Source organism: Methylobacterium sp. Leaf88, from assembly GCF_001422795.1.
GTDB lineage: Bacteria > Pseudomonadota > Alphaproteobacteria > Rhizobiales > Beijerinckiaceae > Methylobacterium.
This window is the reverse complement of sequence record NZ_LMMK01000012.1, coordinates 231005-287589: the sequence shown is the minus strand read 5'-3', so window position 1 is coordinate 287589 and position 56585 is coordinate 231005. Positions and strand designations below refer to the sequence as shown.

Genomic DNA, 56585 nt, shown 5'->3' with positions numbered 1-56585 from the left:
CGCGGCCGATGCGGGTCCGGGCGGCGCCGTCGCGCCCCGGTCCATACCCGCCATGCCGTCCATACCCGCCATGCCTCCCATGCCCGCCATGCCACCCATGCCCGCCATGCCCTTCGAGCCATCCCGGCCGCTGCCCTGCGTCATGGCTTCCGTGAAGACGAAGCGCCGGGAGACGACCGGCTCGCCGAGCGGTGCGATCCGGTTCAGGACCGGCGGCAGGGGCGGGGAGGCGGCGGCCGGCTGGCCCGACACCCGGGCCGTCAGCAGGACGAGGCCGGCCTCCTTCGGCTCACCCGGCCCCATCCAGCCTCGCGCATAGGGGCGCGTCGTCAGCCGGGCCTCCCCGGGCCGGTCGAAGGTGACGATGAGTTCCACGCGCTCGCCCGGCGTGATCAGCACGGCGTCGACCGGAACCGGCGTCTCCACCAAGCCGCCATCGGTGCCGACGAGGAGCATGCGCGCGCCCTCGAAGCCAAGGCGCAGGAACCGGGCATTCGTCGCGTTGACGAGGCGGATGCGGCGCTTCTCCCCCGGCGCTACGGACAGGACCGGGTTCTTCTGCCCGTTGACCAGCACATGGTCGCCGACGCGTCCGTTCATGGCGTCGGCCATGGTGCTCCGGGGCATCGTTCCATCGGCGGCGATCCGCAGATCGGTGAGCATCAGGACGGTGTCGCCGTAGGCGGCCGGAATGGGATCGACCTTCGGCTTGACGAGGAACAGGCCCGCCAGGCCGCGATAGACCTGCTCGGCGGTGAAGCCGTGCGGGTGCGGGTGAAACCAGTAGGTCGCCGCGCTGCCCTCGGGGAGATCGAAGGCGTAGACGCGCTCGTCCCCCGGCGCGACCGGGTTCATCGGGTTGCCGTCCTGATCGGACGGGACCGGCATCCCGTGCCAGTGGATCGTGGAGGGCTGTCCCGGAACGCCGTTCCGGAACCGGATCGCGATCCGGTCGCCCTCCGTCGCCTCGATCACGGGCTGGACGCCGTTGTAGAGCAGCACCGGCGTCTCGAGACCCTCCGCGTAGCGCACGACGCCCGGGCCGGCCGTGATCGTCGCGCTGAAGCGGCCGGGAACGGTGGACTGGTTCGGCAGGCGCGGCAGGTCGCGCAGCGGTTGCCCCTGGGGCAGGACAGGCGCCGCCGGCGTCGGGGCGCGAAGTGCACCCTGGCCCGCCATCGTGCCCATGTCGTGCCGCATCTGCGCCGACGCGGGCCGGGACCCGATGAACCCGGCGAGACCCGCCACGAATGTACGCCGCCGCATCCTCAGCCTCTCACCGGTTCATTCGACCAATCCATCAATCGCCTTATCAGGAATTCATCGGCCAACACCATCCCGAAAGCAGCATTTGTTGTATATTTTGCAGTATTAATGCGAAAGTATTGCGCAAGTCTTCGACATGGTGTCGTTGCGCGCACGGCGACACCCCTTCCCAGCCGGGACGCCGCGGCGACGCGCAGACGACCCGCCGAGCGTCGTCGGCGTGTCGTACCAATCCCGAACACCGACGAGACCCTGGACCCCATCGGGGGCGGGCGCGCCTGCCGACGCGCGAAGACACGCGAACAGCATGCGAAACGCGCCGAATGCGGATGAGTCCTGGGACAGATCTTTCCACGCGGTCTCAGCCGGGACCGCGACGCACGGCCTCCGCGAAGGGATCTCGACGGCGCCGATGCGCCCGACGCGATCCCGGACCGCAGCCCCGTGACGAGTGGCCGTGAGGCCCCTAGCCGCCCGCGACCACGACGAGGCGCTGGACCTCGCCGCGCAGGTACGCCTGCAGGAACTTGTCGTAGTCGCGGAACGAGACGCAGCCGTTCGAAGCGCCGCTCGCACCCAGCATATAGGTGTGCGCGAGGAGGCCGACCCGACCGTGGATGGCCTCCGGGCCTCCGACGGGGGTGAGACGCAGGGCGCGGACGCCGTGGAACGGCTGCTCGCGCTCGCGGATGTCGTAGGTGCCGAGGGGGGTCGGCCCCCTCATCCGCACATGCGTGTGGCCGGGATTGTCCATGCTCTCGCCCAGCCCCGAATGCGCCTCGAGCTTCTCCCCGTTCGGGAGGATCACGACCTTGGCGCGAATATCGTAGACCGCGACGCCGCCGGTCGGGCTGGTCGGCACGGCGCTGAGGGCGCGCCGGAAGACGTCGTCGACGGGTTTGGTCTCCAGGGCCGCGTAGGCGAGCCGCGGCGGCTCGGAACTCTCGACGCCGAAGAGCTTCTCGATGAAGGAGCGGGTGTCCTCCGGGGGCGGCGCCGCGCTGGCGGTCCGGGCGGGCGCCGCGCGGGTCGACCGTGCGGAGAGGCGCCCGGCGCGAAATTCCGGGGGCCGCGGCACCGGCAGCGGCACCCACCGCGCCACGAGGGGCGGCTGGGCCGTGGCCGGCTCCGCCATAGCCGTGGGCGCGGTCTCGGGCGCGGCCTCGGGGGTTGCTGTCGTGGCTTCGGCGACGCTCGCGGGCGCCGGGACTTCGGGTGCCACGGGCGCCGGGACTTCGGGCGCCGGGTCGACGGACGTCGCGGCGGCGGAGTCGGCAGACCTGTCGGCACCGACCGGGGCCGCTGCCGGCGGGTCCACCGGCGTGACGGCGGCGATGGTCGGGATCGCGGCCGGCGGACGGGACCACGCGACGAAACCCGCGATACCGCCGCCGAGGAGGAGGGCCGCGAGGCCCAGGCCTCGGGCGGCGCGACCGGGTCGGGTCGACATGGAACGCTCGGCAGCTTCCGCCATGGTCGGCTCCATCTCCTGCATGGGCCGGCGCGCGTGCCGGGCCTTCGGTCCGGCCCCAGGGCGCGGATGACGGGCGCGCGACTTGCGCCGTCCGTCACGGGGCTATCCGACCCGGTCGACTCGGCGTTTCTGAGGCGGGATTGTGCCGAAACTGGACACATGCTTGTATCCGGCGCGCCTTTATTCGCGGAATCTGCCGAACCTTCGCCGCAAGACTGCCGATCCTGTGTCGCCACACTTTCGTCCGGAATGCGATACCGAGCGCGATTCGCCGATCCTCGCGCCGGGGTTGGATTCCGCTCGGCCCCTCGTCCTGGCGGAACGCCGGCGGATGCCCGCGCGGCAGGCCGGCGCGACGGAGCCGGGGGTCGGCCCCATCCCCTGAGGCACGAACGCCACACCCGCCGCGAAAGATCGAGCGGTCCCGGCAAATCCCTTACCGCCCGCGCCCGGCGCCTTGCCGCCAGCGCAATTGCCGGTGACGCAGGCCGAAACGAGGAGCCCCCGGGCTCCCCATCCGCACCTGCTCGGAACATGACATCGATGCCGCGTTCGCTCCTGTCGACAGCCGCCGTCCTCGCGCTCGCCGCCAGCCTCGGCGCCTGTGCCTCCCAGCGCCTCGAGGGTCCCACGCGCGGCCGGATCGCCCCCGGCCCCCAGGCGGCCCTGGAGCCGGTCGTCCCCGCCATGCCGTCCGGCCCGGTCACCTCGGAGCCGCTGGCCCCGCCGCCGGGCGCCACCGCCGCCCCGGCGGACCTGCCGCCCCCGGTGGGCGCCACCGTGGCCGTCGCCCCCTCGACCCCGGTGATCGCCCCGGAGGCGCCCCCCGTCGCCCCGGCTCCGCCGCCGGTCGTGGCGGGCGGCCGCTCGTCCGTCGTCGGCACCTGGAATGCCAAGGACGCCACCGGCGCGAGCTGCAAGGTCTCCCTGTCGAGCGCTCCGGCCCTGGACCTCTACAAGGCCAGCGCCTCCGGCTGCCCGAACAAGGACCTCTCCAAGGTCACCGCCTGGGATTACCGCGACGGCGAGGTCTACCTCTACCAGCCCGGCGGCACCGTCGCGGCCCGGCTGCGTCAGGGTGGCGGGGCCCTCGACGGCGCGCTGTCGAAATCCGGCGCGTCGCTGGCGATGGTGCGCTGAAACCCGCGCGACCTCGACACGACCCTCTTGGTATACCGCGACGAAAAAGCGGGTTCGCGCGTCACGGATTGACGCGCAGGCCGAGCAGGAACGTGTTCGCGTGGAAGCTTGAACCGGACGAGGTGCTGTCGAGGCGCTGGTAGATGTAGCTCCCGCGCATCGCCAGCCAGCGGTTGAAGCGATAGTCGATCCGCGCCGTCGCCGAGAATCCGCGCTCGGTGATGTTCACCCGGTCATAGTCGTTCGACAGGTAGCTGATGCCGCCGGTCAGCGAGAGATTGCGCAGGAGATCGTGCTGGACTTCCAGCGTCGCGGTTTGTGTCAGGACACCGCTCGAACCGGGCACCGATGTCTCGACGATGCCCGTCGCTCCATTCAGGCGGACCGTGGTGAGCGGACTTGCGCTCCAGATCAGCGCCGCGGTGATGACGGGCGCCGTCAGATCGCGCAGGGCCGGGTCGACATAGCTGCGGTGCTGAAGTCCCGCCGAGATTTCCCCGGTGACGAAGCGGGTCAGGGCAAACGACGCGCCGCCCGAGAGAGTGATGCCATCGGAATCGCGCCGTATTCCCGAGGAGTCGACGCGTAGATCGTAGACGCGCGTGTCGGCCAGGACATCGACGAAGGGCGTGATGACGGGCGAGATCTCGTATCCGGCCCGAAGTTGCAGGCCATACTGGTTCAGGTTGCGATCGCTCTGGCGCAGGATGGTGCCATCCGAGAGCTGCGCATCCTCGAACTCCGAGCGGTCGAGCAACCCCCGCAGCGAAACCTGGACCCGGTTGAAGCGCTCGGAGACGCCGACCGTCGTGCCATAGCTCGCGATCAGCGGCCGGGTCGCCGTCGCGGCCGCCAGGTCCGGCGTGCCAGTGCGTTGTGTTTCCAGGAGAAATCGGCCTTCGACCTCGATCCGCGTGTCGCGGTTCGCGTCGATCCGCAGCCGCGTCACGCCGGCTCCGTTCGGTCGGCTGGCCCCCTGATTGTCCGGATAATCGACGTAGCCCCCCCGCAGGTCGCCGGTGAGCTCGCTCGACGACCAGTCGCTCCGGAAGCTCAATTCGCCATCGGTCCGCAGCGCCAGCGACGGCTTGGCCAGCCGATTCGTGATCTGGTCGGGGTTGGTGTCATAGCCGATGCTCTGCTGGATCGCAGGCAGGATCGTGAAGGTGCCGACCTTGATCCCGAGCGGCGCGTAGGCCTCGTCGATGGTGATCGGCCGCCGAAGGGCCGTCGAGAGAAAGAATCCCGGCGTCTGGACACCAGCGAGCGGCAGCACCGTCGGCAACGGAACGCCGCTCACGGCATTGCGCACCACCGGCGTGAGACGCAGATCGTAAGGCGGCACTTGCGTGATCGATCGGACCGGCCGGACCGTCGCGCTCCCGAAGCGGCGCGGCGGGATCGCCCTGAGCCGCAGGAGATTCGTCAGTCCGCGATTGTTGGGCCCATTCGTCCCGCCGGAGGCGAGGGCGCTGCCGGATCGGCTTCCGGCCAGCGCACGGGTGGCCAGTCCTCCGCTGCCTGACGTCTCTCCGCCGGTCGCAGAGCCGTTGCTGTTAAGAACCCCGCTGCCCGAGACGGCACTGCCCCGCAGGCCCGCGCCCAGCGGCAGGACGTCGCCCACGGCCGGCGCTCCGAAGGTACTATCGGGCGCACCGGAGGGAAGCGCCTGAGCCCGGGCAAGGGACGGAAGCGTGAGGGCAGCGATCAGGGCAAAGCCACGAAGACCTTGGCTCTGCCATCCTGCGATCGGCCCTGCGCATGTCACGGATCGACGTCTTTCCGCTGACCTTGACGCCGAAGACGGCGCTTCGAGACCTGGGCCGCCTGCGGATGCGCGAGACGGACGACGCCAGACCGTCTTTCAAGGGAAGACGCCCCGACCTCATGGTTAACAGGCCTACAACCGGCACGGTTAATGGGGCGTCAACGCGGAGCGGGACACATCGGGCAAGGCCAAGGGGTCGCCATCCGACCACAATCCCTGTCCATAGGCGGACGACCGTGGCGCCGCACGCGCACGCGATCTCACGAGAAGGATACGGGGCAGTATGGCTCCAGCAGACAGCGCCCAGGCCTTGCGCCCCGCCTCGATCCCCGCGGATTCGACGCTCTCGCCGGCGGTCGCCTCCGCCCTGCGGACGATCGAGACCGAACGCGATGGGCTCGCCTGCTTGATGGAGTCCATCGGCAATGGGCTCGGCGCGGCGTTCACCGATGCGGTGTCGCGCATCGCCCGCGCCAAGGGACGCGCCATCCTCACGGGCATGGGCAAATCGGGCCATATCGGTCGCAAGATCGCTGCGACGCTGGCCTCGACCGGGACGCCCGCCCTGTACGTTCACCCCGCCGAGGCCAGCCATGGCGATCTGGGCATGATACAGCCCGAAGACGTCGTGGTGGCACTGTCCTGGTCGGGCGAGACGACGGAGTTGGCCGACATCATCGGTTATGCCCGTCGCTACCGCGTCGGCCTGATCGCCATCACGTCGAGCAGCACGTCGACTCTGGGCCGCGAAGCCGACATCTGCCTCACCCTCCCGAAGGCGCGCGAGGCCTGCCCGAATGGCTTGGCCCCGACGACGTCCACGGCAATGCAGCTCGCGCTCGGCGATGCGCTCTCCATTGCGCTCCTCGAAGCACGCGGCTTCTCCGCGCGGGAATTCAGCATCTATCACCCGGGCGGTCGCCTCGGGGCCTCGCTGCGTCAGGTTCGCGAGGTGATGCATACCGGATCTCAGTTGCCGGTGGTCCCATGCGGGACCCCGATGCGCGCGGCCATCGCCGAGATCGATGCGAAGGGGTTCGGCTCGGTGGTCGTGGTGGACGCCGAGGGACGCCTCGCGGGGATCCTCACGGACGGCGATCTGCGCCGCAACGTCTTCCGCACCGATCTCGATAGCCTCGCGGTCGAGGCGCTGATGAGCGGCAAGCCACGGACGGTCGCCCCCGAAACGTTGCTCGCGAAGGCCCTGGAAATCCAGGAATCGATGAAGATCACGGCGCTGATCGTCGTCGAGGACGACCGCCCGGTCGGGCTCGTGCACTACCACGATCTGCTCCGCTCAGGCGTCGCCTGAGCCTTAGAGGCGGCGCTCGAGCCAGCGCTGAATCGGTTTCCAGCCCGGGATCCACTTGGATCGCCATCGCGCCGTGTCCTCGGCGGCATCGCGGTCCTCGAGGCTGTCGAAGGCATGCGCGCGCTCCAGCATCTCGGCCGCGACCGCTTGTGGGTCCGGGATCGACCACCCGAAATGGAAGCCGGGCTCCTCTTCGATCATGCTCCCCGGAACGAAGTAGTACCGCGCCTGCGTGCCATTGAGCGCATCAAGCAGGGGATAGTTGGCGTGGACCGGAGGCGTCCAGTTCAACGCGAGGATCCGGCGGTTCGGCGCCGCGAAGACGGCCGTGTGAAACGCCGAGCCTGCCGTTCCAAGAACCATTTTCCGCTCCGAAAGCAGACGAACCAACTCAGGAAACCGCAGGGTCTCCGGGAAAACGATGTCCACCCCCTGCCGCGCCAGACGCTCGCACAGCACATCCTCGTTGCGCAGGCGCGAGATCCCCGATGCCAATCTTGCTTTCGACAGGTAGACCGGCCGCGTTTCCCGATCGACAGCGACTGGGTCGTAGAACGCCTCGCCGGTATAGTGCGTGAGCGTGCCGTAGATCGCATGGGTGAAGTCCTGCTCCTTCACGCTCGGCTCCGGAACCAGCAGATTCGGGATCCGCGTCACGTTCTGGAAGGTCACGAGGTCTGCAATGGTCAGATCGAAGCGGGCGAGAATGTCGGCGAGAAACGGTAGCGTCGCCCATTTCGCGTGCAGCGCATCCAGAGGTCCTTCAGCGTAGCAGAGGAGGCGCGGCTTCGGTCCCCTCCAGGTGAGGAGTGGCCAGAGGCGCGCGAAGGTGCCGAGGAGGAAATGGCCGTAATGGGTGATCAGCGGACCGATGAAGAGAGTCGGGCGATCGTCCGCCTCGTCCACGACGTCCGTCAGCATGGGATTGGCGCCAAATTCGATGATGGTGCCATCAGCATCGCACAGCGCCCAACTCCCGTCCGGGGTCGCCGGCTGATACACGGCGTTGGTCACCGCACGCAGTCCCGGAAGTGTATCGCGCTGTTCGGTCCGTCCCCATACGGTGCGGCAGCGCTGCAGCTTGGCCTTCACGCGCGGACAAGCCCCTCGAAAGAGAACCGTAAGATCTTCATACCGTCGATCTTGTCGTCACCCTCGTGAGCGTGCGTCGAATCGGCAGCGGGTGTGGCACGAACCAACGTTTCCATCATGGCCTTTCGGCTGTGTCCGAGGGCACCTATAGTTTCCTCCGCATGTCCACGCCACCTCGCCCCGTCCGTCGCCTCGATCCGATCCTCGTCGACCGTATCGCTGCGGGCGAGGTCGTTGAGCGGCCTGCCTCAGCGGTCAAGGAACTCGTCGAGAACGCGATCGATGCTGGCGCACGCAGTATCGAGGTCACGATCGAAGGAGGCGGCCGACGCTTGATCCGCGTGGTCGATGACGGCGCGGGCATGGATGCAGATGATCTTGCGCTCGCCGTAGAGCGACACGCCACCTCGAAGCTTCCAGGGGGAGACCTTACCCGCATCGAAACGCTGGGCTTTCGTGGCGAGGCCCTACCCTCCATCGGCGCGGTCGCGCGCCTGACTCTTACTAGTCGCACGGCCAAGGCCGAAACGGGTGTCACCCTTACGGTCGATGCGGGCATCAAGGGCGAAGTCCGCCCGGCACCGAGCGCGCGCGGCACACGCATTGAGGTGTCCGATCTGTTCGCGGCCACACCTGCGCGACTGAAATTCCTGAAGTCCGACCGGGCCGAAACGGCGGCGATCGGCGACATCCTGCGCCGGCTCGCGGTGGCGCAGCCCGAAATCCGACTTGTCCTGCGATCGGAAAGTGGGACGCCGCTCATTTTCCCGGCCGAGACAGAAACGGGTTCTTCCGCAACCCTCCGGCGCCTGACTGGGATCTTCGGCACCGATTTCGGATCGAACTCGCTAGCCCTCGACATGGCCCGCGAGGGCTTCGCGCTTGCGGGTAATATCGGCCTGCCGAGCTTCCATCGGGGCGCTGCCAGCCAGATCCACTTCACCGTCAATGGCCGGCCGGTCCGTGACCGCCTACTGCTCGGCGCCGTGCGGGGCGCTTATGCCGATACCATGAGTTCCGACCGCCACCCGGTCCTGGCTCTGGCGATCCTGTGCGATCCGTCGCTGGTGGACGTGAACGTGCACCCGGCCAAAACCGAAGTCCGCTTTCGCGATCCCGGCCTGGTCCGGAGCCTGATCGTCAGTGCGATCCACGAGACCCTCCGTCAAGCCGGCCTGCGCGGCTCCACCACGGGCGCTGCCCGCACGTTGGACGCCTTGCGGCCGACCGGTCTCGCCGTTCATTCGGGCATCAGTACCTATCCGATCCCCTCACTGAACCGACCGGGCTCGGTGCCGTCCATTGCTGCGCCCTATCCCTACCGCCAGGCGGTTCCGCGCTCGCCGGTGCTCGCCGGATTGGCCGAGGCGCCCCAGGCCCGCTTCGCGCATGATTTCGCCCCCCCGGCGGCGGATCTGCGCCCAGGGGTGGAGCCAGCGGACGAACAGGTGCACCCCCTTGGAGCGGCGCGGGCTCAGTTGCACGAGACCTACATCGTCGCCCAGACGGCCGATGGTCTCGTCCTCGTCGATCAGCATGCCGCTCACGAGCGTCTGGTCTACGAACGGCTGAAACGCGAACGCGCACGGGGCGGCATCGCCCGTCAGGGTCTGCTGATTCCCGACGTGGTGGAGATGGCTCCCGGCGAGGCGGAGCGCCTCGTCGCCGCGGCCCCCGATCTCGACCGCCTGGGCCTGACGCTCGAGCCGTTCGGCTCGGGCGCCGTCCTCGTGCGGGAGGTACCGGCCGCTCTCGCTGGCGCCTCGATCCGGACCCTCGTCACCGATATCCTCGATGCGCTCAGCCAGAGTGGTCTCGAAGACGAAAGCCCCGATGGCACCGATGCGGGTGCAGGCCCCCTCGGCCGACGCCTGGACGCGATCCTGTCGCGGATGAGTTGCCACGGCTCGATCCGAGCGGGCCGGCGCCTGCACCCAGAGGAAATGAACGCGCTCCTGCGCGAGATGGAAGCGACGCCGCTCGCCGGCACCTGCAACCATGGCCGCCCGACCTTCGTGGAGTTGAAGCTCCACGACATCGAGCGGCTCTTCGGACGGCGCTAGGCCGCCGGCAGGTCGGAGGCGGCCTTCAGAGCACCGTCGAGGGCCTTCTGGCGAGCGTCCGGACCGAGTGCGATGCCCTCGGCGACGATGATCTCCGGGTTCGTGATGCCGATGAAACCCAGAACCACGCGCAGGTAGGTCTCGGCATGCTCCGCCGCCGCGTTCGGTGTTCCCGCTCCGTAAAGACCGCCCCGAGCAACGGCCACGATGACCCGCTTCTGCGGAACGAGGCCGACGGCGCCGCTCTCGGTGTACTGGAAGGTCTGGCCCGCCACGAGGATACGATCGATCCAGGCCTTCAGCTGCGACGAGATCGTGAAGTTGTACAGAGGCGCGCCGATCACCACGATGTCGGCGGCGAGGAATTCGGCAAGGACGGAACGGCCGAGCTCGACGTCGTGCTGGATATCAGGGGTGTTCGTCGCGTTCGGCTGGTGGCCTGCCAGGTAGGCACCCGAGAGGTGCGGAATCGGCGTCGCGGCGAGATCGCGGTAGGTGACGTCGAGGCCCGGTGTCCCCGCCGTCAGATGCGTGACGATCGCGGCCGAAACCGCGCGGCTGACTGAATGGTCCCCCAGAATGCTTCCGTCGACGTGCAGAAGTTTCATCTTCGATCCCCGGTATCAGAAGTGTACCGAGGCGGTATAGAGAACCAGATGCGCTCCCGCGCAAGGAGGCACATTCGTGGAACTGGGGCACAACGAGGGAACCGCGACGACCGCACAGCACACCCTGGGCGATTGCCGGGTCGTCGGCACAGTCCTGTCGCGGATCGGCGACAAGTGGTCGATCCTCGTGGTGATGATGCTGACGGATGGGCCGCGGCGCTTCAACGAACTGAAGCGCCTGGTCGGGGGCGTCTCGCAGCGGATGCTGACCTTCACCCTCCGAGGCCTCGAGCGCGACGGCTTGGTCTCCCGGACCGTGTATCCCACCATTCCGCCCCGGGTGGAGTATGAACTTACGGATCTCGGGCGATCCCTGCAGGTCCCCGTTCAGGCCCTGGGGGCCTGGGCATTCTCGAATCTTCCGGCAATCCAGGAGGCACGAAGTCGCTTCGATGAAGGCCGACCGAATTGAAGGCAGGATATTATCTCACGTCCAGTAAAGGATACGAGCCGGCAAGGTGCGCTGGATCTCTCCCGTCAGCCAAGAACGCATGGACTGCATCATATCTCGCGGAAAGACGTACTTCACCGATCCGAATTTCGTCAGCTTGCGACTTCGTTCCGTCTCCGTCATCGGGAGATCCGAACCGGGATACCACCCTTGCAGAACGCTCTTCGAACCAGGCGTGAAGCGATGGGTGATGAGTTCAACGGTGAGATCAATGCTTTTCACGCCCGACAGCGCCCCGGCGACATCCCGTATCAAGCCGGCATAAGCGTCCCGCCAGTTCGGGACCGGCAGGATCGGCGCGATGGTGAGGCCGACCGGATAGCCAACCTCCGCGACCTCCCGGAGGGCCGCCAGGCGCGCATCCAAACTCGCCGTTCCCCCCTCGTAGCGAGCGGCCGAGCGCGCATTCACGGAGAACCGGATGCGGGTACGCCGGTTGTGCGCAAGGCCGAGCAAGGGCTGCACGGCCGCGAACTTGGTGGTGAAGCGAAGTTGGACCGGTGCGTCCCAGGCGCCGAAGCGGGTGATGGCGGCCGAGAGCGAGCCGGTGAGATGTTCGATGCCGAGGGGATCGGTGTAGCACGAGGCCTCGAAGGTGGTGCCTTCCTGGGCGCGGTCAGCCTGGGTCGAGGTGATGGCGCCCTGGCCGAGATAGGCCGGCAGGTTGTCGAGGATGGCGTCGAGGTTCGCGTAGGCCCGTGTCACCGGGGGGCCCGAGAGAGAGCCCGCCAGATAGCAGTACTGGCAATGGGCCGGGCAGCCCTCGGCGAGGTCGAAGCGCCAGTCGGCGCTCGGGGGAATCGGCTGGAGTTTCAGCTTGGTCGGTGGGGCGACGACGATGGCGAGGGTCGCCTTCGCCTCGCGATACGCGATCCGTGGGTCCGGATTTCGTAAGCCCGTCAGACGGTTGGCAGCCAAGCGCTCGACCGGTAACCCGAGGGCCTCGGCGCGAGCCACCATCGCGCGGCCGTGCGCGTGCTCCAGGGCAGCCGGGGTGACGAGGACGCGGCGCGGTCGCCAGAGGCGGGACGGGCGCGGGTCGGAGGCGGGCTCGGACGCGACCGGATCGATCTCGGCGGCGTCGGTTCGGGGTTCGGCGAGGACCATACCGGAGGAACGCGCCCGGGTGCCGCGGGGGTCCGCCGCGCGCGCGTCGGTCGCGCCGGTATACCACGCAGCTCGCGTCGAGGTCGCGCGTCAGGCGGCGTAGCGCGCGTAGGCGAGGGCGGTGTCGCCGTAGACCCGGCGCTCCAGCTCGGTGAACCCGGGCGGCAGGGCGACGTGGACACTCGCGGATTCCTCGACGACCGCGAGGGCGCCGGGAGCGAGCCAGCCGCCGGTGGCCGCGCTGGCCAGGGCGGCCGGAGCGAGGTCGCGGTGGTAGGGCGGGTCGCAGAACACGAGGGAGAAGGTACCGCTGGTACCGGCTGGGCCGAGTCGGGTGGCGTCGCGCCGGAACAGGCGGGTCGCCCCTTCGGCACCGAAGGATTCGATGTTCTCCCGAATCAGAGCGCGGGCCTCGGCGCCCTCGTCGACCAGGAGGGCGTAGGCCGCACCGCGCGACAGGGCTTCGAAGCTCAACGCCCCGGTGCCGGCGAACAGGTCGAGGACCCGGGCCCCGGCGACGGCGTCGTCATAGGCGTGCGCGAGGACGTTGAAGAGTGCCTCGCGGAGCCGGTCCGAGGTGGGCCGGATCGCGTCGGTCTTCGGGGTTGCGAGGCGGCGACCGCGGTGATCGCCGCCGACGATCCTCACCGGCCGCCACCGCGGGGCGGACGGGCGCCGCCGGGCTTGCCGCCACCGGAGCCGCCGCGGCTGAAACCACCCGGCTTGCCACCGGGCTTGCTGAAACCGCCGGGTTTGCCACCGGCCTTGAAACCGCCGCCGGGCTTGCCGGCCCCCTTGAAGCCACCGCGCTCGCCGTCCGGGCGAGTGCCCTTGAAGCCGCCACGGTCGCCGTCCGGGCGAGCGCCCTTGTAGCCACCGCGCTCGCTGTCCGGGCGGGTGCCCTTGAAGCCGCCACGGTCGCCGCCGGGGCGGTCGTTGCCACGGAAGCCGCTGGGCTTGTCGCCCCGGAAGCCATCGCGGCGGTCGTCCCGGGCCGGCGCGCCGCGGGAGGCCGGACGGGCGCCACGGTCGTCGCCGCCCTCGGCGCGATTCGCGTTGCCGCGGAAGGGGCCGCGGGGGCGGTCCTCGCTGCCGCGCGGGGGACCACGGCGCTCGGCACCGTCCTGCGAGCGGAAGTTCCCGCGCGGACGGTCGTCGTCCCGGCGCGGCGGCCGGCCTTCGCCGCCGAAGCCGCGAGCGGGCCGGTCACCGGCGGGGCGAGACTCCGAGGCACGGTCGTCGGCCTGCCGGAACGGGCGGCCCTGGGCCTCGGCGCGGGGGAAGCGGCCCTCGCGGGGGGCGGCCTCGTCCCCGCGACGGCGCACGGCGCTGTCGCGGCGATGCGGCTCGGCGGCCGGTTCCTGCGGGCTCGACTTCAGGCGCTCCACGAGGACACGGCGCTCGCCGGTGCTGATGGCGCCGACGCGCTCGCGTCCCCGGGCGGCGGCCGTCTCGCGCTCGACCTTCGGGTCGGCTCCCCGGCGCGGGATCTTGACCCGCCGGGTCCCATCCTCAGTTTTGGCCTCGTCCTCGGCGCGCCAGACGGAGCGGCGCGGACCGGCGCTGTTGCCGCCGGTGGGCACGCGGGCGGGCTTGGCCGGCGCCATCGGGCGGCCGCCGCCGCGCGGCCCCTCGTCGTCGGTGCCCCGGGTGTCGCGGCGCTGGGCGGCCGAGGCGCTTCGGGCGGGCTGCTTGGCCTGCTGCTTGGCCTGCTGTTTCGGCGAGCCGAAGGGCGCGATCGGCTCGCGCACCGGGCTCTCGAAATCGACGCCGGCCTGTTCCGAGAGGGCCGGACCGAGCTGTTCTTTCAGCACCTTGGTGCGGATCTCCTCCGCCAGGCCCGCTTCGAGGTCGCCGAGCTGGAACGGCCCGAACGAGAGGCGGATCAGCCGGTTCACCGCGAGCCCGAGATGCTCGAGGATGCGCTTGACCTCGCGGTTCTTGCCCTCGCGCAGGCCGAGGGTGATCCAGAGGTTGTCGCCGGACGCCCGGTCGAGGGTCGCCTCCACCGGACCGTAATCCATGCCGTCGATGGTCACGCCCCGGCGCAGCTTGTCGAGCTCGGCCTGGGTGGTGTCGCCATGGGCGCGCACGCGGTAGCGCCGCAGCCAGCCGGTATCCGGATGGGCCACGACCTTGGCGAGGCCGCCATCGTTGGTGAGGAGCAGCAGCCCCTCGGTGTTGATGTCGAGGCGGCCGATGGCGACGACGCGGGGCAGGTCCTCGGGCAGGTTGTCGAAGACGGTCTGGCGGCCTTCCGGGTCGCGCGCCGTGGTCACGAGGCCGCGGGGCTTGTGGTAGATCCACAGGCGCGTGCGCTCACGGGCCGGCAGCGGCTCGCCGTCGACGGTAATCCGGTCATCGGGGGTCACGTTCATCGCCGGCGAGGTCAGGACCCGCCCGTTGAGGGTGACCCGGCCCTGCTCGATCATCGCCTCGGCATCCCGGCGCGAGGCGATGCCCGCGCGGGCGATGGCCTTGGCGATGCGGTCGCCCTCGGGCGTGCCCTCGTCGCGGGCGGGACCGCCGGACGCGGCGGCCGCGGTCCCCGGCTGGGCGGCCTTCGCCACGGCGGTCGTTGCCATGGCGGTCTTGCGGCGCAGGGGCGCGTCGCCGCCGCGGGGCATGGCGGCGTGCCGGACCTTCGGCTTCTCCTCGGCCGAAGGGCCGGGAATGCCGGCATCGGTCGCCGGAGCCCAGGACCCGGCCGGGGCCTTCGACTCGGAAGAGGTCGTGGCGGCGGCCTGCGGCGCCGCCGCCTCGGCCGGCGTCGCCTTGGCGCGCTTGGGCGCAGCTTCGACCGCCGGCCTGGCGACGGACGCGTCCGCCGCGGGCGCGGGAGGCTCGGCGGCGACAGCCTCGCTCGGCGCGGCTTCGGGTGCCTTGGCCTTGGAGGGCTTCGCCGTCGTGGGCTTAGCCGTCGTGGGCTTGGCCGTCCTAGGCTTGGCCGCGGACGGCTCCGCCACCGCGCTCGCGGCCTCGGGCGCTACGGTGGAGGCCTCCTTCGAGACGTCCTGAGACGCCTCGGCCTTGGCCGGCTTGGCTTTCGCGGCTTTCGGCTTGGCGGTGTCGACGGGTTCGGCGCCCGCCGCAGCCTTGGCCGACGCGGCATAGGCCGTCGCAGGCTTGCCCGTCTCAGCCTTCGGCTTGGCGGAGGCTGCCTTCGGGGCCTTGGACGTCACGGTCTCCGCCGCGAGCGTCTCCTCGGACGCGGCCGGCTTCGCGGACTTCGCTTTCGAAGGCGTCGCACCGGACGCCGGGGTGTCCGAAGCCGTCGCGGTCGCCGTCTTGCCAGCGCCGGCCTTGCCCGCACCCGTCTTGGCGGCGTTCGCCGTCTCAGGCTCGGCCTTCGCGGCCTTGGCCGCCTTCACCGCCTTGGCGGGCTGGCTCGCCGCCTCCTCGGCCGCCCCTGCGGCGGGCGCGGACGCGCGGGCCTTCGCTGGCGCGGTCTGGGTGGACACCGCCACGGTCTTGCTCGACGGGTTTGCCGAAGCCTTGGGCTTCGAACGGGAGGTCTTGGCAGGCACGTCCTCAGACTTGCCCATCGTATCGTCAGTCTTGTCGGTCATGCCTGCCCCATAACAGAGCGGGCGCGTTGTTGCGAGTGATCCCGCGCGCAAGGGCCGCGGGTTCGGTGGATGCGGTCCCCAAACATGCGAAAAGGCGGCTCGCGCCGCCTTTCCGAGATCATCGTCGCCGGATGCGAGATCCGGGGTCGAAAGACTTAGAGCTTGCTCTTGACCGCGTCGGCGGCGTTCTTGACGCCGTCCTTGGCATCGCCGACCGTCTTCTGGGTCTCGCCCTTCAGCTCCTGGGCCTTGCCCTCGGCCTTCAGCTTGTCGTTATCGGTCACGTTGCCGATGCCCTGCTTGACGTTGCCGACAGCCTCGTTGGCGAGACCCTTGATCTTGTCGGTGGTGCTGCTCATCGTGCGCTCCTCGTCTTCGGGTTGGCGGTCGGCGTCGTCTCGGCCGTGCCGCATTGCCCATCCCAACGGCCACGCCCGAGCGATGTTCCGGGTTTTAACATCCTCGTGAAGCCATTCCACGAACGGCTTCGGCTTCTGCTCGGTGCGGGGGCTCCATCGGCGCGCCGCGCTCGAACAATCCGCGTGCGAAGACGGCGGCGATGTCCCATGGCGGTGACGAAGCCGCCGTCGGGCCCGACCTGCCGTCGCTGAACCGCCAGCCGGGGGTCGCAGGGCTTTCGTGCCGACGGTGCCGAGGGTTCCTCGGGTGCAGCCCATTGCGAAGCAGCGTCGCGGTCGCCAAGGATCGGGCGCCAGGGATCGGGCGCCGATCCGCAGGACTCCGTCATGCCCGAGACCGATCCGTCCGCCACCGACCCCCTCAGCCACGCCTTCGCGGCGGCACGTCGGGCGGCGGCGGAGGGGGAGGTCCCGGTGGGTGCGGCGGTGGTGCGGGATGGGGTGGTCCTCGCCGTGGCGCACAATCGCCCGCGGGCCCTGCGCGATCCGACCGCCCATGCGGAAATTCTGGCGATCCGGGCCGCCTGCCAGGCCCTCGACGACGAACGCCTGAGCGGATGCGACCTCTACGTCACCCTGGAGCCCTGCGCGATGTGTGCGGCCGCGATCGCCTTCGCGCGGATCCGACGGCTGTACTTCTCGGCCGCGGACCCGAAGGGCGGTGCCGTGGAGAACGGGCCGCGCTTCTTTAACCAGCCGACCTGCCATCACAGTCCGGAGGTCTATGGCGGCTTCCGGGAAGCCGAGGCCGCCGGGTTGCTGCGGGATTTCTTCGCCGAACGCCGCCTGCCCTGAGAGTTCAGCTGCCGCCGCCGGTGCTGGCGATCGGCGTCTGGGTTACGCGGCGTTACCGGACGCGCCGGACGCGTTCGAGGCACTTGGAGGCCCCAGTGGCTCCGGGGGCGACGGTGCCGATCGAACCCGGGCCCCCATTATCGATGCCGCCGGGCCAGACGATCCCTTCGCCGACGACGCCCGGAATCGTCAGGCGCGGCGGCCCGGGGGGCTCGATCTCGGCGCGGGCATTGCCCGGCGCCAACGCCAGGGAGCCGCCGGCGAGGACCTGGGAGAGGGCGGTGGGGACGATCCGCATGGGATCCTTCCCGAGATGGGCGTGACCCGGTCGGTGCCGGACCGACACGGATCAATCCCGGTGGTTTCGAGCCTTGCCGGGGCTCGATCGCCGAAGATCAGGCGGCCGCCAAAGGTTTCGAGACGTCTTCCAGGGATTTCCCCTCAGCCGCCGTGCCGAAGAGACCGCCCACGACCGCCGCCACGGCCATCAGGGTCGCGCCGATGAGGTAGCCGACCAGCACGTAGTCCCGCGAGCCGGTCTCCACCAGGGCGCCGAACAGAAGCGGCCCGGAGACGCCGCCGATGCCGGTGCCCAGCGCGTAGAACACCGCGATGGCCAGGGCCCGGATCTCCAGGGGGAAGGTCTCCGCGACGGTGAGGTAAGCCGCGCTGGCGGCGGCGGAGGCGAAGAAGAACACCACCATCCAGGCCGCCGTCTGGCCCACCGGGCCGAACACGTCGATCTTGAACAGGTAGCCGGTGATCGCCAGCAGGACCGCCGAGATGCCGTAGGTGAAGGCGATCATGGGACGGCGGCCGATGGTGTCGAACAGGCGCCCGAGGAGCACGGGACCTAGGAAGGAGCCCAGGGCGAAGGGCAGCAGGTACCAACCGACATGGTCGCCCGGCACGTTGTAGAACCGCTGCAGCACCAGCGCGTAGGTGAAGAACAGGGCGTTGTAGAAGAAGGCCTGCGCCACCATCAGGGCGAGGCCGACGAACGTCTGCCGGCGGTGACCGACCAGCATGGTGCCGAACACCTCCTTGAGGGGGGTGTGGCTGCGGGTCCTGAGCTTCATGCGCTTGCCCTCGTCGATGGGCGGCAGGGTGTGGCCCTCGTCGGTGAAGCGCTTCTCAATGGCGGTGACCACGCGGTCGGCCTCGGCCACGTAGCCGTGGGTGGCGAGCCAGCGCGGGCTTTCGGGAATCCAGGTGCGCAGGAGGAGGATGACGAGGCCGATGCCGCCGCCGACGAAGAAGGCGATGCGCCAGCCCCAGGCCGGGTCGATCATGCCCGGGCGCAGCACCACGATGGAGAGGAACGAGCCCATCGCCGCGCCGATCCAGAACGAGCCGTTGATGACGAGGTCGGTCCAGCCGCGCACGCGAGCCGGCACGAGTTCCTGGATCGTCGAGTTGATGGCCGTGTATTCGCCACCGATGCCGGCGCCCGTGAGAAAGCGGAACAGGCAGAAGCTGTAGATATTCCAGGACAGGCCCGTGGCGGCGGTGGCGGCGAGGTAGAGCGCCAGGGTGATGAAGAAGAGCTTCTTGCGGCCGATGCGGTCGGTGAGCCAGCCGAAGCCCAGCGCGCCCGTGACGGCGCCGACGAGGTAGGAACTCGCCGCGAGCCCGATGTCGAACTCGGTGAAGCTCATGGGCTCGGCTCGCAGCGCCCCGACGAGGGAGCCCGCGAGGGTGACTTCGAGGCCGTCGAGCACCCAGGTGATGCCCAGCGCCACGATGACGAGGACGTGGAAGCGCCCCCAGGGCAGGCGGTCGAGCCGGGCGGAGATGTCGGTGTCGATCACGGTTCCCATCGGGACCCGCTCCGGCGTCGTCCCCGCGCTCGCGCTGCCCCGGTCCGCCACAGCCTTGGTTGCCATCGAATCCTCGTTAACCGTGCTGTACGACAGTTGTTGGCAATCCGGCGCGGTGCCCGGCGGTTCCGCCAAGCTTCACGCAAAGGTTAAGTCATCTCCGCTGAACTCGGCAGGCTCTCCCGGACGCCCTGCCGATGCCTGCCCGCGTGTCTTCCGCCCTGCTTATCGCCCTCACCGCCCTCGGGGTCCCGCCCGCCGCCGCCTCCGAAGCGGGACGCGGCGCGGCGGCGCGGCCCCTCGATCCGTGGCGGCTGCGGCCGAGCGACGTCGTGCCGGCGGAGGCGGGCCCTGCGCGGGACGCCAAGGGCCGGCCGGTCTCGGAGATCCCGGAAGAGCGGCGCGTGGTCCGGGTGGTCTATCCCGGACTCACCAATCCGCGCTGAGACGCGGGTCGAGGGCCTCGGCGAGGCCGTCGCCCAGCACGTTCAGCGCCACCAGGGTGGCGACGAGGAACCCGGCCGGGGCGGCGAGCATCCAGGGGGCGGATTCGATGGCCCGTGCGCCCTCGGCGATCAGGGCGCCCCAGCTCGTGGACGGTTCCTGCACGCCGAGCCCGAGGAAGGAGAGGAAGCTCTCCAGCAGGATCACCTTGGGGACCAGCAGGGTCGCCGCCACGGTGACGGGTCCGAGGGTGTTGGGGACGATGTGCCGGCGCAGGATCGCGACCGTGGAGAGGCCCAGCGCCTCGGCGGCGCGCACGAAGTCGCGGTGGCGCAGCGACAGGGTCTGCGCCCGGGTGATCCGGGCCATGTCGAGCCATTCCACCGCGCCGATGGCGACGAGGATCAGCCCGAGCCCGGCCCGGAAGAAGACCAGCAGCAGGATGACGAAGAACACGAAGGGCAGGGCGTAGAGCACGTCGACGCCGCGCATCATCACCGCGTCGACCCGACCGCCGGCATAGCCCGCCACCGCCCCGTAGGTGACGCCGATGAGGAGCGCGACGCCGGTGGCGACGAGGCCGATGAGGAGCGAGATCCGGCCAGCGACGAGGCTGCGCGTAAGGAGGTCGCGCCCGAGCACGTCGGTGCCGAGGGGAAAAAAGAGCCGCCGCACCGGCGCCTCGACCACGAGGCGGCGCCCCTCGGCCTCCCGCGACAGGATGGTGGCGGGGCCGAACAGGTCCGAGCGGGGCAGGTAGCTCAGCACCCGCGCGTTGATCGGGTTCGGCGCCGACAGGGTGACGCGCAGGCGCCCGTCCGCGATCCGGATGTCCGCGGCCGTCACCCGCATGCGGAAGGCGAGGCGCTCCACCGCCGGCGCGATGGCCTCGGGGCGCGGATGGGCCCGGAGCGAGGGCGCGGTGCGCACGAGGTCGGGATAGATCCGACCCGGATCGTGGCCGGTGAGCGGGGGACCGGCGAGGCAGGCGAGGGCGACCAGCCCCAGAACGGCGAGGGCCGCCAGGGCGCTCCCGTTGCGGGCGAGGCGCCCGAGGACGCGCCTCACCGGGCCGCCCGCAGGCGCGGGTCGAGAAGGCCGGACAGGAGATCGGCCACGAGGTTGAGGGCGATGACGAAGACGGCCACCAGCACGACGGTGCCCATCACCAGGGTGTAGTCGCGGTTGAGCGCGCCGTCGACGAAGTAGCGGCCGATGCCGGGCAGGCCGAAGATGGTCTCGACCACCACCGAGCCGGTGAGGAGGGCGGCCGCCGTCGGCCCGAGGATCGCCACCACCGGCAGCAGGGCCCCGCGCAGGGCGTGGCGGGCGATGCGGTGGGGCGGCAGGCCCATGGCGCGCTGGGTCCGGACCGGCTGCGCGGCCAGCACCTCCGCCAGGGCGGCGCGGGTGAGGCGGGCGAGCGCCCCGACCTGGGGCAGGGCCAGGGTGACCACCGGGAGCACGAGGTTGGCCGGCGCGCCGTTCTCCCAGCTGCCCACCGGCAGCCAGCGCAAGGTCAGGCCGAACACGATCTGCAGCAGGGGCGCCACCACGAAGGTCGGCACCGCGAGCGTCAAGCCGGCGCCGAGGCCGACGAGGCGGTCGACGGCGCTGCCCCGGCGGAAGGCCGCCAGCGCGCCGAGGCCGATGCCGAGCACCAGGGCCAGCGCCAGGGCGAGGGTGCCCAGCGTCATCGAGACCGGCAGGCCGCGGGCGAACAGCTCGCCCACGGTGAGGTCGCGGAAGGAGAAAGAGGGCCCGAAATCGCCGGTGAGCAGGGCGCCGAGGTAGCGCCCGTACTGGACGATCAGCGGCTGGTCGAGGCCGTAGACCCGGGCGAGGTTGGCCATGGCGGCCGGGGGCAGGGGCCGCTCCAGGTCGAAGGGCCCGCCCGGGGCGAGGCGGATCAGGAAGAAGCTCGCGGTGACCACGGCGAGCAGGGTCGGGATCGCCTGGAGGAGGCGGCGCAGGACGAAGCCGATCACGCCGTCAGCCTCAGGAACCGGGTCGGGGCGGCGTTGCGCAGGTTCGGGTGGTAGCCGGCCAGCCGCGGGGCGATCAGGGCCTTCGAGCGGGTGTGCATCACCGGGATCCAAGGCAGTTCGGTGACCACGATCGTCTCGGCCGCGGAGAGGAGCTCGGCCCGCCGGGCGATGTCGCCCTCGGCCGCCGCCCGCCGCATCAGGCCGTCGTAGGCCGGGTTGCTGTAGCGGCCCGGGTTGAGGCCGTCATTGCCGGTCTCCAGCAGGAACAGGAAGTTCTGCGGATCGGAATAGTCCGCGATCCAGGACATGCGCGCCACGTTGAAGGCGCCGCCGTCGCGCAGGTAGGCGAAGTGGGTCTTGGCGTCGGTGTAGACGAAGCGGGTCTCGATCCCGATGCCGCGCCACATGTCGGCGATGGCGAGCGCCGTGTTGCGGTTGTTGTCGCTGGTGTTGAAGCGATACTCGAGCCGCAGGGGCCGGCCTTCGCCGAAGCCGGCGGCCGCCAGCAGCGCCCGGGCCTCGTCCTCGCGATCGATCGGCAGGGCCTCGCGGCCTTCGGTCTCGGGCGGCCGGCGGTAATGGTCGAGGCCGGGCGGGCAGAGGGAATAGGCCGGGTCCATGGTCCCGCCCCATAGCTGGCTCGCCAGGAACTCGCGGTCGATGACGAGGGAGAGGGCGCGCCGGACCCGGACGTCGTCGAAGGGCGCCTTGCGGGTGTTCACCGCGAGCGCATAGAGGCCGAGTGAGGGGCCGAGCACCACTTCGGAGCCGAAGCGCGCCTTGAGCGAAGCGATCTGGTCGCCGGGCAGGTCGGCCAGCGAATCGATCTCGCCGGCCGCGTAGCGCCGGACCGCGCTGGATAGGTCCGGCGTCGGCAGGAAGGCCACCTGCGGGATCGCCACCGTGGCGGCCGCATGGAAATGCGGGTTGCGCTCCAGGGTGATGCGGTCGTTCGGCACCACCTCCGCCAAGCGGTAGGGGCCGTTGGTCACGCTGTTGCCGGCCCGGGCGAAGGCGTCGCCGTGGCGGGCCAGGGAGGGCGGATGCACGGGTAGCGCGGTCTGGTGCGTCAGGAGTTCGAGCAGGTACGGCGTCGGCTGCTCCAGGGTCAGGACCACGCGCCGCTCGTCCGGGGCGACGACCCCAAGGGCCTCGGGGGGCAGTCCGCCCTGGTTCACCGCCCGGGCGTTCTTCAGGGGGAACAGGATCTCGGCGTATTTCGCCGCCGTGGCGGGGGCGAGGATGCGCCGGAGGGCGAAGACGAAGTCTCCGGCTAAGACCGGGTCGCCGTTCGACCAGCGCCCGTCGGCGCGCAGGGTGAAGTCGTAGGTCAAGCGATCCTCGGACACGGTCCAGGCGGTGGCCGCCCCCGGAATGATCGCGCCATAATTGTCGTAGGTGAGCAGGCCCTCGTAGAGGTCGCGCAGGATATGCGCCTCGGCCACCGTCGAGGACTTGTGCGGGTCCAGGGTCTCGGGGTCCGCATCGTTGCCGCGCCGGTAGAGGTCCGCCGGCGCGGCCACGGCCCGGCCGAGGCCTCCGGCGGCCAGGAGCGCCGCACCGCCGACGAGCCAGTGCCGCCGATGCGGGCGCGGCATCGGTTCAGGCGCCGGTCTGCGCGGTGAGCCCCGCCGCTTCGATGCCAGCCAGCGCGCAGAGCTCGTCGTTGTCGGAGGTGTCGCCCGAGATGCCGACGGCGCCGATCACGGCCTCGCCCCGGCGGATCAGGACGCCGCCCGGCACGGGCACCAGGGCGGCGGGGCCGACGAGGTGGCTGACGGCGGCGACGAAGTAGGCCTGCTCCTCGGCGCGCTTGTGGATCGCCCGGCCGCCGAGGCCGAGGGCAAGGCAGCCATTCGCCTTGCCCATGGCCACCTCGGCCCGGCGCAGGGAGGTCCCGTCCTCCGCCCCCATCGCCTTGAGTGCGCCACGCGCGTCGTAGACCACCACGGCCAGGGGCTTCAGCGCGTGGGCGCGAGCCGTCTCCAGGGCGGTGGCGACGATGGTCTGCGCGGCGGCGAGGGTGAGGTCGGACATCGGGGCTCCGGGTTCGGATCGAGGGGGCGTGCCCCTCGACTAACCCGGCGCGGGGCGAGCGACCAGGGGCTCAGCGCGCAAGCCGCGCCAGGAAGGCGTCGTAGCGGGCGGTGACCGCGCCGAGGCGCTCGAAATGCGGGAAAGCGCCCGTCTCCAGCACGTCGAGGGTCCAGTTCGGATCGCCGCGGAAGCGGTCGGCGTATCGGTAGTCGACGAAATCGCCGCGGGTGCCGTGGATCATCCAGACCGGCCGGTCGAGGCGGGAATAGATCCGGCCCGTCTCGGTGGCGAAGAGGTGCCCGGCCAGGAACGAGAAGGGCGCGAATTCGGCGCCGGGCTGGTGGGCCGAGACCTGATCGTATTCGAGCAGGCCCTCGTCGATGCTGCGCGAGCCCCAGGTCTTCTCGAGAAAGAACCGCATGCTCGGGCGGCTGACGAGGAGGTCGAACAGCGCCTGGCCCCAGAGCGGATAGGCCGCCACCGCCCGGGCCGTGTCGCTGCCGGACGGATTGCGGCGCTCGTAGCGCTTGTCGAAACCGGTCGGGCTGATCAGCCCCAGGCTGCGGTAATCGTCGGGGCGCGCCAGGGCCGCCCGGGCCAGGAACTCGGCCGAGAGGGAAAGCGCCATCGCGTCGATGGCGGCGCCCCCGTGCCGGTGGCGGATCTCGGCCACCATGGCGTGGATCGCGTCCGTCATGAGTTCCGGCGTGTAGATCCGGTCGCTGCGCTCGGAGAAGCCGAAGCCCGGCAGGTCGAGGGCGTAGACCGGGCGCGTCCTCGCGTAATGGCGATAGAGCGGCCGGACCTCGTAGGCGTTGGCCGCCGCGTTCACGGAATGGATCAGCAGGAGCGGCACGCCCTCGGCCGGCCCATCGGCGTAGAACGACAGCCCGCCCGCATCGCTGCCCAGGCATTCTTGCCGGCCGGGGAGGGCGGGCGGCATCCGGCGACGATGGTCGATGCCGAGGCGGCTATAGGCGATCCAGGCCCCGGCGGCACCGAAAGGAAGCAGCGCCAGCAAGGGCCCGAGCCGGCGGCGGGGGGCATCAGGCATCGTCGGGGTCCCTCGGGTTGCGCCGTCGGAAACGCCCCGGCGGTTTGGATGTTTCCGAGCGGCCTTGCGGTCGGTGCTGGTCCTTTTACGATCAGGGCGCGTCTCGCTCGCCTTGGGGGGAGGAGGGGTGCGTCGTGCCTCTCCAGCAAACGACGCCCCAGGACAGGGCGCGTCCCTCTCCCCCTTGTGGGGAGAGGTTAGGAGTGGGGGTGGTTCCGCCAGACGTCGCCGGTCAAGGGTCGCCCAACCACCCCCGCCTCCAACTCCTCCCCACAAGGGGGAGGAGGGCTACGTCGTGCCTCTTCGCGCAGGCGACGCCCGAGGGCAGCGGAACGCGTTCCTCTCCCCCTTGTGGGGAAAGGTGAGGCGTGGGGGTGGCTCCGCCAGCCGCCGCCGGTCGAGGGAGGATGCGTGCGTAACCCCCATCACCGGAAAGGCAGCCGCGACCGCACCGTCATTCCGGGGCGCCGCAGGCGAGCCCGGAATCCAGAACCGCCGACAGCGTGAGGTCTTACACGACCTGCGTGTCTGGATCCCGGGCTCCGCTGCGCGGCCCCGGGATGACGGGGTGCTGCGGGCTGATTTCCGAACACGGGGTCCTCTCCTGGAGTATCGCAGCACCGCGGGGAGCGGCTCGACCCCGCTCAGGCGGTCGCGCCCTCGATCTCGCCGCTGAGCTCAAGCCACTCCTCCTCGGCCGCCTCCAGGGCGGCGGCGGCGTCGGAGCGCATCTTGGCGATCTCGCCGGCCTTGGCCGGGTTGGCCTGGAAGGCGGTGCCGTCGGCCAACGCCGCGTCGATCTTGGCCATGGCGTCGGTGAGCTTCTTCATGCGCGCCTCGACGCCCTCGAGCTTCTTGCGCAGGGGCGCGAGGGCGACGCGGCGGTCGGCATTGGAGCGCCGTTCCACCGCCTTGGCGCCGCCGGTGGAGTCCGCCGCGCCCTTCTCGGCCTCGCGCTCCGGCCCGGCGAGGACGTAGCGGCGGTAATCGTCCATGTCGCCGTCGAAGGCCTTCACGCTGCCGTTCGAGACGAGCCAGAGCCGGTCGGCGCAGGCCTCCACCAGGAAGCGGTCGTGGCTCACCAGGATGACGGCGCCCTCGTAGTCGTTGATCGCCTCCACCAGGGCCTGGCGGCTCTCGATGTCGAGGTGGTTCGTCGGCTCATCGAGGATCAGGAGGTGCGGGCCGCGGAAGGCCGCGAGCCCCATGAGCAGGCGCGCCTTCTCGCCGCCGGAGAGCTGGGAGACCGGCGTCTCCGACTTGGTGCCCGAGAAGCCCAGGCGGGCTGCCGCCGCGCGGGCCTTCGATTCGGGCACGTCCGGCATCAGGTCGCGGACATGGGCGTAGGCGCTCTCGGCCGGGCGCAGTTCGTCGAGCTGGTGCTGGGCGAAATAGGCCACCTCCATCTTGGAGGAGCGCCGCAGCTCGCCGCTCAAGGGAGGCAGGCGCCCGCCGATGAGCTTGCAGAAGGTCGACTTGCCGTTGCCGTTGGCGCCGAGCAGGGCCACCCGGTCGTCGGGTGCGAGGCTCAAGTTCAGGCCCGAGAGCACGATCCGGTCCGGGTAGCCGGCCTGCACCCGCTCCATGGCGACGATGGGCGGGGAGAGCGGGCGCTCCGGGCTCGGCAGGCGGAAGGCCGGGACGTCGTCCTCGATCACCGAGGCGATGATCTCCATCTTGGCGAGCCGCTTGACGCGAGACTGGGCCTGCCGGGCCTTGGTGGCCTTGGCCTTGAAGCGGTCCACGAAGCTCTGGAGATGGGCCCGCTCCGCGTCCTGCTTCTGCTTCGCCTTGGCCTGGAGCACGCGCTTCTCGGCGACCTGCCGGGCGAAGCTCGTGTAACCGCCCCGGTAGATGCTGAGCTTGCCCCGGTCGAGGTGCAGGATGTGGTCCACGCACTCGTCGAGGAGGTCGCGGTCGTGGCTGATGATGACGGCCGTGCGGGGATAGCGCTCCAGGTAGTCGTAGAGCCAGATCGTGCCTTCGATGTCGAGGTAGTTGGTCGGCTCGTCGAGGAGCAGCAGGTCGGGCTCGGAGAACAGCACGGCGGCGAGCGCCACGCGCATGCGCCAGCCGCCGGAGAAGTCGGCGCAGGGGCGCCCCTGCGCCTCCGCATCGAAGCCGAGACCGTGGAGGATCGCCGCCGCGCGGGCGGGCGCCGAATGCGCCTCGATGTCCACCAGCCGGGTCTCGATCTCGGCGCGGCGCAGGCCGTCGGCGTGCTCGGCCTCCGCCATCAGGCGGGCGCGCTCCGTGTCGGCGGCCAGCACCACGGCGTGCAGGGTCTCGGGGCCGGCGGGCGCCTCCTGGGCCACCGCGCCGATGCGCATGCCCTTGGGCATCGACACCGTGCCGCCCTCGGTGGGCAGCTCGCCGAGGATCGCCTTGAACAGGGTGGTCTTGCCGGCGCCGTTGCGCCCGACGAGGCCGACACGGGCGCGATCCGGGATGACGAAGGTGGCGCCGTCGAGGATCAGGCGCTCGCCGATGCGGTAGGTGAGGTCGTTGACGCGGAGCATGGCGCGCTTTTGCGGGGTCGGGGCCTCACTGGCAAGCGGCCGGGGCCGCGCGCCCCGCACCGGCCTGTGCGGTTGGCGCGGACCTCGCATCCACGCCTATCGGCAGGCGAGCAGTACGGGATAGCTTGACCCAGGAATTGCACGGCGTATCGATCAGGTTCGATCATCGAGGGGGCAGGACGCGTGACCACAGGACGGCTGACGACCATCCCGTTCTTCAAGGAGCCGGGAATCGAGCTGTCCGTCTACGAGACGCGCTGCCACTGGCGCCGCTTCGACGAGAACGAGGTTCTGGTCGATTACGACGACGTCTCCACCGACGTCTATTTCCTGGCCTCCGGCGAAGTGCGCATCCTCAACCGCTCGCAATCGGGCAAGGAAGTGATTCTCGGCGAGATGCGCGGCGGCGCCTTCTTCGGCGAGCTGGCCGCGCTGGACGGCATCGGCCGCTCGGCCAACGTCACGGCCCTGACCCGCGGCGAGGTCTGCGTGGTGCCCGCCCCCGTGTTCCGGCAGATCATCTTCGCCTCCGAGGCGATCGCCGACCGGCTGTTCCGCCTGTTGGCCAAGCGCGTGCGCGAGCTGAACACCCGCCTGATGGAGCACGCGCTCCTCGACCTGCGCCACCGGCTCTATGCCGAGCTGCTGCGCCTGTCGGTGCCCCGCGCCGGCGGCGACGGCGAGCGGGTGGTCACGCCGCCGCCCTACCACCATGTGCTCGCCGCCCGCATCGGCTGCCGCCGCGAGCAGGTGACGCGGGAATTCACCGTGATGGCGGCCGACGGCCTGATCGACCGGACGCGCGGCGCCCTGGTGATCCGCCGGCCCGACCTCCTGGAGGCCCGCGTCGCCGAAGCGCTGCGCGAGGACGGCTGAGGGTCCGGCACCCGCGATGGCGTCGACGCGCGCGCCCGGTCCCGCCGGCCTGCTGACCTGTGCCGGCCTCGGCAAGCGCTTCGGCGCGCATGCGGCGGTGGCCGACCTCGACCTCACCCTGCAGCCCGGCGAGTTCGTCTGCCTGCTCGGTCCCTCCGGTTGCGGCAAGAGCACGCTTTTGCGCCTCATCGCCGGCTTCGAGACCCCGACCTCGGGCACGATCCGCCTCGGGGACACCGACATCACGGCCGACCCGCCGCATCGCCGGCCGGTCAACATGATGTTTCAGTCCTACGCCCTGTTCCCGCACATGAGCGTGGCCGCCAACATCGCCTACGGCCTCACCGGCCTCGCGCGCGCGGCGCGTCAGGCGCGGGTGGACGAGCTCCTGCGCCTCGTGCGTCTCGACGGGTTCGGCCCGCGCAGGCCCGACACCCTGTCCGGCGGGCAGCGGCAACGGGTGGCGCTGGCCCGCGCCCTGGCGCGCGCGCCCCAGGTGCTGCTCCTCGACGAGCCGCTGGGCGCCCTCGACCGCGCCCTGCGGGAGGAGACGCAAGGGGAGCTGCGCGCCCTGCAGCGGCGCCTCGGCACGAGCTTCCTCGTGGTCACCCACGATCCCGGCGAGGCCCTGGCGCTGGCCGACCGCATCGGCGTGATGGAAGGCGGCCGCCTCGCGCAGATCGGCGACGGGGCGAGCCTGTACGAGCGCCCGGCCAACCGCTTCGTCGCCGGGCTCCTGGGCGACGTGAACCTGATCCCGGGCCGGGTGCCGGATCGCGACCCCGGCGGCCTGTCCACCCTCGACACCGCGCTCGGGCCAATGCGCGCCCGCGGCGCAGCCGACGGGGAAGGCGTCATCGCCCTGCGTCCCGAACGGATCGCGCTGGCCCGCGCCCCGTCCGGGGACGGACGGGCCCTGCCCGGGCAGGTGGTCGAGACGACCTATCTCGGCGACCGCATCCGGCTCCGGGTCCGCATGGCCGACGGATCGGTCTGGCGGGTGAGCGCGCCCACGGGCGCCGACGCGCCCGCCGTGGGAGAGACCGTCCACCTGTCCTATCCGCCCGAGCGGGCCTGGCTGATGCCGGCGGCGGGGTGAGCATGAAGCGCTGGCTCCCGGTCCTGCCCGCCCTGTGGCTCGCCGCCTTCGTGCTGCTGCCGGTGATCCTGACCCTGAAGATCAGCCTCTCGACGCCGGCCACCGCGCAGCCGCCCTACCTGCCGGTGCTCGACTGGAGCGCGGGGTTCGAGGGTTGGGGCAGCTTCCTCGAGGCCCTCGACTTCGCCAACTTCGAAACGCTGGCGGGCGACGCCCTCTACCGCGACGCCGCCCTGTCCTCCGTGACGCTCGCGGCCGTCGCCACCGCGATTCTCGCCCTGATCGGCACCCCGATCGCCCACGCCATGGCCCGCGCCCCGGAGCGCCGTCAGCCGCTCCTCGTGGCGCTCCTCATCGTGCCGTTCTGGACGAGCTTCCTCATCCGCATCTATGCCTGGATCGCGATCTTGAAGCCCGAGGGGCTGCTCAACGCCGGCCTGCTGCGGCTCGGGCTGATCGCGCAGCCACTGGAGATCCTGAACACCCAATGGGCGGTGCTGATCGGGCTCACCTACGCCTACCTGCCCTTCATGGTGCTGCCGCTCTACGCCGTGCTGGCCAAGCGCGACCCGCGCCTGGCCGAGGCCGCGGCCGATCTCGGCGCCGGGCCCGCGCGGGTGTTCTGGACCGTGACCCTGCCGCTGGCCCGCCCCGGGCTGGTGGCCGGGGCGCTGCTCTGCTTCGTTCCGATGGTGGGCGAGTTCATCATCCCGGACCTGCTCGGCGGCTCGGACACCCTGATGCTCGGGCGGGTGCTGTGGAGCGAGTTCTTCTCCAACCGCGACTGGCCGCTCGCCTCCGCGGTGGCGATCCTGGTCCTCGTCCTGGTGGTCGGCCCGCTGATCCTGTTCCGCGAGGACGGGGCGACCGCGCGGGAGGCCGGCCGGTGAGGGCCCTCGACCGCATCGCCCTCACGTTCGGGCTCGGCTTCCTCTACGCGCCGATCCTGATCCTGGTGATCTACTCGTTCAACGCCTCGGCCCTGGTCACGGTCTGGGGCGGGTTCTCGACCCGCTGGTACGGCGTGCTCGCCGCCGACGCCCCCTTGCGCGCGGCGGCCGGCGTCTCCCTCGCGGTGGCGCTGGCCTCGGCCGCCCTCGCCACGGTGTTCGGGACCCTGGCGGCCCTGGCCCTCGACCGGGGCGGGCGCTTCGCCGGCCGGCGGGTCTTCACCGGGCTGATCTACGCGCCGCTGGTCATGCCCGAGGTGATCACCGGGCTGTCGCTGCTGTTGCTCTTCGTCGGCCTCGGCCTCGATCGCGGCCTCCTCACCCTGGTCGTCGCGCACGCGACCCTCGGCCTCGGCTTCGTGGCGGTGATCGTCGGGGCGCGCCTGCGCGGTCTCGACGGCGCGCTGGAGGAGGCGGCGGCCGATCTCGGCGCGGCGCCGGGCCGGGTCTTCGCCACCGTCACCCTGCCGCTGATCGCGCCCTCCCTGGCGGCGGGCTTCCTCCTCGCCTTCACCCTGTCCCTCGACGACCTCGTCATCGCGAGCTTCGTCTCGGGGCCGGGGGCGACGACCCTGCCGATGCGGCTCTACAGCCAGGTCCGGCTCGGGGTGAACCCGGAGATCAACGCGGCCTCGACGCTTCTCGTCGGCACCGTCACCGCCCTCGTGCTCACCGCCTCGTGGCTGACCGGGCGCAAGGGTGTAGCCTGAAACGCCGCGGGCCGGGCTTCCGCTACGGGGCGTAGGCGCGGGCGCCGGCCGGGAGGGCCAACCCGACGGCCGGCATCCGCAGGGACTTTGACGGCGCCACCGCGCCGCCGCGCAGGTCCGGCGTGGCGTCCAGGGCGAGGCTGCGCACGTCGAGGTTGCCGAAGGGACCCGCGATCTGGACGCGCATCGGCGGCCGCTTCTCCGACGCCGTCCCCCGTGCGGAGATCTCCGCAAGGGTGTCGCAGCGCCGGTCCGGCAGCGAGACGGTGCCGCGCAGGGAGGCGGCCAGGACGTTGGCCTCCATCGTGCCCTCGGTGATCTCGCCGATTCCGTCGCGGAAGCGCAGGCTCAAGGTCGCACGCTCGAACGCCGTGCGGCCGACGCGCCGGGCCGGCATCCGGTTGCGCTGGGCCGCCTCGTTCAGGTCGAGCCCGATCAGGGTGCCGGCGTCGACCGAGAGGGCGGCATGACCGTCGAGATGCTGCAGGAGCGCGTGCAGGTCGGCCCCCGAGCCCTCGGCCTGGAACTGGCCCTGCGCCGTGCCGAGGATCCAGTTCTCCGGGCGCAGCGCGCCGGGGACGGCCGCCAGGTCGAGCCGGTCGAAGGCACCCTGCACCTTGGCGTCGGTCACGGCCGCGTCCTTGGGCGAGGTGGCGAGGGCGAGGCGGCCCTTGAGGGTTCCGCCCCCCAGGGCGGCGCGGCTCAGGGACGCCTCGATATTCCCGTCCCGGACCAGGACGCTGGCGGCCAGGTCCTCGGCGAGGATCGGACCGAACCGGGCCGCGCCCGCCGAGATTCGCAGGTCGAGGTCGCCGCCGGTATAGGGCGCGAGGGCGAGGGCGCGCAGGCGCCAGTCGGGGGCGCCGGCGGTGGCGCCGACGGCTCTCGGCAGATCCGCCAGCAGGGGGGCCAGGTTCAGCGTCTCGGCCGCCAGGGTCGCCTGCACGGCTGGACGGCCCCGTCCGAAGGAGACGGCACCGGCCCCCTCCAGGCGATTGTCGCCGAAGGAGACCCGGACGTTGGGCAGCAGGAGCTGACGCCCGCTCATCTCGAAATTGCCGGTCATCCCGAACGCCGTGACGAAGGGCGAGAGGGCGACGTCGCCACCGGCCCAGGCGAGGGTCTCCGGCAGGGACCGCGTCTCGAACTGGCCGAGCCCGATCAGTGTCAGGCCCTCGGCCCGGACGACGCCGCTGCCCTCGGCCGTGAGGGTCCCGGCGGCCCAGCTCGCCGTGAGGGCGTAGGGCGTGGCGCCGCCGTCGAGGAGGTCGATCACCCGCAGGCCCGAGACGGAGAACCGCGTCGGCATGGCGCTCCACTGGAAGCTGCCGAAGATCTCGGCCTGGGCGCTCCAGAGCGGCCAGGACAGGGTCAGGTCGAGGTCGCGGGCGGTCTGGGGAGAGCCGTCCCGGGGATCGAGGCCCTTGGCGACGGCACGCGACAGGCTGATGCGGCGCGGATGCGCGGCGCCGTCCACCGCGAGGCGCGCGCCGAGAAGCCGAACGGGCTCGGCCCAGCGGGCGTCGTCCGGCCCCGAGGGCAGGTAGACCGTCGCGCCGTCGAGCCCCAGGGTGTTCACCTCGAGGCGCCCCGTCAGCAGGGCCAGCAGGCTCAGCTGGAGGGAGAGGGCGCCGCCCTCCGCCAGGACGGGACCGTCGACGCCGCCCGCGGCCAGGCGGACATCGCGAAACCCCAGGCGCGGCAGCGGCAGCAGAGTGACCTCGGTCGGCCCCCGCGCGGTCATGGCGAGCCCGTAGACCCGCGCGAAGTCCCGTGCCACGAAGGCCCGCAGGCGCGGCGTCGCGACCGACCAGGGCAGGCAGGCGGCCGAGAGGGCGACGACGAACGCCGCGAGGCACATCAGGGACAGGAGGCGGCGCAGGGGTATTCCCCTCCATCCGGTGTGTGGGACGCGCGGCGGACCGCGTGATCGACGAGGGAATGGGCGCGTCCGGCCCCGGCAGCCGCGACGCGCGGAAGACCCGGCGACCCTCTCCTGATAGTCCTCGGCGCCCGGCTTGTCTCCCCGGGCGGGGGCGACGCCCCGGTGCCATCCACCACGCAGCGCGCCGGAACGGTCCCGCCGGCCCGAGCGCCCCCGGGCCACGCCGTCCGGTCGGACCCGCGCTCAGACCCGGTCCGGGCGGTGCCGCGCAGTGCAAAATGTAACGGCCGCACCGCGACAAGGGGTTGGCAGGACGCCGCTTTCGCGTGACGGTCGCGCCGACGAAGAACAGAACCACACAGGAGGGCATCCATGAAGAAGGTTTATCCCGACGCCACGGCGGCGCTGGCCGGCGTGCTGAAGGACGGCATGATGATCATGTGCGGTGGCTTCGGCCTCTGCGGGATTCCCGACGCCCTGATCGATGCGATCCGCGCGTCCGGGGTGAAGAACCTGACCGTGGTCTCCAACAATGCCGGCATCGACGGCGTCGGCCTCGGCAAGCTCTTGGAAACCCGCCAGGTCGCCAAGATGATCTCGTCCTATGTGGGCGAGAACAAGGAATTCGCCCGCCAGTACCTCGGCGGCGAGCTCGCCATCGAGTTCAACCCCCAGGGCACGCTGGCCGAGCGCATCCGCGCCGGCGGCGCCGGCATCCCGGCCTTCTATACCAAGACCGGCGTCGGTACCCTGATCGCCGAGGGCAAGGACGTGCGCGAATTCGACGGCGAGGACTACGTGATGGAGCGCGGCCTGTTCGCGGACCTCGCCATCGTCCACGCCTGGAAGGGCGACACCGAGGGCAACCTGATCTACCGGAAGACGGCGCGGAACTTCAATCCGATGATGGCCACCGCCGCCACGATCACCGTGGCCCAGGTGGAGCATCTGGTGCAGCCCGGCGAGATCGATCCTGACACCATCATCACCCCCGGCATCTTCGTGAAGCGCCTCGTCCACGTGCCGGAGCGCGAGAAGCGCATCGAGCAGCGCACCACCCGCAAGCGCGGCGAGCCCGCCGTGCCGCCCGCCGCCGTCTGAGAGCCGACAAGGAGACCACGATCATGGCCTGGACCCGCGAACAGATGGCCGAGCGCGCCGCACGAGAGCTGCAGGACGGCTACTACGTGAACCTCGGCATCGGCATCCCGACCCTCGTGTCGAACTACATCCCGGACGGGATGTCGGTGCAGCTGCAATCCGAGAACGGCATGCTCGGCATGGGCCCCTTCCCCTACGAGGGCGAGGAGGATGCCGACCTAATCAATGCCGGCAAGCAGACGATCACCGCGCTGCCCACCACCAGCTACTTCTCCTCGGCCGAATCCTTCGGGATGATCCGGGGCGGCCACATCAACCTGTCGATCCTCGGCGCGATGCAGGTGGCCGAGAACGGCGACCTCGCCAACTGGATGATCCCGGGCAAGATGGTGAAGGGCATGGGCGGCGCCATGGACCTCGTGGCCGGCGTCAAGAAGGTGGTGGTGGTGATGGAGCACACCGCCAAGGGCAAGGACGGCTCGGAGAGCCCCAAGCTGCTGGACGCCTGCGACCTGCCGCTCACCGGCACCCACGTGGTCGACATGGTCATTACCGACCTCGGCGTCTTCGCCATCGACAAGAAGGGCGACGGGGGCATGACGCTGGTCGAACTCGCCGACGGCGTCACCGAGGACGAGGTCCGCGCGAAGACCACGGCCCGCTTCACCACCAAGCTCGCCTGAGCGGCGTGGTCCCGGGCGGAGCCGCTCCGCCCGGGCGACGGAAACCCGCCCGGCGCCGGCCGCGGCGGGTTTTTGCGGGCCCGAGGGTCCCCGCGCGCCGGCGGCGCCCTACCGTAAGGCACAGGTCCAAACGGGAGCGTACGACATGGCAGTGGTATCCAAGACGGTGATGGACGAGGGCAGGGCGGCCAAGCAGGCTGGCCAGCCGGACTCCGTCAATCCCTATCCGGCCGGCTCGCAGAACAGCGCCGACTGGCTCGAGGGCTACACCTACGACGAGGCCGAGCAGAACACCGACCGGGCCGAGAGCGACACCTGAGGACCGCGCGGGAGCCGGCACCACCGGCTCCCGCTTCGTCGGGGTCGAGTGGGTCACCGCCGAATCTGCCCGCGACCGGGCACGACGGTCGGAATCGTTCGCGCCACACCGGACCACAGGATCGGTGCCGGGCGGGCTAAGCCTGGATAAAGAATTTGAACAATTGATCGCGGGCCTGCGTTGGTCGATCAGCTAACGAAAACTGGGAGATACCGCAGCATGTCTATCAAGACCCTTGCCTTCGCCGGCTCGATCGCCCTGGCCCTGACGGGGACCGCCTTTGCGCAGACCGCGACGGGCACCGAGAGCAACATGAACAATCCGGGCAGCGTGAAGAGCAACAGCGAGAAGTCGATGGAGCGGATGGGCGCCCCCGCCACCACGGGTTCGACCATGGCCCCGGCTGGCACCTCCGGCGGGCCCAGCACCGCGACCGTCGGCGCGCCCGGCGGCAGCACCGGCGGTAATGGCGAGACCGGCAGCGGCGCGGCCCCCAGCGGCAAGTAAGCCCGCGAGCAGGCCCCATCGGGGTCCGTCGAACGGCCTGAGTGCGTTCCGAGCCCCGCAGCCCCGCTGCGGGGCTTTTTGCGAGCCCGACTACGAACCCGTGTAGCCGAGCGCGGCGGCGGCGGCCTTCAAACGGTCGAACGCCTCCGCGTAGCGCGCATGCCGGGCTTCGCCGTTCGCCAGCGTCCGTTCGGGGCTGAGATTGTCCTCCGTGTCGGACATCTTGATCAGCAGCCCCCCGAGATGGCCCATGGCGATCAGGGCGGAGATGCGTGCGTCGTACGGCACCGGCTCGGCGGGCTTCGTCAGCATCACCACCATGGCGATGACAGCGTCGGAAAAGCCCTCGGCCCGCAGGGCGATCGGGGTGGTCGGGGTGTCCTCGAGGACGTCGTGGAGGATCGCGGCCTGCATCACCTCCATCGGCTCGATGGCGAGGCGGTCCACCGATTTCGCGTGCCCCGCCCGGCCGACCGCCGCATTGGCGACCCGCTCCAGGTGGCGGATGTAGGGTTGCCCGCCCTTATCGATCTGCCCCGCATGCGCGATCATCGCGAAGCTGTGGGCCTCGAAGATGGATGCCATGCCGCGCGCTCCTCTCCGGCCGGACCTGCCGGCCCGGTAGACCATTCCGCCGAGCGATCCACAAGCGCGGCCGTGCACCTGTGGTTCGGCCCGGAAACGGGACGCCGCCGGCCGGTAACGTTAGCGGCCCATTAAGCGGAACCGTCGAAATCAGGGGATGTGCCGGGGCGTTCGCCCGGCCCTTCGAGTGCAGCGTGAGGACAGTGGCGTATGGGCAGCGTTCCGGCGACGATGGACAATGTGGTCCCCTTCCGACGCGCCCTCCGCCCCCAGCCGTCGGCGGCAGCCCCGTCGGCGCCCCGCGGCGGACTCGCGGCCCGGCGCAGCGAGCAGCGTGCCCTGATGGATTCGGTTTATGCCACGGGCAGCCTGTCCGTGGCGGCGGGCGACCGCGAGACCAAGCTGATCGCGGCGCGGCTCCAGGTCTACGGCTTCGTGCTGATCGAGGAGATCGGGGCCGACGGCACGCACCGGCGCCTGCGCCCGTCCGAGGCCATCCGCGCCCGGACCGAGTCGCCGTGGCGCCTCTCGAAGGCGAGCTACGGCGCGGGTGCCGGCCTCGCGGTCACCATCCCGGCCGTCGACGACTTCCTGTTCGACCAGCCGGCCGACCGTCCGGCCTGAGGAGGCCGCTCACGCCTCTGTGGCCGCCGGGAGACATCGGCAATTTCCTCGTCGGCGCCGTGGTTCTGATCATCGAATTCTCAGGCCGGGCGTGAGATGAAGGGTCTCGTTTCACTCCCGGCCATACCGCCATGCTGTCCGCCTCAGAAAACATCGTCATCCAGCACCGTGAGATCGTCGCCGTCCTGGTGACCTACGGGATATTCCTGGCCGGCGTGATGGGCGTGGCTTGGTTGATCGCGTAGCCGCGGCCCGGTTGATCGCATAGGCACGGCCGGGTTGATCGCGTAGGCGCGGCCCAACTGATCGCCTGAGCGGACGCGCCGTCGCGGGGTCGGAACCGCGCGGGTTTCACCCCGGTTTTCCGCCCGATTGTTTCGGGAGAGAACCGCATGTCAGACAAGGGCGACGACCACGCCGAGACCTACAAGGCGTTCCACGAGGCCGTGAACATGACGGCGGCCAAGCTCGACGCGTTCCTGGAGACCGACGAGAGCCAATCAGTCGGCCAGAAGAAGGATGGCGGCGAAGCCACCGGCCACCGCGAGGGGCGGCGCATCGTCGAGCTTCTGCGCACCAAGAAGACCGACCTCACCGACGACGACTACGCGCACATGGCCAAGGTCGTCGGCTACGTGCACCGTCACCTCAAGCAGGGCGGCCCGAAGGAGGCCGACAAGGTGAAGGAGTCCCCCTGGCGCCTGTCGCTGATGAATTGGGGACACGATCCGCTGAAGGACGACTGAGTCCGGCCCGGAGCGGGCTTCGGATCAGGTCAAATCGCGGGTTGGAAAACCACCGGCCGTCCCGCGTTGGGGAAACCTGGTGGAGCTGAGCGGGATCGAACCGCTGACCTCCGCAGTGCGATTGCGGCGCTCTCCCATCTGAGCTACAGCCCCGTTCCGGGGTGGCGGCCTTTTAGGCTCGCTCACGCCGACCTGTCAATTCCCGAAATCCTGCAGCTTTGCGTGGGCGTGATGCGTCCCGCGGGCGCGGGCCACGAGGACATCGTTTCCGCGCATGAACGCCTTCATCTGGCTCTTCGACACCGTCGTGCAGCTCTACATCTACGTCCTCATCGCCAGCGCCGTCCTGAGCTGGCTCGTGGCGTTCAACGTGGTGAATGTCCGCAACCCGATCGTGTCGCAGATCGGCGAGGTGCTCTACCGCCTCACCGAGCCGGTGCTGCGCCCGATCCGAAACATCCTGCCCAACCTCGGCGGCGTCGATCTCTCGCCGATCGTGCTGGTGCTGCTGCTGCTGTTCGCCAGCCGCCTGCTGCACGAATTCGTGCCGACGCAGACCTCCGTCTACATCCGCTGACCGGTCGGGCTTTCGAGGGGCGGGGCGCAACGACGGCCCGCCCGACATCAAAAAACAGACGCGCCATCGCGTCGCCCTGGGGACGAGACCGTCATGAAGACCAATCCCGGCCGATTCTTCGAGGATTACCGCCTCGGGGAAACCCTCCGTCACGCCACGCCGCGCACGGTCACCCTCGGCGACGTCGCGCTCTACACGTCGCTCTACGGCCCGCGCTTCGCCGTGCAGTCCTCGGACGCCTTCGCGCGCGCCATCGGCTATCCGCAGAGCCCCCTCGACGACCTCCTCACCTTCCACGTGGTCTTCGGCAAGACCGTGCCGGACATCTCCCTCAATGCGCTGGCCAATCTCGGCTACGCCGAGGGCGGCTTCCGCCGACCGGTCTATCCGGGCGAGACCCTCTCGACGGTCTCCGAGGTCATCGGTCTGAAGGAGAGCTCGAACCGCCAGACCGGCGTCGTCTACGTGCGCTCCACCGGCTCGGACGCCAACGGCGAGACCGTGCTGAGCTACTGCCGCTGGGTGCTGGTGAAGAAACGCGACCCCGAGGCCAAGATCGCGCAGGAGCACGTGCCGACCTTCGCCAAGGTGGTGGACCCGGCCGACCTCGCCGGCGCCCTGCCGCCCTTGAACCCGGCCGCCTATGATTGCGCGCTCTCCGGCTCGCCCCACCGATTCGGCGACTACGTCGTCGGCGAGAAGATCGACCATGTCGACGGCATGACCGTCGAGGAGGCCGAGCATCAGATCGCCACCCGCCTCTACCAGAACACCGCCAAGGTGCATTTCGACGGCTACGCCGCCAAGGACACCCGCTTCGGCCGCCGGCTGATCTACGGCGGCGTCGTGATCTCCCTGGCCCGGGCGCTGAGCTTCAACGGCCTCGGCAACGCCTTCGCGCTGGCGGGCATCAATGCCGGCCGCCACGTCGCCCCGCTCTTCGCCGGCGACACGGTCTATGCCTGGAGCGAGGTCCTGGAGACCGCCGAGCTTCCCGGTCGCACCGACATCGGGGCGCTGCGTCTGCGCACGGTGGCCACCAAGAACCAGCCCTGCGGCAACCATCCCGATAAGGTCGGCGACGCCTACGACCCGTCGGTGATCCTCGACCTCGACTACTGGGCGTTCATGCCGCGCTGACCCCCCGATCCCGGCCCGGCGCATGACGGGCCGGGCGGGCTGGTCCGGTGGCGACGAGCGGCGGATGCCGTGCGGGGTCGCGAACCGGACGTGGAAGGCGACGCAGTCCCCGGCCAGGTCGGGCCGTCGCCGCCGGCGAACCGCTCCCCGGTGACTCGGCGCCCTGCTCGCCGGCAGACCCGCGGCGGCGGTCGCGGGACGGCTCGCGACCATCCCGCCGAGGGTCGGGACCACCCCGCCGAACGCTCCGTCCGCGGAGGACCGGGCCTCGGCGTCCACGCCCCGGGCGGCGACGACGAGATTCTCGGCTTTGGCCTGCTCCGCCGCGGACGCTCAACCGGTGCCCGTCGCCTGGTCGAGCCCCCGCTCCCCCCGGCTTCGGATCCAGGCGCCGCGCGCACTGCGCGATGCCATCGGCGATGCCGCGACGGATCTCGTCGTCGCGGGCGCCCCTGGCGTTTCCGGTGCGGGCCGGCTCCGCGATTTGCGGTTGGATCGCCTCGCTCAGGCTGCCGCCGACACAGTCGCCCCCGTCCAAAACGTCGCCTTGTCTGCGTGAAAGCCGACGCGTCTCGTGCGCAGGACTGCGGCTCCATTTCCCATCGTCGTCGAATACAGTCTGCCGGCCTCGCGCAGGAAGTCTTCAAAGCAGATCATCAGGACACCTGGGTCGACCTGCTTTTCTGGACACATGCGCCGGATCATCGCCCAAAAATGCGCGCAGCGACCGACCGGGGCCGGAGCGAAGCCCCCCTCCGCACCCCCGATTTCCGGTACTTCCGCATTAGAACAATTAGGAATTGTTGCCGCAAAGGCACGGGCCCCGAACCGTTTCCTGCCGACGCTTGATCACCAGCGCGTGATCGACTAACCGCCAGACATGTCGACGTATCGATGAGCAATTTAGGATCACTCTAAGGTAATCCTCAAGAGTTCGATACGCGGCGCGGGCGCCAGCACAAGGATCTACGGGTGCGCAAGATCACCTCAGCGCTGTCAGCAACCTCGACGTATGCTTTGATCAGCACGACTGCGCTGGTTTTCAGCTCGGCAGGTCTGACGTCGAGCGCCAAAGCGCAAGAATCCGTGCGGCTCGACGAGCTTTCGGTGGCGGGGCCTTCCGGGGGGACGGGGCGCGGCGGCCAGGGCGTCGGGCTCCTGAAGGATCTGCCGCCGCCCTATGCCGGGGGCCAGTTCGCGCGGGGCGGATCCCTCGGTGTGCTCGGAACCCGGGACGCCCTGAACACGCCGTTCAGCACCGTCAACTTCACGCAGCAGGTCATCCAGGACCAGCAGGCGCGCACCGCGGCCGATACCCTCGTCAACGACGCTTCGGTCCGCCTGACGACGGCCAGCAACGGCTTCAGCGACACCTTCCAGATCCGCGGCTTCGAGGTTCAGGCGCAGGATGTCGGGTTGAACGGCCTCTACGGCCTGGTCTCGTCCAATCGCGTGGCGGCGCAGTACATCGAGCGCATCGAGCTTCTGAAGGGACCCGGCGCGTTCATGTACGGCATTCCGCCGGGCGGCAGCGTCGGCGGCAGCATCAACATCGTTACGAAACGCGCCCTCGATGTGCCCTTCGTCCAGGTGACGCCGCAATATATCAGCCCCGGCAATTTCGGTGTTCATGTCGATGCCAGCACCCGCGGCGGCGAGAACAAGGAATGGGGCGTCCGCTTCAACGGCCTGGCCCGGGACGGTGAGGCGACGATCCGGGACGGAAACCTGCGGACGGGACTCGGGGCGCTGTCCCTCGACTATCAGGGTGAGCGCCTGCGCTGGGCGCTCGACGTGATCTCCCAGAACGACGACACCAAGAATTTCCGGCCGCAGATCGGCCTGCAATCGGATATCGCCTTCATCCCGCGCCCGCCCAGCGGGCGCAGCAACTGGTTCCCGGGGACGCAGCTCCAGCAGCGGGACAACACGGTCGCCTCCTTCCTGGAATACGATCTGACCGACTGGCTGACGGCCTATGGCGGGATCGGATATCGCGCGGGGTCCAATCGGCAGACCTTCCCGGATTACCGGGTGTTCGGCTTCCCGAGCGGTGCCGACGTTCTCGGCAACTTCCGGCTCGTGAACGCCTTCTACGATTCCTACAGCAGCACCGTCAGCGGCAATGCCGGTCTCAAGGCCCGCTTCGACACCGGGTTCATCAATCACTCGGTGAACCTCGTCTATACCGGGTTCACGCGGGAGGACGGCTACGCCTACGTGGCGAACTCGGCCGACGAGTCGGTCCCGTCCAACATCTATCGGCCGGCGCCGCTGCCAGTCGTGACCGGCGAGCGGATCGCCCCGCAGCGCTATGCCGGGACCACCCTGACGAGCGTCGCCGTCGCCGACACGATGTCGGCCTTCGACGACACCGTCCTGCTGACCGCCGGCGTCCGCTATCAGATGGTGAACCAGAAGAGCTACGACACCGTCACCCAGGCGCGGACCAGCGAATACGACGCGGACGCCACGTCGCCGCTCGCCGGCATCGTGTTCAAGGCCTGGAAGAACGTCTCCCTGTACGCGAACTATGCCGAAGGCCTGACGGCCGGCACCATCGTGGGACCCGGCTACAGCAACGCGGGCGCGATCCTGAGTCCCTACAAATCGGATCAGCAGGAAGTCGGCATCAAGGTTGACTGGGGCACCATCACGACGACGGCGGCTCTGTTCCAGATCAGCCGGCCGGACCAGGTCCAGACGGCGACCAACGCCCTGGCGTATAACGGCGAGCAGCGCAACCAGGGTCTGGAGCTGTCGGCCTTCGGGGCGCTCGCACCGACCCTGCGCGGATTCGCGAGCGCGACCTTCCTGCGTCCCGAACTGACCAAGCCGATCGACCCGCTCCAGCGCGGGAACGACGCCGCGGGCGTCCCGGACCTGACCGTCTCCGCCGGCCTCGAATGGGATACCCCCTGGGTCCCGGGCCTCGCCCTGAACGGCCGGGTACTCTACACCTCCGGCTCCTATCTCACCGGCGCCAACACCGTCCGCTTCCCGGACTGGACGCGGTTCGACCTTGGCTTCCGCTACGCGACGATCCTCGACGACAGGCCGTTCGTCTTCCGCTTCAACGTCGAGAACGTGGCGGACAACCGGTACTGGCTGACGACGGGCACCTTCGTGACGGTCGCCTCGCCCCGGACCTTCGTCGTGTCCGCCTCCTATACGTTCTGACGGGACCGAACGGCCTGGAGCGGCTCCGACCGGACGCGATGTCTCGGGGCCGCGACGGGAAAAGCGCGGGGACGCTCATCGCACCTCGTCGCTCCGACCGGGCTCCGGCGCGGAGGCCTTGCGGGCCGCGCCTCCCGTCGGCAAACATCGGGCCGCCGACACCTTCGGAGGAAGCTTTGCCATGCCGGCTGAACCGACCAAGGGACCGGCGTCGTATTTCCCGTCGATCGAGAAGCGGTACGGCCGCCCGATCGCGGCGTGGCAGCAACTCGTCCGGGAGAGACTTCCGGCCAAGCACATGGACCTCGTGGCGATGCTGAAGGCCGAGCACGGGATGGGGCATGGACACGCCAACGCGATCGTGGCGCACGTCCTGGCAGCGCAGAAATCGTGACGCGCTCCCGCTGACACCGTGCGCCGACGGCGGCGGAGACCGCGCGGCCCTCTCAGTGGCGCAGGCGCCCTGCGGTGGCCGTCACCCCCCGAACCATCCGGCCACCACCCGGCGCAGCGGGTTGGCCGGGTCGGAGAGGAGGCGCAGGGCCATCAGGCAGGCGATGGTGACGAGGAGCGGGCGGATCAGCCGGGCGCCCATGCGGATCGCCAGGCGCGAGCCGATCTGTGCTCCGAGGAAGGCGCCCACCGCCATCATCAGGCCGATCGCCCAGACGACGTGGCCGCCGAGCGCGAAGAGCGCGAGGCTGCCGAGGTTGCTCGCGGCGTTGGCGAGCTTGGTGTGGGCGGTGCCCTTCACCACACCCAATCCCAGCAGGGTCACGAAGCCGATCATGTAGAAGGCGCCGGCGCCGGGGCCGAACACTCCGTCGTAGAAGCCGACCGCCGGGGCCCAGGTCAGGGCGAACCAGTTCGGGGTGATCCGCGCGGTGGCGTCTTCGTTGCTCATGCGCTTGGCGGTCGCGAAGTAGATCGCGATGGCCACGAGGAGAATCGGCACGGCGGCATCCAGCACCGCGCGCGGCAGCAGGCTGACGCAGAGCGCGCCCGCCACCGAGGCGCAGCCGGCGCTCACCGCGATCTTCCAGGCGTCGGGCCAGTGGATCAGGCGGCGGCGCGCGAAGGCGAGGGTCGAGGAGACCGCGCCGGCACTGCCCTGGAGCTTGTTCGTGGCAATCGCCGAGACGGGATCAAGGCCGGAGAGCAGCAGGGCCGGCAGGGTCAGGAGGCCCCCGCCGCCCGCGATCGCGTCGACGCAGCCGGCCGCCACCGCGACCGCGAACAGACCCGCGATCAGGCCGATATCCACCCCGAAGATCATCCCGTCCTCACGTCATGGTCCAGTGAGTGCCGACTGGAGGCGGGATGGCGATCGAGGGGAAGCGCCGGACGCACGCCTTAGTTGCGGACGACGACCTTGGTGCCGACCTTGGCGCGATCGTAGAGATCGACCACGTCCTTGTTGGTCATGCGGATGCAGCCCGAGGAGACGGCGGCGCCCATGGTCTCGGGCTCGTTCGAGCCGTGGATGCGGTAGAGCGAGGAGCCGAGGTAGAGCGCCCGGGCGCCGAGCGGATTGTCCTGGCCGCCGGCCATGAAGCGCGGCAGGTCGGGGCGGCGCGCCAGCATCTGCGACGGCGGGCGCCAATCCGGCCACTCCTTCTTCATGGTCACGTGCTTCTCGCCGGACCACGAGAAGCCCTGGCGGCCGACGCCGACGCCGTAGCGCACGGCCTGGCCGCCGCCGAGCACGTAGTAGAGCCGCCGCTGGCTGGTCGAGACCACGATGGTGCCGGGCTTCTCGGCGCCCTTCCAGGCGACGGTCTCGCGCGGAATCGCCTGCTCCTTGAAGATGTTCATGAAGTCGGCGATCGGCCCGCTGTCGAACGGGTTTCCGGCGAAGGCCGGTCCGGTCGATACGGTCAGGGCCGCCGTGAGGGCGGATGCGGCGAAAACGCGGCGCGTCTGCATGGTCTCTCCTCCAGCCGAGGACCGGCAAAGGGCGGGCGCGAGGACCCGGCTTTCCCGGAGGCTTGTGGTCGGGGGCGAGAGCCTTGGCGCGATGGGGAAGGGGGGTCAACCGCACCGCGATCGAACGCGGTGCCCCTGTGTGATCCCGGCAACGCCCCGACTCGGGATCCCTCGGAGGGCCATCAGGCCCCCAGACACGATGCCGCAGGAACTTGCGGCCAAGCCCGCTTATCCCCAGACTCGGTGCGGTGAGACCCAACACTGTCCAGATCGCACGCGCCGCCGAAGCGGCTTCGCACGTGCATGAACCGGCTTCACCCTCGGCGGCGCGCCCGGTCGTGCGCGCCGTCGGCGTGTTTGCGTCCGGTCTCCTCGCGCTCCTGCTCCTCGTCTGCGCCGTCCTGCCTCTGATGCGGATGGCGGGGGACGTACCGCACGGCTTCGCCCGCCAGACTGTGATGTCTCAGGCCTCGCTGCCCGAGAACCGGGACACGATCCTGCGCGTCTCGGCTGCGATGGCCGACCTCGACGACAGCTTCGGCAGCGTCGCAACCCTGCGGATCCCGCGCGTGACGAAGCACAGGGTGGATCGCCTCGCGATGCCGCGCAGCCTACGGGTCCTTGCGACGCGCGCGGTCGCTCCCCTCGAGCGCCCCCCCAGGCTCGCCCTCCCGGCCTGAACGGTCCGGAGTCGTCCGGCGCTCACGGAATTCGACGTCACTTTTTCGCGTTGAATACAACCCGTGTCGTCGGAACGCCCAGATTGTGGGCCATCTCCGGGATCGTCACCGGACGATTCGGGCCGGGTCTAAGCGATGCGACCCGCGCCGCCGCGGCGCGGGCGATGCCTCGGCCCCTGTCACCGCCCCCACCGCGCCCGGCCATGCCATATGGCCCAGCGCTTGCCATGGCCCGGACCGCTCGCGGCGACGGGGCCCTGGACCCTGAATGCGGCGATGCCGGCCTGCGCCACGCGGGCCATCCGCCAGAATCTCGCAGGAGCGACGCGATCGTGACGTCTTTCAACCACCGCCTGTTCGGGGCCCGGCCGACCGCGCTCGCCGCGGGCGTCGTCCTGGTCGCTCTCTCGGCCTGCAATCAGAAGCAGCAGGCCGCGGCGCCGGTTCCGGGCCCGATCCCCGAGGTCAACATCGTGACCGTCCGCGAGCAGCCGATTCCGTACGTCCGGGATCTCCCCGGCCGCGTGGCACCCCTGCGCATCGCCGAGGTCCGCTCGCGGGTGTCCGGCCTCGTCGTGAAGCGCACGTTCGAGCAGGGCAGCCTCGTGAAGGAGGGCGACCTCCTCTATAAGATCGACCCGGCCCCCTTCGCGGTCGAACTGCAGAGCGCCGAGGCCGCCCTCGCCCGCACCGAGGCGGCGCAGGTCCTCGCGAGCCAGCAGGCCGACCGCCTGGAGCAGCTGCTCTCGCGCCAGACGGCGAGCCAGGCCCAGTACGACAGCGCCTACGCCGCCCTGAAGCAGGCCGAGGCCGAGGTTGCCGGCGCCAAGGCGGCCCGCGACCGGGCCAAGCTCAATCTCAACTGGACCGACGTCCGCGCGCCCATCTCCGGCCGCATCGGCCGCGCGCTCCTCACCGAGGGCACGCTGGTGGAGCAGGGCGGCACCGCCAACCTCGCCACCATCCAGCAGCTCGACCCGATCTACGTCGACATCACCCAGTCGGTGGGCGAGCTGAACAAGCTGCGCCGCGATCTCGCCAGCGGCGAGCTCTCGCGCCTCTCGGCCGATACGGCCAACGTTCACATCATCATGGATGACGGGACGCTCTACGGCTCGGCCGGCAAGCTGCTGTTCTCCGACGTGACGGCGGACCCGAGCACCGGACAGGTCACCCTGCGCGTGCTGTTCCCGAACCCGCATGACGAGCTCTTCCCGGGGATGTACGTGCGCGCCCGCATCAAGCAGGGCATCGACACCGATGCGCTCGCGGTGCCGCAGCAGGCGATCCAGCGGACCAACGACGGCAAAGCCGAGGTCTGGGTGGTGCGCGACGACAGCAAGGTCATGCTTCAGCCCGTGGAAGTCGGCCCGGTGGTCGACAACCAGTGGGTCATCCGCTCCGGCCTGAAGGCCGGCGACCGGGTGGTCGTCGAAGGCGTGCAGAAGATCACCGTCGGCCAGCAGGTGAAGACCGTCGAGCTGAAGATCGCCACCGCCGACGCCGAGCCGAAGCCCCGTGATACGGAGGTACCGGAGCGCGAGGCCGCCGAGGCGCCCGGCACGCCCAAGCCTGCGTCATCGACCTCGGCGTCGCCCAATTCTGATTCACCGAGTTCTGCCTCACCCAAGCCCGTGTCGCAGGTGCGCTGAACCATGGCTCGCTTCTTCATCGACCGACCGGTCTTCGCCTGGGTCGTCGCCCTCTTCATCATCCTGGGCGGCCTGCTCACGATCCCGCAATTGCCGGTGGCGCAGTATCCCGTGATCGCGCCCCCCTCCATCGCGCTCTCGACCGCCTATCCGGGCGCCTCGGTGGAGAACCTCTACACGGGCACCACGCGGCTCATCGAGGATGAACTGAACGGGGCCGCCAACATCCTGAGCTTCGAATCGGCCAGCGACGCCTTCGGCGTCGTCGAGATCACGGCTCAGTTCCAGCCTGGCACCGATTCGAGCCTCGCGGGCGTCGAGGTGCAGAACCGCCTCAAGCGCGTCGAGGCCCGGCTGCCCGCCGAAGTGCGCCAGCAGGGTACCCTGGTGGAGGAGGCCTCCGCCGCGACACTGCAGATCATCACCCTGGTCTCGCCCGACAAGTCGATGGACGAGATCGCGCTCGGCGACTTCCTCATCCGCAACGTCATCAATGAGATCCGGCGCATCCCCGGCGTCGGGCGCGCGACGCTGTACTCCACCGAGCGAAGCCTGCGCATCTGGATCGATTCCGACAAGTTGCGCGGTCTCTCGCTCAACGCCTCGGACGTGTCGAAGGCGATCTCGAACCAGAACGTCCAGATCGCCTCCGGCGCCGTCGGCGCCATGCCGAGCCCGCAGAACAACCCGGTCAACTTCCCCATCATCGTGAAGGGCCAGATGACCGCGCCGGAGGAGTTCGGCGCCATCGTGCTGCGCGCCAATTCCGACGGCTCCAACGTACGCTTGCGCGACGTCGCCCGGATCGAGCTCGGTGGCGAGGACTACAAATTCACGACCCGCCTCGACGGCGGCGAGGCCGCCGGCATCTCCGTCACCCTGGCCCCCGACGGCAACGCGCTCCAGACCGCCTCGGCCATCCGCGCCAAAATGGAGGAGCTGTCGCAGTTCTTCCCGTCGAACGTGAAGTGGGACATCCCCTACGACATCACCCCGGCCGTCGAGGCTTCCATCGAGAAGGTGCTGCACACCCTCGTCGAGGCGGTGGTGCTGGTGTTCATCGTGATGTTCGTCTTCCTCCAGAACATCCGCTACACGCTCATCCCCACCATCGTGGTCCCGATCGCCCTGATGGGCACCTGCACGGTGATGCTGCTCGCAGGCTTCTCGGTGAACGTGCTCACCATGTTCGGCATGGTGCTCGCCATCGGCATCCTCGTCGATGACGCCATCGTGGTGGTCGAGAACGTCGAGCGCATCATGAACGAGGAAGGCCTCTCTCCGAAGGAGGCCACCCGCAAGGCGATGAGCCAGATCACCGGCGCCATCATCGGGATCACGCTGGTGCTGATCGCGGTGTTCATCCCGATGGCGTTCTTCCCCGGCTCGGTCGGCATCATTTACCGCCAGTTCTCCATCGCCATGGTGACCTCGATCGCGTTCTCGGCGCTGCTGGCCCTGTCGCTGACCCCGGCCCTGTGCGCGACCCTGCTCAAGCCCATCGAGAAAGGCCACGGCCATTCGAAGGGCGGCGTCTTCGGCTGGTTCAACCGGGTGGTGGATCGCGAGACCGCCCGCTACGGCCGCGGCGTCGCCGGGCTGATCAAGCGCTCCGGCCGGGTCATGCTGGTTTATCTCGCCCTGGTCATCGGCCTCGGCTACGCCTTCCTCCGCCTGCCGGAGGGCTTCCTGCCGGTGGAGGATCAGGGCTTCTTCACCGTCGACATCCAGACCCCGCCCGGCTCCTCCTTCAACCGCACCGAAGCGGCGGTGAAGAAGGTCGAGGAACACCTCCTCGCGCAGCCCGGCGTCGCCACCGTGACCGTCGTCAACGGCTTCTCGTTCTCCGGCCAGGGACAGGTCACCTCGCAGGCCTTCGTGACCCTGAAGCCCTGGGGTGAGCGCGATGCCGACAACTCGGCGGCCAAGCTGATCGAGGGCACCAACAAGGCTTTGGCATCGTACAAGGACGCGGTGATCCAGGCTCTCGAGCCGCCGCCGATCGACAATCTCGGCAACGCCTCGGGCTTCAGCTTCCGCCTCCAGGACCGCGCGCAGAAGGGCTACTCGGCCCTGATGGCGGCCCAGGAGCAGTTGCTGTCTCTCGCCCGCAAGAGCCCCGTCCTGCAAAAGGTCTATGTCGAGGGCCTGCCCCCGGCGCCCCAGGCGGAACTCGTCATCGACCGCGAGAAGGCGGCCGCCCTCGGAGTCAACTTCGAAGAGATCAACAACACCATCCAGGTCAATCTCGGCTCGGTCTACACCAACGACTTTCCGAACCGGGGCAAGATGCAGCGCGTCATCGTTCAGGCCGAGGACGCACAACGCCTGAAGGCGGCCGACATCCTGAACTACGGGGTGAAGAACGCCTCCGGGACCATGGTGCCGATGTCGTCCTTCGCCGACCTGAAATGGGGCGTCGGCCCGGCCCAGATCATCGGCTTCAACGGCTACCAGTCGGTGCGCATCACCGGCGAGCCGGCCCCGGGCTACACCTCGGGCGACGCGCTGAATGAAATGGAGCGGCTGATGGAGCAGTTGCCGAAGGGCTTCGGCTACGCCTGGACCGGCCAGTCGCTGCAGGAGAAGCAGGCGGGCTCACAGGCCTCGCTGCTGCTCGGCCTCTCGATCCTGATCGTGTTCCTATGCCTGGCCGCCCTCTACGAGAGCTGGTCGATCCCGTTCTCCGTGCTGCTGGTCATCCCGCTCGGCGTCATCGGCTCCGTCGCGGCGGTGTACCTGCGCGGGCTGCCGAACGACGTCTACTTCAAGATCGGGATCATCACGATCATCGGTCTCTCGGCCAAGAACGCGATCCTGATCGTGGAATTTGCCAAGGACCTCTGGAAGCCGGGAACCTCCCTGGTGGACGCGACCATCGAGGCGGCGACGCTCCGCTTCCGACCGATCGTGATGACCTCGCTGGCCTTCATCTTCGGCGTGGTGCCCCTGGCGATCGCCTCCGGCGCCGCCTCGAAGAGCCAACAGGCGATCGGCACCGGCGTGCTCGGCGGCATGATCTCGGCCACCATCCTGGCGGTGCTGTTCGTGCCGGTGTTCTTCGTGGTGGTGATGCGGATCTTCCGCCGCAAGGACGCCACCGAGGGCATCCAACCCAAGGCGGAGCCGGCCACGGTGCATGGGCCCCATCACGCCCCGGCCGAGTAGTCCGGCGCGGCGGAGCTCGCCCACCGGGGAGCCCCGCACATGAGAAAGGGGCGCGCGGTCCGATCGACCGCGCGCCCCTTTTCGTCCAATGTCCGGTCGCGACCGGGGCAGAGCCTCAGACCAGATCCGGCTGATCCCTTCGGGATGGCGGATCTGGGCTTCGCCCAGACGACGCGCCGGCTTGCCTAAATCACGCTCCGCTTTGATCGAGCGGAGCCCGTATCAGACCTCGCGGGCGATCATCATCTTCTTGATCTCGGCGATGGCCTTGGCCGGGTTCAGGCTCTTCGGGCAGGTGTTGGCGCAGTTCATGATCGTGTGGCAGCGATACAGCCGGAAGGGATCGTGCAGCGCATCGAGGCGCTCGCCGGTGTTCTCGTCGCGGCTGTCGATCAGCCAGCGATAGGCCTGGAGCAGGGCCGCCGGGCCGAGGAAGCGGTCGCCGTTCCACCAGTAGCTCGGGCACGAGGTGGTGCAGCAGGCGCAGAGGATGCACTCGTAGAGTCCGTCGAGCTGGGCCCGGTCCTCCGGCGTCTGCTTCCACTCGCCCTCGGGCGCGGGCGTCTCGGTCTGGAGCCAGGGCTCGATGGACGCATGCTGGGCGAAGAAGTTCGTCAGGTCGGGGACGAGGTCCTTCAGCACCGGCATGTGCGGCAGCGGATAGATCCGCACCGCGCCGGTCTTCTTGCCCTTGGCGTGCTCCTGGCACTCGTCGATGCCCATGGTGCAGGCCAGCGCGTTCTGGCCCTCGATGTTCATGGCACAGGAGCCACAGATGCCCTCGCGGCAGGAGCGGCGGAACACCAGGGTCGAGTCGACCTTGCTCTTGATCCACAGGAGGGCGTCGAGGACCATCGGGCCGCAATCGTCGCGATCGACCTGGTAGACGTCGACGCGCGGGTTCTTCCCGTCGTCGGGATTCCAGCGGTAGATCCGGAATTCCTGCAGGTTGTTGGCGCCCACGGGCCGAGGCCAGGTCTTGCCCTCGGTGATCTGAGAGTTTTTGGGAAGATTAAACTGAGCCATGGTGTGGCGTGCCTAAATCCGTCTCGTGAGAACCAGTCCAGGGAACGACGGGAGTCGTGTCCTCAATACACCCGCGCCTTCGGCTCGATGTACTGGATCTCGTTCGACATCGTGTAGGTGTGGACCGGACGGTAATCGATGCTGACCTGCTTGGACGAGTCGTCCATCCAGGCGAGGGTGTGCTTCATCCACTCCTTGTCGTCGCGGTCCGGGAAGTCCTCGCGGGCATGGGCGCCGCGGCTCTCCTTGCGGTTGGCCGCCGATTCCATGGTGACGACGGCCTGGCCGATCAGGTTGTCGAACTCGAGGGTCTCGAGGAGGTCGGTGTTCCAGATCAGCGAGCGGTCGTTGACGTGGATGTCGGGAATACCGGCGGCGACCTTGTGGATGAGGGTCTTGCCCTCCTCCAGCACCTCGCCGGTGCGGAACACCGCGCAGTTGTTCTGCATGGTCTTCTGCATCTCGGCGCGCAGCTGCGCCGTCGGGGTGCCGCCGCTGGCGTAGCGGAAGCGGTCGAGGCGGGCGAGCGCCTTGTCGGCGGAATCCTTCGGCAGGTCCATCTGGCGGGCGCCCGGCTCGACGATCTCGGCGCAGCGCAGGCCGGCGGCCCGGCCGAACACCACGAGGTCGATCAGCGAGTTCGAGCCGAGGCGGTTGGCCCCGTGAACCGAGACGCAGGCCGCCTCGCCCAGTGCCATCAGGCCCGGCACCACCGTGTCGGGGTTGCCGTTGCGCAGGGTCAGCACCTCGCCGTGATAGTTCGTCGGGATGCCGCCCATGTTGTAATGCACGGTCGGCAGTACCGGGATCGGCTCCTTTGTGACGTCGACGCCCGCGAAGATCTTGGCCGATTCCGAGATGCCGGGAAGGCGCTGGTGCAGGATGGCCGGGTCCAGGTGGTCGAGGTGCAGGTAGATGTGGTCGTTGGACTTGCCGACGCCGCGACCGGCCCGGATCTCCATGGTCATGGAGCGGGAGACCACGTCGCGCGAGGCGAGGTCCTTGGCGCTCGGGGCGTAGCGCTCCATGAAGCGCTCGCCCTCGGAGTTGGTTAGGTAACCGCCCTCGCCGCGCGCGCCCTCGGTGATGAGGCAGCCGGCGCCGTAAATGCCGGTGGGGTGGAATTGCACGAATTCCATGTCCTGCAGGGGCAGGCCGGCGCGCAGCACCATGGCGTTGCCGTCGCCGGTGCAGGTATGGGCCGAAGTGGCCGAGAAGTACGAGCGGCCGTAGCCGCCGGTGGCCAGGATGGTCTGCTGGGCGCGGAAGCGGTGGATCTCGCCCGACGCCTGGTCGATGGCGATGACGCCGAGGCAGCGGCCCTCCTCGTCCATGATGAGGTCGAGGGCGAAGTACTCGATGAAGAAGTTGGTATGGTTCTTCACCGCCTGCCCGTAGAGGGTGTGCAGCATGGCGTGGCCGGTGCGGTCGGCCGCCGCGCAGGTGCGCTGGGCGGTGCCCTTGCCATAATCGGTGGTCATGCCGCCGAAGGGGCGCTGGTAGATCTTGCCCTCTTCGGTGCGGGAGAAGGGCACGCCCCAGTGCTCGAGTTCGTAGACGGCGGCGGGCGCGTTGCGCACGAGGTACTCGATCGCGTCCTGGTCGCCGAGCCAGTCCGACCCCTTCACGGTGTCGTACATGTGCCAGCGCCAATCGTCCGGGCCCATGTTGCCGAGGGAGGCCGAGATGCCGCCCTGCGCCGCCACGGTGTGGGACCGGGTCGGGAACACCTTGGAGATGCAGGCGGTGCGCAGGCCGGCCTGGGAGCAGCCCACGGTGGCGCGCAGGCCCGCGCCGCCCGCACCCACCACCACCACGTCGAAGGTGTGGTCGTTGATCGTGTAGGCGGGGGTGCCGTTGGTTCCGTTGGTGGCCATGGGCTGATCCTTCGGGTTCGGGATGCGGGTCAGACGAGCTTGCCGAGGCTGACGCGCAGGATCGCGTACAGGCAGGCGACGGCGACGACGACCGCGTAGAAGTTGTTGGCGAGCAGGCTCAAGAGCTTGAGTGTCTTGTCTTGTACGTAGTCTTCGATGATGACTTGCATTCCGATCCTCATATGGGCCGTGACCGAGATCACGGCGAGGATCAGGATGAGCGCCACCACCGGGTGCGACATCAGGGCGACGGCCTCCGGGTAGGGCCGGTTCGCCATCAGGGCGACGACCACCACGAAAGCCAGCATGAGCGGCGCGTTGGCGGCGGCGGTCAGGCGCTGGATCCAGAAATGGCCCGCGCCGTGGCCCGAAGCCCCGAGGCCCTTCACCCGGGCGCGGGGCGTACGCATGGTGACGTGGGTGTTCTGGCGATTGTCGACCATCGATCGGCCTCCTCAGCGCAGGGTCAGGGCGAGCGCCCAGATCAGGACGGTCAGGATGACGGAGCCGATCAGGGTGGCGCGGGCGAGGCCCATGCGCTGGGCGCGGTCGAAGCCGTAGCCGAGGTCCCAGATGAAGTGGCGCAGGCCGCCCAGCATGTGGTGCATCAGGATCCAGGTGTAGACGAACAGCACCAGGCGCCCGACGATCGAGCCGAAGAACCAGGACACGGTGTCGTAGGCGCCCGGACCCGCGGCGAGGGACACCAGCCAGATCGCCACCAGGGCCGAGCCGCCGTAGAGCGCGGTGCCGGTGACGCGGTGGAACACCGACATCGCCATGGTCCAGGTCCAGCGGTAGATCTGGAGGTGGGGTGAGAGCGGCTGGGCGACCGTGGGACGGACGGTGGGAGCCATCGTGCGGAAGGTCCTCGACTGGGCGGCGCACCCCGATTTGAAGGTGCGCCAAGAAAAATTTGGATCGTCTCTAAAGTGCTAGCGGGCAGGCGCCAATGCGCAACCCCGGCTTGCCGCAACGCACATGCGACACGGGCGCCAAATCGTCATTCGCCTCGCGCCGCGTCATGGCAGCCATCCGAGCATGCGCCACCACAGATAATCCAGGGGTGCGACGACGACGAGCGACGCGAGCCCCGTTGCCAGGGTCAGCTTGGTCGCTGCCCGCAGTGGCACCTTGCCGAGATCGACCGCGAGGACGATCGGCGGCGCCTGGTAGGGCAGGAACAGGGTCGAGTAGCCAACCACCTGGATCATCACCACGGCCATGAGGTCGAGACCGCTGACCCGGGCCATCTCGCCCGCGAGCGCCGTGTAGAGTGCCGGGGCGCCGTTCGCGGTGACCGCGAGGGTCAGGATCGCCGCGAGCCCTGTCAAAATCCCGAAATTGTAGCCCGGCGCGTCGGGCGTCAGGGGCGCGACGTGGAGCAGGGCATGGCCCAGGCGAGCGCCGAGGCCGGTCTCGTTCACGGTGGCCACGAGACCCAGGAGGGCGGCCACGTAGAAGCAGGTCCGCAGGTTCACGGCGCCGAAGGCCTCGGCGGGCAGGACGCCGATGCGGGGCATCAGGCAGAGGATCGCGGCGACGAGGCCCACCCAGGCGGGGGCGATGTGGTGCAGGCTGTCCGTGACCCAGAAGGCGAGGGTGGCGGCCAGGATCACGGCGAGGCGCCGCGCCTCCGGGCGCAGGGGTTCCTTGACCAGGGCGGCCCCGTTCTCGCCACGGTCGAGCCGGTCCGGAAACAGCCAGAGGATCGCCAGGACGAGCAGGACGCCCTTCGCCAGGGCCAGGACCGGCGCGTGCAGCAGCAGGTAGGACAGGTAGGCGATGTGGAGGCCGTACTGCGTCTCCGCGGTGCCGGCCATGACGAGGTTCGGGACGTTGGCGGGCAGGATCGCGGCGGAGAGGAGCGGCGTGGCGAGTCCCACCGCCAGGACCGCGCCGTGCCGGCCCGGGCGTCCGATTGCGAGCCCGAAGGCGTCGCAGAGCGCGAGCACCACCGGGACCAGCAGGGCGATCCGCCCGAGATTGGACGGCATCACGAAGGCGACGGCGAAGGACAGGGCGACGATCCCGGCGACGAAGGCCGGGTAGGAGGCGGAGAGATGCCCCGACAGGCTTCGCGCCAGGCGGTCGCCGAGGCCGGAGCGCGTCATGGCGAGCCCGACCACCATGCCGCTCAGGACAAGCCAGAACGCCGAGGAGGCGAAGCCCGAGAACACCGTCGCGGGGGGCGCGAGGTGGAACAGCATCGCCCCGGCGAAGAACAGCATCGCCGTGACGATCTCCGCGATGAGGCCGCTGGCCCAGAGGCCCATGCAGAGCACGAGCAGGAGCGCGGTCACCGCGACCGTCGCCTCCCCGCCCATGAACGCCCCTGCCGGCATGCCCGAGTCCGATCCGTCTCTTCCGGCGGGACGATGATCCTACCTTGGAGCTGTTCGCAATTCGGAGTTTTCCGATCCAGCCTTCGCCTCTCGCGAAGGCTCAGAAGCGTGCCGGGTCGAGCTCGAAGGTCGGGGGCAGGGCCTCGAACCATTCGCCGTAATAGGGATCGCGGGGGAGCTTCGCCGCCCAGCGATCGCGAAACCGCTGGTGCTCGACCGGGTCGACGGTGCGGGCGCGATTGCGGCTCTCATAGTGATAGAGGCTGGCCTGGGCGCAGTAGACGCTGCGCAGCCCGCGCTCGCGCAGGCGCAGGCACAGGTCGACGTCGTTGTAATTCACGGCGAAGCCCGCATCGAAGCCGCCGATGGCCTCGAAGTCCGCGCGCCGCACCATCACGCAGGCGCCGGTGACCGCAAGGTAGTTCCGGCTGCCGACGGTGGAGAAGAAGTGCCCGGGATCGTCGCCGGGATAGCCGCGCCGGACATGATCGGGGGTGGCGTCGACGATCGAGACGCCGACATGCTGGATCTCGCCGGTCTCGAACAGGAGCTTGGGGCCGACGGCGCCGACGCCGGGGATCTGCAACTGCGCCAGCATCGCCTCGATCCAGTCGGGCGTGATGACCGCGATGTCGTCGTTGAGGAAGACCAGGATGTCGCCGCTCGCCGCCGCGGCGCCGAGGTTCATCTTGGCCGCCACGTTGAAGACCGGCTCCGACCAGGTCACGCGCCGGGCGCCGTGGCGGGCGAGGGCCGCCTCCGTGCCGGATCGCAGGTCCCCGTTGTCCACCACCACGAACTCGATGTCGGGATAGGTGCTGGTCGCGGCGACGCTGTCGAGACAGGCGGCGAGGAGATCCACCGTGCAGCCGCCGACGGTGCTGTCGCGCCCGGCCGTGGGGATCACGATGGAGACCGAAGGGCGCTCGGTCAGCTTGCGGCGCATCTCGAAACAGCCCTTGAACGCGCTCGAGCGGGCGAAGTCGAGTTCGCCGGTGCGCCGGGCCCGGTCCTCCAGGCCACGGATCGCCGCGGCGATGACGTAGTCCTTGTTGTCCATGGTCTGGGCGGTGGAGCCTGGGATCGCGCGCCAATGGTAGAGCACCTTCGGCACGTGGACGACGTTGCGGACATGCTCGGTGTAACGCAGGGCGAAGTCGTAATCCTGCGCCCCGTTGCATTCGTCGCGAAAGCCGCCGATCTGGCGGACGATGTCCATCCGGTAGAGCGCCAGGTGCGCCGTATACATGCAGGCTTCGAGGGCTTCGGGCGACCAGTCCGGCTTGAAGAAGGGCTCGTAGCGGACCCCGTCGATCGAGATCTTGTCCTCGTCCGAGTAGATGAAGTCGACGCTCGCGTCGGCGTTCAGGATACGGACGAACTCGTAGAGCGCGTTGTCGGGAATCGCGTCGTCGTGGTCCATCAGGGTCAGGTAGGTGCCGGTCGCCAGGGCCATGGCGTCATTCGAAGCGGCCGAGATGCGCCCGTTTGTGGTGCGGCGATGGAGCTTGATGCGCGGGTCGGCGGCCGCGAAGGCCTGGAGCAGCGGCCAGATCTGCGGGTCGGGCGAGTTGTCATCGCAGAGGCAGAGTTCCCAATCGGGATAAGCCTGGGCCTGCACCGAGGCGATGGCGGCTTCCAGCCAGCGCCGGGGAGTGTTGTAGACCGGCATGACGATGGAGATACGGGGGCGAGAGCGGAAGCCCTCGATCTCGGTCCGCATCGCCGCCACGCTGAGGCGGCTTGGCGTCTCCACCGTGTCGATCCAGGCCGTGTAGGAGGCCGGCACCGGGCGGGGCCGGGCGCTCGCCCGGAAGTCGCGCCAGAGTTCCGCGGCGCCCTTCGCGCGCCAGGCGTCGCGGAGGCGGGCGAGGAGGCGGGCCGGCGCGCGCTCCGCCTCGGGCAGCGCCTGCACGCGGCGGCGGGCAGTCTCCGCGGTCGCG

The 56585-nt window shown here is 69.9% G+C and carries 50 protein-coding genes and 1 tRNA gene (2 of these 51 running past the window's edge); 23 read left to right on the top strand and 28 right to left on the bottom strand.

Annotated elements, in window-relative coordinates:
• Both ASF20_RS07705 and ASF20_RS07700 read right to left on the bottom strand, forming a co-directional pair.
• A protein-coding gene (locus ASF20_RS07705; RefSeq protein ID WP_056272649.1) for a multicopper oxidase family protein crosses the window boundary here: on the bottom strand, positions 1-1266 show its 5' portion. It extends 354 nt beyond the left edge of the window; 1266 of the gene's 1620 nt are visible here — the first part of the coding sequence; the start codon lies at positions 1264-1266; its stop codon lies off the left edge, out of view.
• A gap of 466 nt (positions 1267-1732) precedes the next feature.
• Complete coding sequence (locus tag ASF20_RS07700; protein WP_244476356.1) at positions 1733-2740, bottom strand: DUF2778 domain-containing protein; 1008 nt, start codon at positions 2738-2740, stop codon at positions 1733-1735.
• A 543-nt stretch (positions 2741-3283) separates the two neighbouring features.
• Here ASF20_RS07700 and ASF20_RS07690 point away from each other — a divergent pair.
• Positions 3284-3880 (top strand): AprI/Inh family metalloprotease inhibitor, encoded by a 597-nt coding sequence (locus ASF20_RS07690; RefSeq protein ID WP_056211151.1) that lies wholly within the window; start codon positions 3284-3286, stop codon positions 3878-3880.
• Between the two features lie 61 nt (positions 3881-3941).
• On the opposite strand, the gene ASF20_RS07685 is transcribed toward ASF20_RS07690, so the two are convergent.
• Positions 3942-5648: an outer membrane beta-barrel protein gene (locus ASF20_RS07685; RefSeq protein WP_082501224.1), complete on the bottom strand. Its 1707-nt coding sequence runs from the start codon at positions 5646-5648 to the stop codon at positions 3942-3944.
• Positions 5649-5931: 283 nt separating this feature from the next.
• On the opposite strand from ASF20_RS07685, the gene ASF20_RS07680 reads away from it, so the two are divergent.
• Positions 5932-6960: a KpsF/GutQ family sugar-phosphate isomerase gene (locus tag ASF20_RS07680; protein WP_056272644.1), complete on the top strand. Its 1029-nt coding sequence runs from the start codon at positions 5932-5934 to the stop codon at positions 6958-6960.
• A gap of 3 nt (positions 6961-6963) precedes the next feature.
• Here the strand turns inward: ASF20_RS07680 and ASF20_RS07675 are convergent, their stop codons facing one another.
• Positions 6964-8052, bottom strand: a complete 1089-nt coding sequence (locus ASF20_RS07675; RefSeq protein ID WP_056272641.1) for a glycosyltransferase family 61 protein — start codon at positions 8050-8052, stop codon at positions 6964-6966.
• Between the two features lie 161 nt (positions 8053-8213).
• Between ASF20_RS07675 and mutL the strand changes: the two genes are divergently transcribed.
• Entirely contained in the window at positions 8214-10115 is a 1902-nt protein-coding gene (gene mutL, locus ASF20_RS07670) for a DNA mismatch repair endonuclease MutL (protein ID WP_056273682.1), read from the top strand.
• On the opposite strand, the gene ASF20_RS07665 is transcribed toward mutL, so the two are convergent.
• On the bottom strand, positions 10112-10723 hold the full coding sequence (locus ASF20_RS07665) for an NAD(P)H-dependent oxidoreductase (protein WP_056272638.1): 612 nt from the start codon (positions 10721-10723) through the stop codon (positions 10112-10114). The genes mutL and ASF20_RS07665 overlap by 4 nt on opposite strands.
• 76 nt (positions 10724-10799) lie before the next feature.
• Between ASF20_RS07665 and ASF20_RS07660 the strand changes: the two genes are divergently transcribed.
• Complete coding sequence (locus ASF20_RS07660) at positions 10800-11195, top strand: helix-turn-helix domain-containing protein (RefSeq protein WP_056272635.1); 396 nt, start codon at positions 10800-10802, stop codon at positions 11193-11195.
• 15 nt (positions 11196-11210) lie between these two features.
• On the opposite strand, the gene ASF20_RS07655 is transcribed toward ASF20_RS07660, so the two are convergent.
• The 4 genes from ASF20_RS07655 to ASF20_RS07640 all read right to left on the bottom strand — a co-directional run bounded on the left by ASF20_RS07655 (position 11211) and on the right by ASF20_RS07640 (position 16269).
• On the bottom strand, positions 11211-12341 hold the full coding sequence (locus tag ASF20_RS07655) for a radical SAM protein (protein WP_056272632.1): 1131 nt from the start codon (positions 12339-12341) through the stop codon (positions 11211-11213).
• 90 nt (positions 12342-12431) lie between these two features.
• Positions 12432-12989 carry a 16S rRNA (guanine(966)-N(2))-methyltransferase RsmD gene (gene rsmD, locus ASF20_RS07650; RefSeq protein WP_056272629.1) on the bottom strand — a complete coding sequence of 186 codons (558 nt, stop codon included), beginning with the start codon at positions 12987-12989 and terminating at the stop codon, positions 12432-12434.
• The gene (locus tag ASF20_RS07645) at positions 12986-14926 is read right to left on the bottom strand and encodes a pseudouridine synthase (protein WP_200927211.1); all 1941 of its coding nucleotides are present in this window, start codon (positions 14924-14926) and stop codon (positions 12986-12988) included. The genes rsmD and ASF20_RS07645 overlap by 4 nt, the downstream gene beginning before the upstream one ends.
• A gap of 1139 nt (positions 14927-16065) precedes the next feature.
• Positions 16066-16269 (bottom strand): CsbD family protein, encoded by a 204-nt coding sequence (locus ASF20_RS07640; RefSeq protein WP_056211453.1) that lies wholly within the window; start codon positions 16267-16269, stop codon positions 16066-16068.
• A gap of 387 nt (positions 16270-16656) precedes the next feature.
• On the opposite strand from ASF20_RS07640, the gene ASF20_RS07635 reads away from it, so the two are divergent.
• Positions 16657-17124 carry a nucleoside deaminase gene (locus ASF20_RS07635; protein WP_056272625.1) on the top strand — a complete coding sequence of 156 codons (468 nt, stop codon included), beginning with the start codon at positions 16657-16659 and terminating at the stop codon, positions 17122-17124.
• A 52-nt stretch (positions 17125-17176) separates the two neighbouring features.
• Here ASF20_RS07635 and ASF20_RS07630 read toward each other — a convergent pair whose 3' ends face one another.
• Together ASF20_RS07630 and ASF20_RS07625 are read right to left on the bottom strand one after the other, a co-directional pair.
• Positions 17177-17422 carry a hypothetical protein gene (locus ASF20_RS07630; RefSeq protein WP_056272622.1) on the bottom strand — a complete coding sequence of 82 codons (246 nt, stop codon included), beginning with the start codon at positions 17420-17422 and terminating at the stop codon, positions 17177-17179.
• Positions 17423-17519: 97 nt separating this feature from the next.
• Positions 17520-19010 (bottom strand): MFS transporter, encoded by a 1491-nt coding sequence (locus tag ASF20_RS07625; RefSeq protein WP_056211171.1) that lies wholly within the window; start codon positions 19008-19010, stop codon positions 17520-17522.
• A 131-nt stretch (positions 19011-19141) separates the two neighbouring features.
• On the opposite strand from ASF20_RS07625, the gene ASF20_RS07620 reads away from it, so the two are divergent.
• Positions 19142-19390 (top strand): hypothetical protein, encoded by a 249-nt coding sequence (locus tag ASF20_RS07620; RefSeq protein WP_056272620.1) that lies wholly within the window; start codon positions 19142-19144, stop codon positions 19388-19390.
• Here ASF20_RS07620 and ASF20_RS07615 read toward each other — a convergent pair.
• The 6 genes from ASF20_RS07615 to ASF20_RS07590 all read right to left on the bottom strand — a co-directional run bounded on the left by ASF20_RS07615 (position 19374) and on the right by ASF20_RS07590 (position 26986).
• Complete coding sequence (locus tag ASF20_RS07615; RefSeq protein ID WP_056272617.1) at positions 19374-20456, bottom strand: ABC transporter permease; 1083 nt, start codon at positions 20454-20456, stop codon at positions 19374-19376. The genes ASF20_RS07620 and ASF20_RS07615 overlap by 17 nt on opposite strands.
• Positions 20453-21376, bottom strand: a complete 924-nt coding sequence (locus ASF20_RS07610; protein ID WP_056272614.1) for an ABC transporter permease subunit — start codon at positions 21374-21376, stop codon at positions 20453-20455. Before ASF20_RS07610 ends, ASF20_RS07615 begins: the two co-directional genes overlap by 4 nt.
• The gene (locus ASF20_RS07605) at positions 21373-22974 is read right to left on the bottom strand and encodes a peptide ABC transporter substrate-binding protein (RefSeq protein WP_056272612.1); all 1602 of its coding nucleotides are present in this window, start codon (positions 22972-22974) and stop codon (positions 21373-21375) included. The genes ASF20_RS07610 and ASF20_RS07605 overlap by 4 nt, the downstream gene beginning before the upstream one ends.
• A 4-nt stretch (positions 22975-22978) precedes the next feature.
• The gene (locus tag ASF20_RS07600; RefSeq protein ID WP_056211179.1) at positions 22979-23413 is read right to left on the bottom strand and encodes a heme-binding protein; all 435 of its coding nucleotides are present in this window, start codon (positions 23411-23413) and stop codon (positions 22979-22981) included.
• Positions 23414-23483: 70 nt separating this feature from the next.
• Positions 23484-24467, bottom strand: a complete 984-nt coding sequence (locus tag ASF20_RS07595; RefSeq protein WP_056272609.1) for an alpha/beta fold hydrolase — start codon at positions 24465-24467, stop codon at positions 23484-23486.
• A 644-nt stretch (positions 24468-25111) separates the two neighbouring features.
• Complete coding sequence (locus ASF20_RS07590) at positions 25112-26986, bottom strand: ABC-F family ATP-binding cassette domain-containing protein (RefSeq protein WP_056272606.1); 1875 nt, start codon at positions 26984-26986, stop codon at positions 25112-25114.
• A 183-nt stretch (positions 26987-27169) separates the two neighbouring features.
• Here ASF20_RS07590 and ASF20_RS07585 point away from each other — a divergent pair, with 183 nt between their 5' ends.
• The 4 genes from ASF20_RS07585 to ASF20_RS07570 are packed head-to-tail and all read left to right on the top strand — an operon-like array spanning position 27170 to position 30621.
• Complete coding sequence (locus tag ASF20_RS07585) at positions 27170-27862, top strand: Crp/Fnr family transcriptional regulator (protein ID WP_056180343.1); 693 nt, start codon at positions 27170-27172, stop codon at positions 27860-27862.
• A 16-nt stretch (positions 27863-27878) separates the two neighbouring features.
• Positions 27879-28961: an ABC transporter ATP-binding protein gene (locus tag ASF20_RS07580; protein WP_056272602.1), complete on the top strand. Its 1083-nt coding sequence runs from the start codon at positions 27879-27881 to the stop codon at positions 28959-28961.
• A gap of 2 nt (positions 28962-28963) precedes the next feature.
• Positions 28964-29851, top strand: coding sequence for an ABC transporter permease subunit (locus ASF20_RS07575; protein ID WP_056272598.1), 888 nt, complete (start codon positions 28964-28966; stop codon positions 29849-29851).
• Positions 29848-30621, top strand: coding sequence for an ABC transporter permease subunit (locus tag ASF20_RS07570; RefSeq protein WP_056272595.1), 774 nt, complete (start codon positions 29848-29850; stop codon positions 30619-30621). Before ASF20_RS07575 ends, ASF20_RS07570 begins: the two co-directional genes overlap by 4 nt.
• A 22-nt stretch (positions 30622-30643) precedes the next feature.
• Here ASF20_RS07570 and ASF20_RS07565 read toward each other — a convergent pair whose 3' ends face one another.
• Positions 30644-32482: an AsmA-like C-terminal region-containing protein gene (locus ASF20_RS07565; protein WP_244476355.1), complete on the bottom strand. Its 1839-nt coding sequence runs from the start codon at positions 32480-32482 to the stop codon at positions 30644-30646.
• 396 nt (positions 32483-32878) lie between these two features.
• Between ASF20_RS07565 and ASF20_RS07560 the strand changes: the two genes are divergently transcribed.
• The 4 genes from ASF20_RS07560 to ASF20_RS07550 all read left to right on the top strand — a co-directional run bounded on the left by ASF20_RS07560 (position 32879) and on the right by ASF20_RS07550 (position 35116).
• The gene (locus tag ASF20_RS07560) at positions 32879-33607 is read left to right on the top strand and encodes a CoA transferase subunit A (RefSeq protein ID WP_056211200.1); all 729 of its coding nucleotides are present in this window, start codon (positions 32879-32881) and stop codon (positions 33605-33607) included.
• Between the two features lie 23 nt (positions 33608-33630).
• Positions 33631-34290, top strand: coding sequence for a 3-oxoacid CoA-transferase subunit B (locus ASF20_RS07555; protein WP_056211202.1), 660 nt, complete (start codon positions 33631-33633; stop codon positions 34288-34290).
• A 145-nt stretch (positions 34291-34435) separates the two neighbouring features.
• Entirely contained in the window at positions 34436-34609 is a 174-nt protein-coding gene (locus tag ASF20_RS24580; RefSeq protein WP_200927198.1) for a hypothetical protein, read from the top strand.
• A 219-nt stretch (positions 34610-34828) separates the two neighbouring features.
• Positions 34829-35116 (top strand): hypothetical protein, encoded by a 288-nt coding sequence (locus ASF20_RS07550; protein WP_056211204.1) that lies wholly within the window; start codon positions 34829-34831, stop codon positions 35114-35116.
• A 90-nt stretch (positions 35117-35206) separates the two neighbouring features.
• On the opposite strand, the gene ASF20_RS07545 is transcribed toward ASF20_RS07550, so the two are convergent.
• Positions 35207-35701 (bottom strand): HD domain-containing protein, encoded by a 495-nt coding sequence (locus tag ASF20_RS07545; protein WP_056272593.1) that lies wholly within the window; start codon positions 35699-35701, stop codon positions 35207-35209.
• 210 nt (positions 35702-35911) lie between these two features.
• On the opposite strand from ASF20_RS07545, the gene ASF20_RS07540 reads away from it, so the two are divergent.
• Both ASF20_RS07540 and ASF20_RS07535 read left to right on the top strand, forming a co-directional pair.
• The gene (locus ASF20_RS07540; RefSeq protein WP_056272589.1) at positions 35912-36325 is read left to right on the top strand and encodes a hypothetical protein; all 414 of its coding nucleotides are present in this window, start codon (positions 35912-35914) and stop codon (positions 36323-36325) included.
• A gap of 392 nt (positions 36326-36717) precedes the next feature.
• Positions 36718-37071: a DUF3140 domain-containing protein gene (locus ASF20_RS07535; RefSeq protein WP_056211210.1), complete on the top strand. Its 354-nt coding sequence runs from the start codon at positions 36718-36720 to the stop codon at positions 37069-37071.
• A 77-nt stretch (positions 37072-37148) separates the two neighbouring features.
• On the opposite strand, the gene ASF20_RS07530 is transcribed toward ASF20_RS07535, so the two are convergent.
• Positions 37149-37224 (bottom strand) — tRNA-Ala (locus ASF20_RS07530).
• Positions 37225-37345: 121 nt separating this feature from the next.
• Here ASF20_RS07530 and ASF20_RS07525 point away from each other — a divergent pair.
• The 4 genes from ASF20_RS07525 (at position 37346) to ASF20_RS07505 (ending at position 42362) form a co-directional block, all read left to right on the top strand.
• On the top strand, positions 37346-37648 hold the full coding sequence (locus ASF20_RS07525) for a YggT family protein (protein WP_056211211.1): 303 nt from the start codon (positions 37346-37348) through the stop codon (positions 37646-37648).
• A 93-nt stretch (positions 37649-37741) separates the two neighbouring features.
• Complete coding sequence (locus ASF20_RS07520) at positions 37742-38788, top strand: MaoC family dehydratase (protein ID WP_056272585.1); 1047 nt, start codon at positions 37742-37744, stop codon at positions 38786-38788.
• 1107 nt (positions 38789-39895) lie between these two features.
• Positions 39896-41968: a TonB-dependent receptor gene (locus tag ASF20_RS07510; RefSeq protein WP_244476354.1), complete on the top strand. Its 2073-nt coding sequence runs from the start codon at positions 39896-39898 to the stop codon at positions 41966-41968.
• Between the two features lie 181 nt (positions 41969-42149).
• Positions 42150-42362: a DUF4287 domain-containing protein gene (locus ASF20_RS07505; protein ID WP_056272578.1), complete on the top strand. Its 213-nt coding sequence runs from the start codon at positions 42150-42152 to the stop codon at positions 42360-42362.
• Positions 42363-42443: 81 nt separating this feature from the next.
• On the opposite strand, the gene ASF20_RS07500 is transcribed toward ASF20_RS07505, so the two are convergent.
• Together ASF20_RS07500 and ASF20_RS07495 are read right to left on the bottom strand one after the other, a co-directional pair.
• A complete protein-coding gene (locus ASF20_RS07500) occupies positions 42444-43244 on the bottom strand; it encodes a TSUP family transporter (protein ID WP_056272575.1) in 801 nt (266 codons plus the stop codon).
• 77 nt (positions 43245-43321) lie between these two features.
• Positions 43322-43894 (bottom strand): L,D-transpeptidase, encoded by a 573-nt coding sequence (locus ASF20_RS07495; RefSeq protein WP_056272567.1) that lies wholly within the window; start codon positions 43892-43894, stop codon positions 43322-43324.
• A gap of 248 nt (positions 43895-44142) precedes the next feature.
• On the opposite strand from ASF20_RS07495, the gene ASF20_RS07490 reads away from it, so the two are divergent.
• From ASF20_RS07490 to ASF20_RS07480, 3 genes are all read left to right on the top strand, one after another.
• A complete protein-coding gene (locus ASF20_RS07490) occupies positions 44143-44574 on the top strand; it encodes a hypothetical protein (RefSeq protein WP_156389519.1) in 432 nt (143 codons plus the stop codon).
• Positions 44575-44906: 332 nt separating this feature from the next.
• Positions 44907-46226, top strand: a complete 1320-nt coding sequence (locus tag ASF20_RS07485; RefSeq protein WP_244472753.1) for an efflux RND transporter periplasmic adaptor subunit — start codon at positions 44907-44909, stop codon at positions 46224-46226.
• A 3-nt stretch (positions 46227-46229) separates the two neighbouring features.
• The gene (locus tag ASF20_RS07480) at positions 46230-49394 is read left to right on the top strand and encodes a multidrug efflux RND transporter permease subunit (protein WP_056211226.1); all 3165 of its coding nucleotides are present in this window, start codon (positions 46230-46232) and stop codon (positions 49392-49394) included.
• A 222-nt stretch (positions 49395-49616) separates the two neighbouring features.
• On the opposite strand, the gene ASF20_RS07475 is transcribed toward ASF20_RS07480, so the two are convergent.
• The 6 genes from ASF20_RS07475 to ASF20_RS07450 all read right to left on the bottom strand — a co-directional run.
• Positions 49617-50420 carry a succinate dehydrogenase iron-sulfur subunit gene (locus ASF20_RS07475; RefSeq protein WP_056272564.1) on the bottom strand — a complete coding sequence of 268 codons (804 nt, stop codon included), beginning with the start codon at positions 50418-50420 and terminating at the stop codon, positions 49617-49619.
• A 62-nt stretch (positions 50421-50482) separates the two neighbouring features.
• The gene (gene sdhA / locus ASF20_RS07470; RefSeq protein WP_056211230.1) at positions 50483-52297 is read right to left on the bottom strand and encodes a succinate dehydrogenase flavoprotein subunit; all 1815 of its coding nucleotides are present in this window, start codon (positions 52295-52297) and stop codon (positions 50483-50485) included.
• Positions 52298-52326: 29 nt separating this feature from the next.
• Complete coding sequence (sdhD, locus tag ASF20_RS07465) at positions 52327-52740, bottom strand: succinate dehydrogenase, hydrophobic membrane anchor protein (protein WP_056272561.1); 414 nt, start codon at positions 52738-52740, stop codon at positions 52327-52329.
• Positions 52741-52752: 12 nt separating this feature from the next.
• On the bottom strand, positions 52753-53154 hold the full coding sequence (sdhC, locus tag ASF20_RS07460) for a succinate dehydrogenase, cytochrome b556 subunit (RefSeq protein WP_056272558.1): 402 nt from the start codon (positions 53152-53154) through the stop codon (positions 52753-52755).
• Between the two features lie 165 nt (positions 53155-53319).
• Complete coding sequence (locus ASF20_RS07455) at positions 53320-54624, bottom strand: SLC13 family permease (RefSeq protein ID WP_056273670.1); 1305 nt, start codon at positions 54622-54624, stop codon at positions 53320-53322.
• 118 nt (positions 54625-54742) lie between these two features.
• Positions 54743-56585: the 3' portion of a glycosyltransferase family 2 protein gene (locus ASF20_RS07450; protein ID WP_056272555.1), read on the bottom strand. Its footprint extends 383 nt past the window's final position; the window shows 1843 of its 2226 coding nt (coding positions 384-2226); its start codon lies beyond the right edge, outside the window; its stop codon occupies positions 54743-54745.

Bases quoted from the DNA above. Each gene is read 5' to 3' on its own strand.
- ASF20_RS07630 (WP_056272622.1), bottom strand. From the start codon at position 17,422: ATGCGGATCGTCCCCACCGCCCTCTCCCAGGTCCTCGCCGGCGGCTCC.
- ASF20_RS07690 (WP_056211151.1), top strand. From the start codon at position 3,284: ATGCCGCGTTCGCTCCTGTCGACAGCCGCCGTCCTCGCGCTCGCCGCC.
- ASF20_RS07495 (WP_056272567.1), bottom strand. From the start codon at position 43,894: ATGCAGACGCGCCGCGTTTTCGCCGCATCCGCCCTCACGGCGGCCCTG.
- ASF20_RS07560 (WP_056211200.1), top strand. From the start codon at position 32,879: ATGAAGAAGGTTTATCCCGACGCCACGGCGGCGCTGGCCGGCGTGCTG.
- mutL (WP_056273682.1), top strand. From the start codon at position 8,214: ATGTCCACGCCACCTCGCCCCGTCCGTCGCCTCGATCCGATCCTCGTC.
- ASF20_RS07520 (WP_056272585.1), top strand. From the start codon at position 37,742: ATGAAGACCAATCCCGGCCGATTCTTCGAGGATTACCGCCTCGGGGAA.
- ASF20_RS07475 (WP_056272564.1), bottom strand. From the start codon at position 50,420: ATGGCTCAGTTTAATCTTCCCAAAAACTCTCAGATCACCGAGGGCAAG.
- ASF20_RS07600 (WP_056211179.1), bottom strand. From the start codon at position 23,413: ATGTCCGACCTCACCCTCGCCGCCGCGCAGACCATCGTCGCCACCGCC.
- ASF20_RS07635 (WP_056272625.1), top strand. From the start codon at position 16,657: ATGCCCGAGACCGATCCGTCCGCCACCGACCCCCTCAGCCACGCCTTC.
- ASF20_RS07565 (WP_244476355.1), bottom strand. From the start codon at position 32,482: ATGTGCCTCGCGGCGTTCGTCGTCGCCCTCTCGGCCGCCTGCCTGCCC.
- ASF20_RS07595 (WP_056272609.1), bottom strand. From the start codon at position 24,467: ATGCCTGATGCCCCCCGCCGCCGGCTCGGGCCCTTGCTGGCGCTGCTT.
- sdhA (WP_056211230.1), bottom strand. From the start codon at position 52,297: ATGGCCACCAACGGAACCAACGGCACCCCCGCCTACACGATCAACGAC.
- ASF20_RS24580 (WP_200927198.1), top strand. From the start codon at position 34,436: ATGGCAGTGGTATCCAAGACGGTGATGGACGAGGGCAGGGCGGCCAAG.
- ASF20_RS07625 (WP_056211171.1), bottom strand. From the start codon at position 19,010: ATGGCAACCAAGGCTGTGGCGGACCGGGGCAGCGCGAGCGCGGGGACG.
- ASF20_RS07605 (WP_056272612.1), bottom strand. From the start codon at position 22,974: ATGCCGCGCCCGCATCGGCGGCACTGGCTCGTCGGCGGTGCGGCGCTC.
- ASF20_RS07665 (WP_056272638.1), bottom strand. From the start codon at position 10,723: ATGAAACTTCTGCACGTCGACGGAAGCATTCTGGGGGACCATTCAGTC.
- ASF20_RS07480 (WP_056211226.1), top strand. From the start codon at position 46,230: ATGGCTCGCTTCTTCATCGACCGACCGGTCTTCGCCTGGGTCGTCGCC.
- ASF20_RS07505 (WP_056272578.1), top strand. From the start codon at position 42,150: ATGCCGGCTGAACCGACCAAGGGACCGGCGTCGTATTTCCCGTCGATC.
- ASF20_RS07525 (WP_056211211.1), top strand. From the start codon at position 37,346: ATGAACGCCTTCATCTGGCTCTTCGACACCGTCGTGCAGCTCTACATC.
- ASF20_RS07590 (WP_056272606.1), bottom strand. From the start codon at position 26,986: ATGCTCCGCGTCAACGACCTCACCTACCGCATCGGCGAGCGCCTGATC.
- ASF20_RS07680 (WP_056272644.1), top strand. From the start codon at position 5,932: ATGGCTCCAGCAGACAGCGCCCAGGCCTTGCGCCCCGCCTCGATCCCC.
- ASF20_RS07655 (WP_056272632.1), bottom strand. From the start codon at position 12,341: ATGGTCCTCGCCGAACCCCGAACCGACGCCGCCGAGATCGATCCGGTC.
- ASF20_RS07455 (WP_056273670.1), bottom strand. From the start codon at position 54,624: ATGGGCGGGGAGGCGACGGTCGCGGTGACCGCGCTCCTGCTCGTGCTC.
- sdhC (WP_056272558.1), bottom strand. From the start codon at position 53,154: ATGGCTCCCACCGTCCGTCCCACGGTCGCCCAGCCGCTCTCACCCCAC.
- ASF20_RS07545 (WP_056272593.1), bottom strand. From the start codon at position 35,701: ATGGCATCCATCTTCGAGGCCCACAGCTTCGCGATGATCGCGCATGCG.
- ASF20_RS07500 (WP_056272575.1), bottom strand. From the start codon at position 43,244: ATGATCTTCGGGGTGGATATCGGCCTGATCGCGGGTCTGTTCGCGGTC.
- ASF20_RS07645 (WP_200927211.1), bottom strand. From the start codon at position 14,926: ATGGCAACGACCGCCGTGGCGAAGGCCGCCCAGCCGGGGACCGCGGCC.
- ASF20_RS07540 (WP_056272589.1), top strand. From the start codon at position 35,912: ATGGGCAGCGTTCCGGCGACGATGGACAATGTGGTCCCCTTCCGACGC.
- ASF20_RS07535 (WP_056211210.1), top strand. From the start codon at position 36,718: ATGTCAGACAAGGGCGACGACCACGCCGAGACCTACAAGGCGTTCCAC.
- sdhD (WP_056272561.1), bottom strand. From the start codon at position 52,740: ATGGTCGACAATCGCCAGAACACCCACGTCACCATGCGTACGCCCCGC.
- ASF20_RS07575 (WP_056272598.1), top strand. From the start codon at position 28,964: ATGAAGCGCTGGCTCCCGGTCCTGCCCGCCCTGTGGCTCGCCGCCTTC.
- ASF20_RS07700 (WP_244476356.1), bottom strand. From the start codon at position 2,740: ATGGCGGAAGCTGCCGAGCGTTCCATGTCGACCCGACCCGGTCGCGCC.
- ASF20_RS07555 (WP_056211202.1), top strand. From the start codon at position 33,631: ATGGCCTGGACCCGCGAACAGATGGCCGAGCGCGCCGCACGAGAGCTG.
- ASF20_RS07640 (WP_056211453.1), bottom strand. From the start codon at position 16,269: ATGAGCAGCACCACCGACAAGATCAAGGGTCTCGCCAACGAGGCTGTC.
- ASF20_RS07580 (WP_056272602.1), top strand. From the start codon at position 27,879: ATGGCGTCGACGCGCGCGCCCGGTCCCGCCGGCCTGCTGACCTGTGCC.
- ASF20_RS07620 (WP_056272620.1), top strand. From the start codon at position 19,142: ATGCCTGCCCGCGTGTCTTCCGCCCTGCTTATCGCCCTCACCGCCCTC.
- ASF20_RS07550 (WP_056211204.1), top strand. From the start codon at position 34,829: ATGTCTATCAAGACCCTTGCCTTCGCCGGCTCGATCGCCCTGGCCCTG.